The sequence below is a fragment of the Pseudomonas sp. ES4 genome, assembly GCF_050586665.1.
Taxonomy (GTDB): domain Bacteria; phylum Pseudomonadota; class Gammaproteobacteria; order Pseudomonadales; family Pseudomonadaceae; genus Aquipseudomonas; species Aquipseudomonas frederiksbergensis.
In genome coordinates this window covers 115344-173014 of sequence record NZ_JBOBDO010000011.1, presented here as the reverse complement: position 1 = coordinate 173014, position 57671 = coordinate 115344, and the positions used below count along the sequence as shown (strand labels likewise).

The following is a 57671-nucleotide window of genomic DNA, read 5'->3' as shown; positions in this document are numbered from 1 at the left end:
CCAGCTACACTGTGGGCCTTATCAGTCTGGGAGCAACGCCATGAGCTTCGGCAAAACCACCCCCATCCTGCGGATTTTCGATGAAATCAAGGCCGTGGAGTTCTACGTCGACTTCCTGGGATTCAAGATCGATTGGCAGCATCGTTTCGAGCCCAACTTTCCGTTGTACCTGCAAGTCTCCCGAGGCGAATGTGTGCTGCACCTCTCCGAACACCATGGCGACAGCACACCTGGCTCGGCGTTGCGGATCGAGACCGATGAGCTGGAGGCATTCCAGCAACAATTGCTGGCCAAGGAATACAAATTCGCACACCCACAGATCCAGGCGATGCCGTGGGGCAGCCAGGACATGACGATCAGCGATCCGTTCGGCAATCGGTTGGTGTTTACCAATGCGATTTGCGTGTAAGGCCGTTCGGCAGCTCTGCGAGTTTTGATGGAACAAGGTGTCCTGCAATCAATGATTTCATTGATTGCAGGAGGCATCATGGCCAGCATCACGATTCGAAAAACCTGGACGATCCGGTTTGTGCTGACCCATGCAGTCAGTGCGCGAGATTCAAATCCTTCTGAATGGGTTTGGCTGTTGGAATTGAATTGCATAGATGCTGGGAAGCAACGCCGTGGCATCAAGCCTGGACAGATGAGGCACGGGAACATTTGCGAAGTTGAATGACGTGTAATTTGAAATGGCCCAAATGTCACTGGACTGCTGTTGCGATGACATTTGATCCCAGACCCAACTGCTTACTCCGGCCGGGCTGTTGAGGTCATTTTGAATGTTCTGATGCAAAGGAGGCTGCATTGATGGCCGTACTCCAGTGTACAGAGGGGTGTGAGTGGCGACGTTGGCGAGTGAAATCGCATAGGCTGGGTCCTGGGGCATGGCAGGTGTGGTATTGAATGCCTGCAATTGTGGGTGGTTGTAACGGCTTTGGGAAAGTCGATCCGGGATCGGGTAGGACACCCAGGGGTCGACGACGAGCGGATCCCGCGTGGGATCACCCAGCAGGGTGAAGGTATGTCCTGGTATTTGCGCTATATGGATAGGTGTCCCGAATCCGCGTAATGAAGAGGCCGCCAAACGTGAACTGACCGCTGCAAATTCATCGCACATACCTGCCCCGGCTGCCACGGCATGTTCTGCCATGACTTGGGTTGATGGATATGCACCGATATTTGTTCGTAGTTGGTGGGTGAGTCCCCAAGAGTGTTCACGGCTATTAAGTATGTCCCCTATCTGGTTGCCAGCCCCCATGTAGAGCAGTCCTCGCGTGGTCCAGGTAAGGTCATAGGCCAACACGTAATTGTTTATATCTTGTGTATTCGTTATGAATCTCGAGTTGAACGTGTTGTGTGCGGTGACTATCTGGGTGCTCAGAGGTGCAGCTGCCGTGGCGGCGGTACTGAATGGTTCGATTTCGTACTTCATCAGACCCAAATAATCCTGATGAGTGACAGGGTTGTTGCCGACGAATCGATACAGATTCAACCCATCCGTGGTTCCCGCCGGATCAGGGCTGATCCAGCGCTGCAACCACGGCGCGTAATAGCGATGCCCGTAGTAGTAGAGGCCACTGGCATCGCGTTCTTTGCCTGAGTAGCGAACGGTTCTGTATTTCGCCTCCAGCGTGTTGCGCGCGGCCCTCCACGCAGTACCGCCAAAGGGGTAGTAACCCTCCTCGCTTATCAGTCTGCCCTCGGCGTCCAGTTCCAGGGTCGTTGAGCCCAGGTGGTCGGTGAAGTTATAACGCAAAGCGTCATTCGTGATCTGTGCTGGAGTGCCTTTGCTCCAATGAAGGCAGCGTACCGTCGAGCCTCCAGCCTGCAAGGTGATGACCTCAAGTTTTTCAGTGGCACTTTCACGAAGCTCTAGTCCCGGTAAATAGCTCACGTCCTGGACATGGGTGATGGTGTGCACTTTTTTAGTCTGCCGTTTTCGGACACGCTGACCGTTGCCGTCGTAGAGATAGGTTTCTGCATCCGCGCCCTCACTGTCGCGTTCGACCAGTTCCACACGTTGTAATTGGTTGCGCGCGTTCCATTGCAGGGGTTGGCCTGTCTGCAACCATTGCAGGTTGCCGTTGGCATCGAAGCCCTTTGCAAAGTCGGCTGGAGCATCGCCTGTTTTCCATGGCAATGCGCGATTGCTGCCAGAGGCGATATGCATATTGCGGATGTAGTTGTTGCCTTCGCGGCGATGCTGCAGCTTGATCAGGTTTGCATGTTCATCGTAGGTGTAATGCTCAGTGAAGTTGAGCAGTCGGCTCCGGTCACCCTGCCTTGTCGACCAATCGGGAAGAGGGGCGCGAATGCTTGCTCCCTGCTCTTCACGGCCTGAAGCCTGGACCAGTTGATAAAGGCTGTCGTAGACATAAGTGTTGACCGGCTTTATGCGTTGGTTGGCGTTGTGTTGTACCGGTTTCGTGTGGTCCTCGACGCTCAACACATTGCCGACCGCGTCATAGGCATAGTGCAGTTTCTGGAGAATGCTTCCCCCCGTCCGTGAAATTGTCCGCCGGTTCGTGCGGCCGTTCGCAGGCGTATAAGTCGCTTCACTTAAGATCTTGCTTCCCAGGGTTTGCGATTCGATCTGACCCTGCGCGTTGTATTTGACTTGATCGAGAATCACCGTTTGTTGGGTGGCACTCGCGAGTTGCAGGGTGACTTTCCTGAGTTGGCCAGCGACATCGAACCAGAAGCGCTGCGTATGCCCTTTGGCATCTGTTTGTTCGAGGGTTTCACCAGTGGGTGCGTACTGCCAGGAGGTGGTGTAGGTCTGGTCTTCGAGCAACTTATCGCGATCATCGACTGCTTGCGGCCAGTTCGCAGGCTGTTGCTCCTTCAGGAAATGTCGCGTTTCGCTGAGCAGTTGTCCTGCCTGGTCATACTTGGACAACAGTCGTTTTCCCGCCGGATCATCATGGCGAATCAAGCGTCCGCACTGGTTGTTTTGCGTATGGGCACTTGAGTTATCGGCATAGGTAAAGCGCTCGATGGCCTGGAGGACTCCTCCTTTGGACTGTTCGCTGATGACCAGCGGGCGTAGCTGATCGTCATAGTCCGTTTGCCAATGGCTGCCGCGAGAATCCCAGCTTTTCAGGGTTTGACCGGCCTCGCCACAGAAGGCCAGGCGCCAGCCTGCGTCAATGCTGGAGTTCAATAGCAGGGCGCCCGACAGGCTGCGGACCTGCTTCAAATCAGCGGTCTGTGCATTATTGGTGTGCAAGCGCTGCTCAAGCACCTGGCCGTTGATGTCATGCAGGTGGCGGGTAATGCGGGCTTGAGGCTGTGTTATGGATTGATTACGCAAGTAGGTGACTTCGCGGACTTGAAGTCCACGACTGTCGACGACGTTCAAGGTTGGAGTGTGACTGTGAATATGGGAGCTCATTGAGCACCTCCCTGAGTCGTAGTGTCGGGTTGGGTGTCGTTTTCATCCTCGATCGTTGAGTACCAGGGGTGATAGGTGTGCCGACGCTCATCGCCGTTGGCATTGACGACACGAAGGAGTCGACCCAGTGGGTCGTGGAATTGCTGATCACAAAGTCCTGACTTGCGCAGGGATTCATCATTGACGTAGCGATGCCTGGCACTGAAATAGGGGCGGTAGGTACGAATGACCAAGCCTTTGTTGTCGTACTCGACACGCTCACTGACACGCCATCGAAAGCTGACATCACGCTCCTGCAGTGTGTCGTTTTCAAGTTTCAAGGTGCCGTCTTCATTGATGTCCAGGGCTTTTCCTGGGTCGACGCGTTGTTTTTTTTGCAGTTGTCGACCAAAGCCATCCCAGCAAGCGATGGTGATGCGTACCTGTTTTTCGCTGTCGGAGGAGAACCGGTCCGCTTGCATCGTGACGCAGTGAACCGGTTCGCGTTGTACGCCGTCTATTCGCGTCTGAAGAGTTTGCTCGTAAAGCGTCTTGATGTTGAGGCCGGTCAGGCGAGCACGGGTACTTGCGCGGATGTGCCCAGTCGGTAGCAGATCATTGTTATCCACTGCTTTTTTGCGCCAGGCCAACTCTTCGCCTGTAACGGCGGGAATACGCCCCATCCAGCTGAGCGAGTCATAGAAAAAGGCACTCGCGATATTCTGGAGTGCCTTGCCCGGATCATCGATGGCGGTGTCGGGGCGATCATCGGTAGGGCGGCTATAGGTGGCCATCGGTTTGAATCCGACATTTTCACTTACGCCATTTTTGTACCAGGTGAGGGCGTGTACCTGTCCCAACTCACTGTATTGCGCTTCCTGGAAATTCCCGTTGGGGTCGCTGATCTGTTTTGGCTGAAGTGTTCGATAGCCAATCTTTGTCGCGCGGGTGGTGCATTGGTCGGGCAGTTCTACAGTGGCGATCAGGCAGGAATAGGGGTCATGGGTGATGGTCGTCGGGCCATGCTGTTGGCTTTGCCTGAAGGTCTGTGCCCTGTAAAAGCCGGCCAGTTTGTAATACGTGGAAAAGCTGCGACGTACAGACCAGAGTGGATTGTTTTTGTCCCAGTCTTCGTCAGGCGGTAAAGCAATGGGCATTTTTCGGTAGCCATTGTCCTGGAGAAGTTTGGTGACATCAAAAGACGTATCCTCCGATTTGTGTTCGTCGTAGACGCTCAACGCCAGCTTATTGAATTCGGCGGTTTCCTGGTGATCAATCAACCCTTCGACGCTCGCCTGACCGTCATCGAAGGTGCCGCTTGCATCGGGTTTGCGGTAACGCTGTACAGACAAACCGGTCAGGGTCCGCCTGTCTTCCCAGGTCTTTGAAGTGCTCCGTTCAAGCAGGTTTTCATAATGGATATCCTGGGGGGATAGCCCTGCGGCCAAGGGCGATTTAGGCAACCTCAAAGCATTGGTGCGCTGTAGGTAACGCAGGCCAAGGCGTAGGGCCTGTGCTGTAGCTATGTGAATGAACTGAGCCTTGGTTTCGCTCAGGTAGTAATACTGCTGATCCTCGTCATGGGCATCGCGCCACCATTTTTGCAGCCAGGTATCCGTGAAAGGAGGGGCGTCGGCAGGTGTTTTTCTCCGCGCATAGCTGATCTCCAGACTGTGGGTGAGGTGGCCGTAGGCGTCCCATTCAAGATTGATCGTGTGAGTACAGCGAGGATCATCAGAGATGCGCTCATACTGGTAGCTTATGGATTCCACAACCAACGGTTGCATGATCGAGTAAGGGCTGTATTTACCCAGACCCTGGCGTTCAACGACCCGATATCGATGTTGTTGCACTGAATAGGGCTGCCTCTCTTTTTCTGTGCCCTTGTCCAGGCCGAAAATCTCTACCCTCAGAGTCCGGCCGCCAAGCGCTCGAGCGAGCTCGCGCTGCCGGGCATGGGCGTTGGCTAGGGCTGCTTCGGGCGTTGGCGCGGGTGGTCCCCAATGTTCGCCCCAAACCTGGATAGTTGCCTGAAGGCCAATGGCGTCCTTGTCGTTGCGGTCGTAATCACGATTGAGCGGGTCGATAGCTTGGCCCGTATGGAACCAGGTTTTGGTCAGCATCGGTGCGCTATGGGGGCTGGTTTGTGCCCCCTTGCCATGGGTTGGACTGTCGGTTTGCAAGAGCAGACCGAACCCGCGAAATTCTCGTTCGATGCTGTCGTAGAAGCCACGACGATATTTGAATTTCTGGGTCAGACGATTGCCGGTAATTTCGTCGTGCTGGCTCTGCTGTTTGACCAAAAACAGAGGAAATGGAAGGTGGGAGATTGCTGGTTTGTTGTTTTTGAGCAGCTGTTTTTTTTCATCCAGCCATTCCTGGGCAGAGCTTCGATAGCTGACGCTGCAGGCAGCCCCCATATTGTTATTGCTGGTTTCGAGCAAGTAGGGCTTGGTCTCCACGAAGTCATAGCGCCAATGCCGGGTTGCGTCCCCCGGCACACTGAATATCAGACTCGAACAGCCGAGCCCCAGCAGATCTACGGCGCTGACCTTGCAGAACCGGTCATGGCGCAGTCCTTGGGGCCAGGGCAGTTCGACCGCGGGGGCCAGGCCATTGCCGCCGCGGTTCATGAAAATTTTTGCGCAATCGGGTTGCAGATAAATAAGGTCAGCAGCCCCTGAGCCGTCCAGGTCGGCCAGCAGGATGCGTGACGCATCGAACTGTTCGTATGCAAAGTCCAGGGAGGCGATTACTCGGCCCTTTGCGAAGCGTCCACGGCCCAGGTTAGGCCAGCATTTCACTTCGTTGTGGCGAACACGGATCAGGTGCTGTTGGCCACTGCCCAGAAGATCGCTGAAGGCCACCAGTTCACTGGGTGAGTTACCGGGCTGAGGCAGGTCATCTTCATCGGCGTGACGTGAAACCTGCGTTGCCGGGGCGAAGCCGGTTATTTTCTGGTTGGCGTACAGGCGCACACTGCGCGGTCCGATCATGATCAGATCGTTGCGCCCACTCCCCATCAGACTGGCTAACTGCCCTTCAGGATGGAAGAACTCGGTGGGAACAGCGGCAAGCGGGGTGTAGTTCGACCATTCATCGTTCGAATTCAGCGTAAAGAAACCGCTGAACTCGGGGTGCGCCACGATCCAGTCCGGACGACTGTCATCGTTGAGATCACTGAAATACTGTCGAGGAGACTTTCGCCTGTCCGCCAGCGGTATTCGGGGCAGTTCGCTCCATGCCGCGTACACGATGTGATCCCCGCCTCTGTCGTCCCGCAACGGCTGGCTATAGCGCCAGCTTTGGTCGGTTCGATGAAGAATGCCTGGCAACCCTTCTCCCTTCAGATCGACGAACTGAAACTGGTCCTGGTGGTTGAGTCTGGCCAGTGCCTCGAAAGGTTTGTAGTGTCGAGCCTCGGGCTTGAGCGTGAAACCGGAGTAGCCGAACTCAAGAGGCGGTTGGTATCGATCGGTGTGTGTTTCGCCAAAGGTTTGGGGCAACGCCGCACTCAGACAGCTGTAGGAAAGCGCGCAAGTCTGATACTGGAGCAAGAGGCGGCGAATCAGTACTGGCTTGTCGCCCATTGATGGTTCATTCGGGAAGTAATGAAACATCAGAACCTGTTGGCACAAGCGTTGAGTACGCAACTCAAAACCGTAGGCGAAGTCCGAGAATGGATCACTGCGTACAGCGTACGGTTGCGTCCCTTTGTACCCGGGTGTGTCTTCCAGACGAACGCTGCGTTCGCCGTAGTCGAAACACAGCTCGAAATGCCATTTTTTATCCTTGAGGCCATCGACTTTGCACAAGTACAACTGCGAGTCAGCCGTGAAGTTGCCATAGCAAACGCGACTCAGGTAACGCTGGGCACGGTTATCGGCCGGGCCCCGAGCAGTCACCTCATCAGCGGTGTACTCATAAACAATATGCTCGCCATGAGCATTCATGCTTTCTTCGAGCAACCATTCACCTACCCGCGAGGGGGCGTTGGAGTCTGCGCGGCGCGCTGCCGGTGTTTTTCCGAACAGATGTTGACTGCCGTCAGCGCGGTAGATCAACCAGAAGCCCGGTTGGTCGGTCGCACTGAACCAATGTTCGATCCGGTCGAAAGCCGCTTCGACTCGAGGGTAGTAGCGAACGACAGTGTATTGCTCCAGTGTCTTGCCATTGCTGCTCAGCGCGTATTTGGAAATGAACGCACCGGTCGTCTTGTCCCGCTCCGGCATCCATACCTCGCCGTCGGGCCCGACGAACAGATCGTCATCGGTGTAGGCCGGGACGCCCAGCCGGGTACGTCGTGCAACTGTGCCAAGGGAAAGGGCCCAACCGAGGCCGAACATACCGTTGCCTTGCGCGTTGCTGTAACGCAGGGTCAAGGCCGGGGCAAATCCGCGACCCGGGGTAACAGGCAAGGGAATTTCAAAGGACGCCGTGCCTCTTGTACCAACCGAACCGAGGTTGTTGCCGATGCTTTGAATGGCGCCGCCACCCTTGGGCAGCGCCGGAGGCGCGATAGGGACGGAGCTCTGTTCGTTCATTGCTCACCCCCATCCACCCTGGCGGTGTATTTCACATGCACGATGATATCGGTAAGTGATTCGAGCATGGCTTTCTGTGAAACATGATTGGGGAAGGACAACTTCCATTTTGAAATCGCGCCGGTGTATTCGAAGGGCAGGTAGCGTTCGTCCTGAAAGTTCAGCGTGAGAAGGCCGCTGTCGTCGATGCCTGTCGAGAGGGCGACCTGCTGGTTGGCGCGTTGGCCTTTTATGGACTTTTTCTCGGCACCGGGCATGACGACTTCACTGGAGGTCTGGGTCAGGAGGGCGCGAATGTCCTCATAAGGGCCCAGAGTCGTCGGCAGGGAGATACTGATGCTCTTGATCCGACGCAGGCAGTGCCCTGGGTAGTCATCGTCAAACAGGGACTGGGTCAGTTCGAATTGACAGGAGCCGTTTTTGATAAGGTCATCTTTGACCCCGTCCTTTGTGACACCATCCTCCCAGACCTTATGGATTGCCCCCGTCTTCGCATCCTTCTCTTTTAGTTGGCGTAACGACACGGTCTTGCGAATTTCCAGCTCGCGCTCGTTGCCCAAAAGGTAGGCGGTCTTCATCTTCACCAAGCCGAGCTTCATCGGCTCCCCGGGACCAAGTCCGCGATAAGTGGTGTTCCAGGTCTTGGGTTGAAAGAACGATTGTGTTGTGGTGTCGGCCATCTCATAGCACCAACATTGTTCGGTGAATTGGCACAGCGACAAAGCGGAGTCATAGGCCTGGTAGTAGAAAATGGACATCTGGCCGGTGAACCATTGGTAAAGCTGTGCGTTGGTAAAGCGCTTGGTGAGGAAGGTATAGGTGGACCTGGCTTGCATGAGTGTCGTTTGTGTTTGTCGCAACTGCAGAGCGGAGGCGATTTCTCGTTCGGCTTCAAGCGCCAGCTGCGCATCGAGTTGCGCGATTTCAAGCCTTGCCTGATCGCGTGCGAGAGTCCACTCCTGATGGCGCCGACGATATTGCGCTGCACGCTCGAGCGCCTCACCTGTGCCATGCGCTGCTGCCGCCAGGCCTTGAGCTCCAGCCATGACCGCAAGAGGAATCCCCTCCACGCGATGTCCACCGTCCGCCATGCCAAAAATGTTGGGGACCACCTTCAAGCCCTGGCCAATCACCTGGGCCGCGTAGGCGGAGGCCTCTGCGATACGTCCCGCCAGGTGCGATGCGGCGGCGGCGGCTTCTTCCGGGTTGATCACCTCATCCACCCGCTCACTGTAATAACGTTCTCGCTCCTGCACGATCGTTTTACTGGCGAGCAAGGCTTCCTTGTTTTTTTGATCGACTTTCAACGCCTGGGTTTGCAGGTCTACGGCAATGTTCGCCATATCCCAGATGTGTTGCTGCTGTGTTTCCTGATAGAAGGCCTGCTCGGCGCGTTCGATGAATGACAACAGCGTGCTACCGAACTGAATCACTGTTTCCACTGCGCTCATGGCCTGGGCATGCATGACGCTGAACCGGTAAGGCGGGATAGTCGAACCCAGGCGTTGATAGATTTCCGGCTCTGCGGCCCGTTGCGGGTTGGCGCCGAGCTGTCCGGCTGGTATCGCTGGAGCGGTGAACAGTGGAAGCCTCAATGGCTTGCCGACGATGTCGAGGTTGTGCCTGAGGTTATGCAGGCGACTCTCGAGTTTTTCCCAGCGCGCGATCAACACAGGGTTGAACGGTAAACGCAAATGGGGGGTGTCTATCGCATGCACCGAAGGAGGGGGGGCATAAGGTCGAACACAAATTTCGGGCACCGGATTGTCGGAGTCGCTTGAGTTGATGTGTTTTTTTTCAGTGCCCTGTTTGTATTCAAACGTTCGCAATTCCTCGTTTTTAGCGGCAATGAAGGCGCCGAGGGTAGTGGGGGTCCAGTCGTCAGTTTGTTTGAGGTCCGGGCGCGGGCCCAGCAGATCCTGGGCGCGGATGTACCAAAGCTTGGCTTGCGCCAGCTCATCGGGGGCCAATGAGCGATAAGCCATGTCGCCGCGATTGATCAAAATATCGATATAGAGCATGTACAAGGCTTTGCGAAAGTGCACCGGATGGCTCAGGGCTATTTGATGCGGGTCTTGTGGGCCTTGAATGGCATAGGTGGATTGGCCAGGCTGTGAAGTGGGAATGGTCAACGGCACGGTATTCCAATAGTTTGGATGACCACCCTTGACATCCTTACGACTGGGGTTGAACAGGTAATGCAACCAGCGCTCGGCTTCGCTGTATTGGGATGACTGGTTGAAACGGTGGGCGACCAGCCATGGCAAGTACAGGAACAACTCGACAAAGTAGCGCCCATAGGCGCCGTAGAAATCCATCTTTTCCTCGCGCTTGCCTTGTTCCATCGCAGGTTCCTGCAAGTGCTGGGAGTCCCAGCTCAGCAACTCGTCCATACTCGTTTCGGCACGATGAATCAAATGCTTGGCGAAGGTGATGTTCAACCGAACAGGGGCGCGAACCTTGGTTTCCTGATAGTTGCTGTGCTTGATATCCGAGTCGGAAAAATCAATGAATTCTGCAGTTCCTAACGTAGTGTGTTTGCTGGATTTGATACGGGGTGGCTTCAGATCGAAGTTGGAAGTCGAGTGCCTGAATTGGAGATTTACATTGCGCTCGGTCTCGGCTTTGACAGGCAGAAATACCGTCACCCATTTTCCGAATTCTGTTTTGAGGCGATCGAGTAGATTTTCAGCATCCTCTTGTTTGGGTGGGTTTTCTGGCACGTTCTTGGGGGAGAATGTTGCATTGGATTCAGAATCTTTATCAATATGCGCGGCCATCCAGAACGGGGCTTTCAGGTTGTGCTCTGTGTTCTCTGTTTTGCCCGTTTCGTTATTGCCAACGTAGAGGACAACGAGTAGTGACTCTGTAGAGTGTGTCCCATCATGGACGGCAACTGTATGTGTAATGCCCTTGAGCTCGGTCAGTGTCTTGGCGTGAAACATTTCGTTCCCGCCGTAGCCCTGTAGACAGGTTTGAGGCGTACTCCAGCTTTCATCGTAATTTTTGTAGCACATGTTCAAACGAAACAGCGGATTGGTGGGCGCCCGACTGTTGGTTTGAACGCCGCTCACAGAGTTTTTGTCCTGAAAAATACACTCAGCCCAGATTACATACAGACGATTGTTGAACATGACCGGACGAATAGTGTGCTCGATGGCGCTTTCGGAGATCGGCAGGTTGATGCGTTTCCAGTCTGACCAGGCCTGTGGCTCTGGCGTATCGTATTTGCTGTCGGAATTAGCTTTAGGATCAGTTGTAGAAGCGGAAGTCGTGGGGGGACTCTCGGGGCGCATGGACATGTCCAGCGAGCGCCAATAGTAAGTATTGGCGGCGCGGGATTTGGCAATGAAGTAATAGGTGCTGTTGGCGAAGTCGATTCCGTCGATATAACCATTGAGCGTCTTCAAATTGGAAATTTCTTCGAATTTCGTCAGATAACTCACTACTGCTGTTTGAACGGACCGGGATGTCAGTTGGTTCTGGTTGAGGTCATTTTCCAGTTGCTGAAAACTCTCGGTCTTGGCTGTGCGAAGGGTCGGGTCAAGGTAGATCGCCGGAAAATAGTGCAGCTGCTGACTGGACGCCCATGTCGAATAGTGGTGCATCACCGTACGCCAGGTTTCGAGCTGATCCGGCGCAATGATCGCCGTGTTATACCCAGGCTCCATATTGGCCAGAATGCTGTTGATGTATTGCTGCAGGCTTGCAATGGCACAGTCCACCTGGCTGGTGGGCACGTCCTGGCTAACCAGCACATCAAGTAACCAGTAGTGATAGAGGTCATTGGCAGTGTTGAGGTGCGTTGCGATATTCAACGTCTTCAAATCTTCATTGTTGGGCACTATTTCATGCAGGTAGAGCGCGAGTTGGGCATCACGCAAGCTTTCGTTGAGTTGCTTTTCAATCGTGGCAGACATGTTCACTCCTTGAGCATGTAGTGGGATCAACGACTAGTAGCCATGACGGCTTCACCGATTTTTTTCCAGTCGTCTGTTGTGCTGTTGTTGTTCAGGGCAGTGGCGTCAAGCAGTGAACCCGTTGTCAGGCCTGTGGCTTTACAGGTTGTGTAGCAACGCATGACCCAATCCAGGTCTTTCACGGTTCGAGCTTGCTGATGTGTCAGTGTTGCTGTCAGCACGGTAACTTGCTCGGTTGTCCAGTTCAGCAAGCCGGCCAGCAAGCTGTTTTTTTCGGCTGTGGTGGCTTCCGAGTTGGCGAATTTCAAATAGCTCAGAACATTCTCTTCAGGGTATTGATGGGTGGTCATCCCATGATTGAAACGATCCAGAAGATACAAACTGCTCAATGTAAGCGTCAGTTTCTGCGTCGTGTCCGACGGCTCCAACCAGTCGGGGTGTTCCAGGAACAAGTGCAGGGCGCTTCTGCTCAGGTGCAACTGAACGGCAGCCTCGGCATGGCGCAGTACCTTGGGCAGCGATTTGGAAAGTTTTGTTAAGTATGATTCGTTATTCGCATCGTCTTGCGTCGCGATCAGGATCTCGTAGGCCGATGTATTGGCCCATACCAGCACACCCTTTGCACTGTTCATGGGAAGTTGACAGGTTTCCTGTAAAAGCTGTTCGACCAGGTGCAATTGTCGGTCATGGGCAAGTAGCAGCAGGTCTTTAAGCTTCTTCTGGCAGTCGTCTTTGAGCCTGGCGTTTTCGGCAGCGTCGATGTTCAGTACCAGTGGCGCTATGACGCTCTGCAGCACATCAACCAGCTTTTTCGGTACATCGTCTGTGATGGTGGGTGCGAAGTTCTTCACCAGGCCGTTGGCGTCAAGCAACGTGCTGGCCATTAGAGACCACCACGTTGAATCTTCTGGTAGCTTTGGTAGCGACAGCGCATTTATCTCCGCAGTAGTTATCTTGTGCTGGTCAGAATCTTTCTTCAGTTTGGTGAGGTGCTGCTGCATGTTCTGCAATGCATGATCATTGCTGTTCGTGGTGCTCAGGAGGAGGTGTTTCAGCTTGGGGATGGTGTAGACGGATTCACTGAGCCAATTTGTGATCCAGTCCAATTGCATCAGTACATCAAGCATATTGGAGGGATCAGGCCTCAGGGGCTCAGTCTGTTGCAGCTGGGTGTTGAAGAGCGGAAGTACTATATCGCTGCCACTGAGCTCAGTCCTTGTAAGGGTCACCCAAGAAGCATCTCGCTTGATAAGTTCATCGAAATTACCGTGGATCACCTTGATTCCACACCCCGCCAGAGAGACCACGCTATTCGGGGCGGCAGTAACAATGCCGTAGATACTGATCGTGGCAACTTTATCCGAGCCGGAAAGGGCGGGAAACAACACTGAAAACGCATTGACGGTATCTGTGTTGGCGAACCATGAAGTACTTGTTTTCAGTGTTGAGCCTGGCAGGAGCGTGGGGAGGTAGCCATGATAGAACTGCCCAGGCAAGTGAAAGCGTGCGACCACTTCAACACTCATATTGCCTTCGCGGGCAGTCACTTTTAGTGTGCGAATGTTATCGATTGGATTCGTCAGGCAACTCGTCACGCTTTCACCTCCCAACAAGGTAGCCAGCGTTGTGCAGTCGGCGATCGAGATACCGAACATTCGAGCGATCCGCGCTTGTCTGTAGATTGAGGACAAGGTGTCCAAGGCAACCTTGAGAGAGCCAAGGTGTTTCTGCGTGTTCTTTACGACCTTCAATAGTGAGTCCTCGGCCAAGGGCAGACCAAGGCTGGCACTCAAGTGTTGGAGGACCGTGTGCGATGCCTTATCAGTATCATCGGTCGAGAATGACCGACCATCGAGTGCAAGATGTTTTTCAAAAAGACGGGTTTGATTGAATACTCTGTCGAACAAGGAAACTTGATCGCCGATAGCATAGGGGGATAGCTGATAAAGTACAGCCGCGAACTCGTCGGCGTTAATAGAGTATCGACGCTTTAAATGGCGATAGACCCCTAGGGTACGCAGGGTATGAGTGTCGAGATGCATATCGTGATTAATGGGCGTCGACGAGTTGAACGCGCTGATGATCAGGGTATCCAGTTCGACGAAAGAAATATCCAGCCAGCGTTGCAGGCGGATCATTCGTTGCATGCGTTGGAGTCGCTCATATGACGTAGCGGTAATCTCCTTGGCGACGACTTTCATGTTGTCAATGATGTTGCTGAAGGAAGGACCGTGGACGTAACGAGCTCCATACAGTCCGTCAAGTGCAATGGGCGTTGGATAATTGCTGGAGAGGCGGGGGGAGTTTTTGCCTTGCGCAAGCAGTGCTTCAAGTTGCTCTGCGTTCAACCCGGTGTGCTTCAGAAAGGTGTCAAGATCCTTCAGGCTGTTTTTTTTTGCAGTGCCATAGATTTTTTTCCAATAGTTATCCGAGGGGGTGGCTATCAGGTCTTCGATCAACAAATCCTGCTGTTTTGGACTTAGTCCAGACATCAGCTGTTGTGCGACACTCGGGGTGGAGTTCCTTATCTGGCCATACTTAAAGTTGACTGTCTGTGTGAGCGGAAGGTGTGTTGTGATGCGGTAGTTCAGTTCGCCCAGCGACGGTTTTTCCCCACTGAGTCCTAACAGGCATTGATGATGGGAAATTTCATAGGGCAGAGCGAAGGGGTAACTTCGTAACGCCAGTAGCTCATACGTGGATTTTTCTTTATCGGGGCCGTCCTTCATCGCCTCCTTAATGTTTTTTTCCAAGAGGTCGTTGACTATTTTGAGCATCGGCTGTGGGGTGAAAGTGTTGTGCTGGTCAATTACTAACTCCGCGAGTTCCGGCCGTCGCGTTTTCAAACGTATCCGGTTGTCGGTTGGAGTTTTAGCTTTTGTTTTTTTATCTGTTTCTTTTTCTTTTTCTTTTTCTGTTTTAGTTTCTTTTTCTGTTTCTGTTTCTGTTTCTGTTTCTGTTTTAGTTTCTGTTTCTGTTTTTTCTTCTTTTTCTGTTTTAACCGCAATTTCAGTTTTTGATTGCGAGGCACTCATTTCCAGTTGTTCGGCAAATAAATAGAGCGCTCTAAGATAAGCGACAGGCGAGTCGATGGATGCGATCGAATCGATTTTGCAAGAGTCGTCCCAGTTTTCCTTGAACAGGTTGGTGTAAGTGGGACCTTCTTTCTCGACCGCGCGAATGCCTGCCGGGTGCCAGCGGTGTTGGGGTTCCCCTGAGGATAATTGTTTCTCCCGATACAGATGGCTGATCTGGGCGGCAAGGCATTTGGCATCGTTGTAGAACTTGACGAGGCTGGCGCTGGAGATGACCAGCGGTTTTGCATATTTGCTCTTGAACTCATTCTCGACTTTTTCCTTAAAGCCGTTTTCGGTAAGTCGGGTAATGTCGAATACAGAGGTGAACTTCAGTTTGTCTTTAAATAATTCTTCCAGTTCCGTTTGTTTTTCGGGGGTGAGGGGCTTGATAAGGGATTTGATAAGGGACTGCAGTAGCGGGTATTTTTCCATGCCGATGAACACTCCTATAAGTGGAGTATCGACATTACTGCGTGTTGCAATTGAGCTCTGTCAGCTCTTTAAGGTGCGACGCAGGGAAAAGACGTCGCTGGCTCGGGAAGGGGGCCTATCGACCTGTAGGATTTCGACACACAGCGCTCCCCCAACCAGCACGATGGCTGAAAGGGGAGCGAGCAGGTTTTTAGACCCGGAAGTGGCTGACCATCTGCTGCAACTGACTGCCCAACCGCGCCAGTTCAACACTGGACGCCGCCGTTTCGTCGCTGGCGGCGGCGGTCTGTTCGGACACGTCGCGCACGTTGATGATGCTGCGGCTGATCTCTTCGGCGACGGCGCTTTGCTGCTCGGCGGCGGCAGCGATCTGCTGGTTCATCGACTGGATGTTGGACACCGTGCGGGTGATGTTTTCCAGTGACACGCCAGCCTTGCGGGTCAGCGCGACGCTGCTGTCGGTCAGGGCGCGGCTGTTGTTCATCACGGCGGACACTTGTTGCGTGCCGTTCTGCAGACCGGCCACCAGGCCTTCGATTTCTTCAGTGGACTTCTGCGTGCGCTGAGCCAGGCCACGGACTTCGTCGGCCACCACCGCAAAGCCACGACCGGCTTCACCGGCACGGGCCGCTTCGATGGCGGCGTTGAGCGCCAGCAGGTTGGTCTGTTCGGCCACGGCCTTGATCACGTCCATGACGCTGCCGATCTTGTCGCTTTCCTGTTGCAGCACACTCATGGCTTCGGTGGAGCGCGCCACTTCGGTGGCCAAGCGTTCGATCTGGGCGATGGCTTCGTTGACCACCTTGTCGCCTTCACGAGCTTCGCCGTCAGCAGCGGCGGCCGCCTGGGAGGCTTCTTCGGCATTGCGCGCGACTTCCTGCACGGTGGCCGTCATCTCGTGCATGGCGGTGGCCACTTGATCGGTTTCGATCTTCTGGCTATTGACCCCGGCGCTGGTTTGCTCGGTTACGGCGGACAGTTCTTCGGCAGCGCTGGCGATCTGGGTGACGCCGTCGCGGATGCCGCTGATCAAGTCGCGCAAGGTTACGCCCATGCGAGCGATGCCCTGTTGCAGCACGCCGAGTTCGTCGCGGCGCGTCACTTTGACGTCCTGGGACAGGTCGCCGCTGGCGATGCGTTCAACCACGGCCAGGGTGTCGCGCAGCGGGCCGGTAATCTGACGGGTGATGATCACGGCAGCGATGATGCCCACCAGCAACGCCAGCAAGGTGCTGATCAGTTGCAGGGTGCGAGCCTGGGCGCTTTCGGCGTCACGGCGGTCGAGCTGGATCTGATACAGCTGGTCGCTCAGGGTCACGATAGCCGCACCCTGCTCGGTCATTTCCTTGCGCGCCTGCACCGCATCGCTGTTCGCCGCTTTATAAGCCTGCAAGGCGCTGCGGTAGTTGCTCAGTGCGGTTTCCAGCTGACGCAGGGCGTCTTGCTGAGTGTCGGCGAAATGCACGTTGAGAGGTTTCAGGCTGGCGATGGCCAGGTCCAGTTGGCCGATGGCTTTTTGTTCGGTCTCGGCGTTAGTGGTCGCGGTGTAGCCGCGCACTTCGTAGCGGGCCAGCAAGAAGGCTTCCTTGGCTGCCGTGATGGCCTGGAATTGTTCGAAGCGTTGGTCGCTCAGCGGCATTTGCTGCACGGCGGTATTGATGGCGTTGATCAGCGTATTCGCGGTCTCGGCATTGGCGCCCATGGTGTCGCGCGCGCTGTTACCGGTGCGGTACGCGCTGCGCATTTTGTTCAGGGACGTCTTGTAGGCGTCGATGACGGCGCCTTGCTCTTTGAGCAGCTTGAGGTTTTCCGGGCTCTTGAACTTCACCAGCAGCGCCTGTTGCTGAGTGGAGAAGGCCTCGAGCGTGGTCTGGACGTTCTGCGCGGCGGTTTCGTCGCCATTGGTCAGCATGTATTGCAGGCGAACCACGCGCAGCTTGGTCAGGCCGGCATTGAGCTGGGTGATATCGCTCATCCAGTTGCTGCGGTCAATCAACCCGCCCAGGCTTGTCCAGCCGGTCAGGGCGAGGACGCAGGTCAGGGCCAGGACCAGGCCGAACCCCAAGCCCAGCTTCATGTTCACGCTGATATTGCCGAGCCAGCTATTCATCAAAAATCCTCCAGGAACGTTGTGCTTCTAGATCGTCGGTTGGCTGGAAGATTGTTGTTTTTGGTCGCCAGCAAGGTGTGTAGCAGGACTGTATCGGCAGCAATTGCGAGAGCTGAATGGTTTTTGTAAGGCGGATATGTAACAAGACCTTCGTGCGGTCTTAAGCTTTTTTTCACATGAGTTTCACCGGCTGCCGACGCCAGCCTCTCTAATCTCGCGGCATCGAATGACAGTGATGCGTGCCGGCGAGGCGGTTTGATGTGGAATTGAGACTGAGTCTGTTCGGGATAAAACGCTCGATTGATCTGAGCCGTTTTGCCCGCTATCGCAATGCGGCGGTCGTGGTCGCCTCGGTGCTGTTGGTGATTCCGCTCACTATGTGGTTGTTGCAGCCGGCCGCTGTACCGGATCTGGCCCACGGCAATGTGGCTGGCGCCCGGGCGTTGGCGGCCAATTGGGCCAAGGGCGACGTTATCGTGCTGGTGCGTCACGTCGAACGCTGCGATCACTCCAGCGCCGCCTGCCTGAGCGGTAACGATGGCATCACCGATCGCTCTCGCGGCGTCGCGGTGGGTGTTGGTGCGCAATTCGAACGACTGGGACTGAACAGGGCTGACATCTACAACAGCCCGGTCATCCGTACAGCGCAGACCGCTGGCTACATGTTCAACAAGGTCGGGGGCGGGGAAGACTGGTTGATCAATTGCAGGGGCACCATGCTGCGTGACGCGCTGGCGCACAAGGTGGCCGGGCGAAACCTGATTCTGGTGACCCACAGCGAATGCATGTCGCAACTGGAGAAAGACCTCAAGTTGCCGGCCTCTACGCTGGGCTACGGCGCGTCTTTGTTTATCTCCGCCGAAACGCCCCAGGCACCTCGCATGCTCGGTTTCATCGAAGCCTCGGACTGGCGCTCGGTGACCGTTAAATGAATTCACTTTCTGGGTCTTCCCGTTACCGCTTTTACTGGGTGAACTTCGGCATTCCGCTGGCCTGTGCGGTCGTGGTTTTCCTGCTGTTCGACCTGACCAAAATCGACATCGCGTTCAATGATCTCTTTTACGACCCGGTCACGCAGACGTTTCCGCTGGATCATGTCCACCTGTTCGAAAAGATCACCCATAAATGGGCGAGGATCATCCCGAACTGGACCGGAGAGTTAGCGATTGTCGGCGCCTTGCTGTCGTTTCTCTGGCCGCGTCTGAAGGCCGAAAAACATTCGAAAATCATCGCGTTCCTGGAAAAGATCAAAGTTGCGCCAGTGCTTCGGTTTGCCAGCAAGCACCGTCGGGATTTCCTCTACGTGGTGTTTGCGTTCTCCATCAGCACCGGGGTGATCCACTACCTCAAGAGCCACACCAGCGTGTACTGCCCGATTGAAACGACCCAGTACGGTGGGAAAATCGAGCACAAGGAGTGGTATGAGAATTTTGATCTGTTGAAAGTCGCGGGTGACGGGCGCTGCTGGCCGGGCGGACATGCTTCGGGCGGCTTCACCCTGCTGGCTTTGTACTTCGTGGCACGTCGTTACCGCTGGCGCTATTCCAAAACGGTGATGTACGGCTCGCTGCTGCTCGGTTTCGTCTATGGCACGACGCGGGTTCTGCAAGGCTGGCACTACATGTCCCACACCTTCTGGGCGGGGATCTTCGTATGGCTGGCGTGTTTGCTGACAGCGTTGGCGTTCTATGGGCGAGCGCGGCTGGAGCAACCGCTGGACCAGCGCTCTTCCGGCGTTTCAAAGCGATCATTGATCAACGCCGTCAACACATGATCCTGCCAGCGCCCGGCGATACTCAGGTAGGCCTTGGCATAGCCCTCACGTTCAAATCCCAGGCGCTCCAGCAGCCGCGCACTGCGTTCATTGCCCGGGATGTAATTGGCCATGATCCGGTGCAGTTTCTGCTCATCGAACATGTAGCCGATTCCCGCTTCGAGTGCTTCCTGCATCAAGCCCTGGCCCTGATGAGATTCGTCGATGTGGTAACCGAGATAGCAGGCTTGAAATGCCCCGCGAGTGATGCCGCTGAAGTTGCACGCGCCGATCATCTGGCCGTTGTGCGGATCCAGCAACGCGAAATGCACCGCCAGACCCGCCTGGAAAGCGCTGGCTTGCACTTCAAGGCGCGGGCGGATGCGTTCAGGGCTGTGGTAATCGACGGGGCGAATCGGCGACCACCGGGCGAGATGCCTCAGGTTGCGCCGGTAGAACTCGCTTTCCAGCGCCGCCTGTTCAGGGTCGAGCACTGCCAGCGTCAAGCGTTTACAGGGCAGGGAAAGCAGCGGCATAAGGGGCTCCGGTTCACGGGGATCGTCGCGCAAGCATTGCGTGGCCAGCGGGAAAACACAACAAAACCGCAGGCAAAAAAAAGCCCGCGGGAGGGCGGGCAAACCGTAGTTTCTTGAATGAGCGAGCGCAATGTACCCGTTGCTGAAAGGTCGTGGGGTGAAGAAAAATTCATGTCGATGAGTGCTCGCCGCTTCACGCCCGTGAGACTCACCTACGGCAAATGATCCGCCGCAAAGTCCGCTTCCGATCGCGCCCGCAAACGGCCCTTGCGGCAGGCCTGCTGGAATCGTTCGAAGTCGCGGTCATTCTGCGCGGTATAGCTTTGCGCATACTTGAACAACGCGTCGGCCAGCGCATCGCTCTTGCCGATGTAGCCGCTGATGTGTGCGGCGTTACCCGACGATTTTGCGTGGGCGCGGGCCAACGCGCGACCACAAACGCGGCCGTAGGCGGCGAAGGTTTCAGCGTCGAACGTCTCGAGTTCCGCCGAGACTTTCATGTCGCGCAACTGGCGCACATAGAAGTGTCGACCGCTGGGGCCGGTGGTCCAGCCAAGGAACAGGTCACTGGCCGATTGCATCAACCGTTGGCCATCGACCACGCGCTGACCGTTATGCCGCACTCGCGATTTAGTCTTCACATAACTGGCAAGCACCGAACGACGGGCCTCCTTGAACTGCAGGAACAGCGGGAACTCCTGATCGTCGGTCAGCAGTGCCACCAGGCATCGCGTCCCGACACTGCCCACACCGACCACTTTGAACGCCATGTCCTGAACGTGAAAACGCGCCAACAGCTCGCGACGGTCGGCTTGCAGCGTGCCGGGGTAATCGCGCATAAACGCGTCGTAAAGCGCACGCCAGTTCGACAGGCGCAGCCAGTCGTCGTCGGCATCCAGCAGCGTGGAGTTTTCGTGTAAATGGAAAATTTCCGGCAGGTCATCGCGAATGACCAGACGGCCCTGTGCGTCACGTTCACTGATTTTCGGTAGCAGTTCAGCATGGGTACGCCGTTCAGCTTTTTCGATGGCGCGCTCTACATGCTCCAGGGTCGCTTTGCTCGCTTGTTGCCGCAGATCGCGGTAGCTGATGGACTCGTACCAGGTTTCCATGGCGCTTTGTTCGGTGCATTCGAGCATGGTCTGCTGGTAGGCGCCGACCACTTGGCGGCAGACCGTTTCTTCGACCGTGTCGCCATGACGCAGGTCGCGCGCCGCCACCACGAAACTTGCCACCAGCCGTTTCAAGTCCCACTCCCAAGGGCCGGGATGGGCTTCGTCGAAATCGCTGATGCTGAACAGCAGATTGCGCTCCGGCGTTGCAAAACCGCCGAAGTTCATCAGATGACTGTCGCCGCAGATCGGCGATACCAGACCCATGCTGGGAGTTGCGGCCAAGTCGTGGGCTTGCAGCAGCGCGTTGCCGCGGTAGAAGGTGAACGGCGAGACCAGCATGCGGCCGTAGCGCAACTCGACCAGTGACTTGATGCGGCCTTCACTGGACGTTTTGATCAGCGGCAGCGGGTCGCGATTTATTTTCCCCAGGGCTGCCTGCGAACCGCGGGAGCAGTTCTTGCGAGCATCCTTGCCTTGCTTCAAGCGGTCTTTGAGGGTGGTCATGGGGGCTCGTTTGATGAGTGTTTTCGAACGTGTGAGAGATGAGTGTAGAAGGGCTTCGGATCCGCATCCGAAGTGTTTGGGCTTTGGCCGTGGGGGCGAAACGGGATCAATTCACCAACGAGCAATCCTTCAATACTCAGTCGTCCCCAAAGCCCTCAAAACCCACCCGGCCTCACCAGGCATCAAGGTGTACTGAACCTGCCGAATTTTCCCCGTCCTGCCCGCATCGGCATCCGTGCTGTCATAAACCGGGAACCGCTGCACCAACGCATTTTCCACCACGGCAAACTCATCTTCGCCCTGGTAGCCCACCGCTGTTTTCGGGTTCTCGCTGACAGGTGGCAGATAAATCTCGCTAAGCGACTTCTTGCGGTTGGCAGCGTAAGCAATGAGCTCGCCGGGCATCCCGCGCCCCGGAGACCTGATGAACACGTAAATCTCTGGGGAGCCATTGCGATCAAGGTCGGCGACCTCGGCTCGGACGATGGTGCCGGTGAGGGGGCGTACGATCTCTGAGTTATCGATTTCCAGACCTTGGGGCGCAATGTGTAGAGCGCGATTTCCATCGACCGACACACTCTTCACATGAAAACCAATGCCCTGCAATTCAAGTGTCTGGTCGAACGGCTGATTGCTGTTCGTCGCATCACCGGCGCTCAGGCTTAATGAAAGGCTGTAGTTGGCCACTTCATTGCGCCGAGCGGCGTTGCGCATCAGGTATACCTGAACCGTGTATTCGCCATCGGCGGGCAAGGGGCCCAAAAAGTGATTGCCCATGATCGATCCGTTAAAGAGCGCATAGTCCGCACCTTTCGCGGTGATATTGAAGTAGGCAGAGGCGTTGGAAGACTTGAAGTCCACGGTCATCATCTGGCCGGCCTTCGCGTTCAGACGGTACTGCGCGGTGAGCGGGCCTTTGATGGAATGGGCGAACTTTACAGTGTCGGAGCCCTTTTTGAAGGCGACCTGCTCGACATGAGGGGCGATCTCGGTGGCGGCGTGTACATGCACCGAAACCATGACGGCCAGGACGGCTGCGATCCATATGTTCATGTTGATCTTCCTGAGTGAAGTTGTTGCTCAAGTGGTTGCAGGTGCACCGCAGCATAGGAGCCGTAGGAATGTTTTGCCGGGTGATGGTGATGCTGCCTGCAGAATTGATCAAACCCCAGATGCAACAAAGCCCGCACTTGGCGGTAATGCTGTTCATTTAAGGTTTGTGACCATTTAGAAACCAACATTAGCGCCGTCAAGAAAGCTCTCGGTGTTGCTCCACGACTCTCGTCCTGCCACACAGCAATGATCAATGGAAAGTTTGTTGAAGGTCACGTGCCCGCCGAGCAAATCATTGCGATGAGCAAACGTGACGACCTTCTCGGGATCGCCGTTCATGGCATGCCGGCTGGATCTCCAGGCATGGAAGTCAACGGGAAACATGATGCTTACCGGGTAATCGGCTTGTCCAAAGCAGGCGCAGACCAGGTCATTGCTGTATACCCCGGAAACTAATCTGGCTCCTCAATCCTGTCCCGCATGGTTAGCGACATAGCCATGACGCACGCAGTTCGAGGTGAACATCGACGATAACTCTGCACCTTCAGTCTCAGCTATGAATGGAGATTGCCTGTCAACGGATCAAATGTGGACGATCGGGTTACTTCGTCTTGTTATCGGGTAGACCATCGTGGTCATGCTCCTGGCTATTGCGAGCGCTGGTGTGCTGATGGCCACAGCAACTGTCATGCTCACCACTTTCACCATGCTCATGTCCGCCATGCCCATGCCCACGGTGCATGAAAAAATGCATCAGTGGACAGGCCAGTAGTAGCAGGAATGGCAGATACGGAAGAACGTGAGCCCTGTGTTCGGTGAACAGGAAATAACCGGCGATGGCCAGGAAGCCTAAAAAGTACCAGTTAGTTCCCCTCGCGCGGTGCTGGGGCAAGTTATGTTGATTCATGATGGCACTCCTTGGAGGGAACGGGAGGGACGGCTATAACGTAAGGCCACTTCCAATTCTGCTTAAGCGCTATCGTAGATGTGAGCATAGCGAGCCAGAGCATCGGTTTATGTGTCCAATGCGTTGGATATTTAGGGCGGTGAGTCGCATAAAGCATCAAGGCAGATTCTTCCTTTTCAGTTGCCGATGAGCCTCGGCCATGTCCTTATCAAATTGGCGCATGCCGCGAAAAAGTTGCACCCCGACCAAGACCGGGCACAGCAGGAAAATTGCTGCTATGGCGAACGATTTGCCGGTCAGCCCCAACAGGTAAACCACCGTTGCAATGCCCACAATACTCACCAAAAGACAGATAATTAAAACTTCGCGGTTCATGATTTAGCCTCCTGACTCAAGCCAATGCGGGCACGCTTCAGCAGCGCGGAGTTGGCGATTACCGATAGGGAGCTGAGTGCCATTGCGGCGGCAGCGATGATGGGATTAAGCAGTCCAAAGGCCGCGATTGGAATGCCGATACTGTTGTAGATGAATGCCCAGAACAGGTTTTGTTTGATCTTGACCATGGTTGCGCGCGACAGCTTGATCGCGTTGACCACGTCGCGTACATCGTTCTTGAGCAAGATGATGCCGCCGGTTTCCTTCGCTACATCGGAACCCGAGCCAATGGCGATGCCAATGTCAGCGGTGGCCAGTGCCGGTGCATCGTTGACACCATCGCCCACCATGGCCACGACCTGCCCTTCGCTTTGCAATTGACGGATCACTGCGACCTTGTCGTCCGGCAAGACCTCGGCAATCACTCGCTCAATGCCGACCTGTCGCGCGACTGCTTCGGCAGTACGGTGGTTGTCACCGCTCAGAAGCACGACCTTGATGCCGCTTGCCTGCAATGCCGCAACGGCTTCAGCCGCTTCGGGTTTAATGGTGTCGGCCACCGCAATCACCCCAACCAAACGGTCGTCGACACCGACCAGCATGGCGGTCTTGCCATCGGCTTCCAGGCGGATGAGGTGCTCCTCGGCCGCCTCGGTTGCAATGCCTTGGCGGGCGAATAAACGCCGATTGCCCAGCCAGATTTTGCGACTGTCGATACTGCCTTCGATGCCGTGACCGGCGATGCCATTGATGCCGGTCGCTTTCGGCAGGCTGATGTCGCGATGCCGGGCGGCGCGCACTATCGCAGCTCCCAGCGGATGTTCTGAACCGGACTCCACGGCGGCAGCGAGCTTCAAGACCTCGTTTTCCGACGCTGTGCCGAACGAAATCACGTCGGTTACATTGGGTTCGCCTCGGGTAATGGTGCCGGTTTTGTCGAACACCACCGTACTCAGTTTTTCTGCCCGCTCCAGTACTTCGCCGCCCCGGATAAGGATGCCGTTATCAGCCCCCTTGCCAACACCGACCATTAACGCGGCGGGCGTCGCCACGCCGAGTGCGCAGGGACAGGAAATGATCAGAACCGCGATAAAGGCCAACAGCCCCTGCGGGAAATTCCCCGCAAGAGACCAGCCGACCAGCGCCAACAGCGCGACGGCCACCACCGCAGGCACAAAATAGCCAGTGACCTGATCGGCCAAGCGCTGGATCTGCGCGGTGCTGCTCTGTGCCTCCTCGACCATCCTGATGATCTGCGCCAGTGCGGTATCGGCACCGATCCTGCTCGCCTTGAAAGTGAGCACACCACTGCCATTGAGCGTACCTCCGATCACCGGACTGCCCGGGTGTTTGTCGACCGGCATCGACTCGCCGGTCAGCATGGACTCATCTACCGTTGACTGACCGTCACTGACATCGCCATCGGTAGGGATTTTTTCGCCTGGCTTGACTATCAGGAACTCGCCGGCCATGACGCTTTCAGCGGGCAAGTCGACTTCTTGCCCGTCACGAATCACATGCGCGATCGCCGGTTTGAGATCGAGTAAGCGCCGTACTGCGGCCGAGGACTTTTTCTTGATGATCTCCTCCATGTACCTACCCAGCAGTACGAAGGCGATGATGACCGCCGACACTTCGAAATAGACGTCGCGCTCGGCCACCTTCACCGGCAGGACGTCGGGGAAGAACAGCACCGCGACACTGTAGAAATAGGCGACCGATGTGCCGAGGGCGATCAGGAAATCCATGTTGATGTTACGGGTGCGAATGGCGTTCCACGCCCCCTTGTAGAAACTCCAGCCACCGATGAACTGCACCGGAGTGACCAACAGGAAAAGCCATATACCCCAAGTGAACCAAGGGAGCGCAGGGATCGGTACCCAAGTCAGTAGCGTGGCACCGGCGGCCAGCGCGATGAAGGCGCCCGCACGCAAAAGCGCCAGGGCCAGTACACCGGTGAGGGCGATAGTCACGCGGGTTTTCATCGCCTTCAGTTCTCTTTCTGGCGACTCGAAGGTGCGCAGGCAGGTATCGCTGCAAAAGTAATAGCTGCGCCCACCACGTTCCCGTGACAACGCTGTGGTCTTATCGACCATCATTCCGCAGATCGGATCTTTCGCCATGTTCCCTGATGCAAACGCCGGCTGGTGCTGGCTATGCTGCATGTGTGATTCGTTCATCACTGTCTCCTGCCTGAAGCGGCTATCAAGACTTGCCACAGAGCTTGCCGGACAGCCAGGCAAACAAGGTGCCGACTATCGCGCCCCATACGGTCAAGACCAGCAGTGGCCCGACGAAAGCCGTTAACCCGTAGTCTTGCGGGGCTTGAAGACGACCAAAGTCGAGTCCATGGAACAAGGCGTTGAGAAAAGCGATACCTTGCGCCGGCCATAGCGCATAGAGCAGCGCACAGACCGTGTAGGAAATGGCCATGGTCAGGGCCAGAGCAATGCCGGTTTTCCAGGGAGCGTTCATGATTGTTTTCCTGAACTGGGAGGCGCGTCAGTAGGGATGTCGGGACTGCGGGGGGTTGACCAGGGCAGGAACGCCGGCGTCTGTTCGCAGTAAGTGCGGTAGGCATCGCCGAAGTGCGCAAGCATCTCCCGTTCTTCCCGCTTCGCGAGCTTGGCGTAGACGAACAGGAGGATTGGAAACATCACCAGGGTGATCAATGTCGGCCACTGCAATAGAAAGCCGAACATGATCAGCACGAAGCCAACGTACTGCGGGTGACGGATCCGCGCATAAGGCCCGTCGAGCGCGAGTTGCCCAGTACTTTGGGCCTTGTAGAGCACCCGCCACGCGGCCGCCAATAACCAGAAGCCGCCAGCGACCAGCAAGTTGCTGATAATGTGAAATGGCCCCCAGTGCGGGTTGACCTTCCAGCCCAGAACGGTTTCGAGCAAATGCCCTGCATCGTGCGAGAGGAAGTCGATACCGGGGAAGTTGCGAGTGAGCCAGGGCATCAACAGGTAGATCGTCAGCGGGAAACCGTACATCTCGGTAAACAGAGCCACCAGGAACGCCGAGAACATGCCGAAGGAGCGCCAATCGCGACTCGTCTTCGGCCGGACGAAGCTGAAGGCGAACAAGATAAACACCAGTGAGTTGATGATGACCAGCGACCAGAGACCGTAGGCCGATTCGGTATGGTTCATGGTAGGTACTCCTCTTTGCCGCGTGTGTTTGCTGTTCGCCTTTTGCTGATGGTCGCCGTGGTCATGGGGCATAAACAGGTGCACAAGTGGGCAGGCTCAACACACATCAGACGGGTGCGATCTGCGTTAACCCAGCCAGCACCAGCCCCATGTGATGTGCCGCAGCGCTACTGCACATTTACTTTTTTATTGGCATTTCCATCATCGACGACTGCTGCTCCATCATCTGCATCATCATGCCCATCATTCCTTTGCCTGCGCCGTCCTTAGCTCCAGACATGCCCATACAACCCATTGCACTCTGCTCCTTGCCCATCATGGCCATGCTGTCCTTCATCACTTTCATGCCTTCTTGCATGGCGGCTTGGCGTTCAACAGGCGTTTTAGCCGATGCCGCTTTGTCATGTGCTGCCTGCATTTTCTGCATTTGCTCGGTCATGGCTTTTGTCATGTCCGTCGATGCGGAGGCTGTGTTCTCGGCTGAGTCAACGGGTGCATCGGCTGGATGATGCGCATCCTCGGCAGAGGCAATGAGTGCGCTGCTAGCCAAGATGGCAGCTAGAACGAATTTAGAATGCATTTGCATGGTGAACTCCTGAGATTGTGGGAGGTAAGCAGGAATAACCGAGCCGCAAAAAAGCGACGCAGCAGGACAGAGCAATCAGTGCTCTGTCACTCTGAGGCAGGGGGGGTTAATCGTTGAAACGGACGAAAGTCAGGCGGGCTGGGACTTTCGGTGGGGCGGGGCGCTTCAGCACAAGAGTGGCGAAGGAGGTTTTTTTCTCAGGGGCAAGCACCCACATTACTACTGCAGCAGTTAACAGTAAAAGAACGGCCCACTGGATAGGATCCAACGCAGGAATCTGCGCTGCAGGTTTTATCGCCGTGGCAGTGTCCTCACAGTTTTGAAGGCAACCACTGGTGTGGAGAGCATGACCATCCACTACATGCTGCTCGGCATGGTGTGGCGCGGCTATATTGTGATTCGGTTGCACCAGACAACCCTGGATTGCCATCACGGCCACAGCTAGCACCCATCCCACAAGGATGAGGTGTAATAGGCTTTGGCGGTGACGGCGGAACCAGTACATGAAGTACACCCTCGACTTATTACGTCGTATTGATTTTCAGTCTAGCTAGCAAAGCCAAGGAGAGGTTGATCAAAATCAAACTAATGGATGGTTCGATGTTGAGGTCAAGGCTCGCCTTGAATCGGTGGTGAACGGAGACTTCATGCTCAGCAGCCTCGATCAGTTCCGGATCCCAGCCATGCTCATTCAGGATGGTGCTGGCCATGGAGCGCATGCCGTGGCTGACCAAGCGGTCTTGGAAACCCATACGTTTCAACGCCATGTTGGCAGTCTGGCTATTGGCGTGGGTACGTGGATTTCTGTCCGACGGAAACACGTACTGCCTGTGGCCGCTGTGGGACTTGTGTGCCTCCAGCAGCGCGAGTGCCTGTTCAGACAATGGGATGTTATGCGGGCGACGTTTTTTCATGCGCTCCGGGGGGGGATGGTCCAGATCCGTCTGTCGAAGTCGATGTCTACCCATCGGGTGGTTACCGCTTCGGCAGGACGGGTCATGGTGTGCAACTGCCATTCGAACAGGCAGCGGGTCGTTCTTTTGATTGTGGCGTTGGCAATTTCAGCATGAGCTCCGGAAGCTCATCAGGTAATAGCGATAGATCCCAAGGTGCAACGCAACATTCAGAACGAAGCCAAGCGAGCGGAGACAGAACACACATTCGAGAACGTTGCTGCCGCTTGGTTTGAGCTGAAGAAGGACTCCGTCACCCCCAGCGTACGCCGAGGACATTTGGCGGTCGCTCACACTGCATGTATTCCGGACCTGAAAACAACGCCGCTTTCGAAAATTTCCTTGTGCAAGTAGCTCACGTGCCTCAACGACTTTCTTTCGAGCGTTCGCCAACGAGAGCTCTGGATAAGTGCCCAGTCCCATGTTGATACGGTTCTTGGTTATCGGATCGCGGTAGTTGAAGTTCCACAGCATTGAGCCGTTGCTCCTGACCCGGAGGCGCAGGCCGTCACCATCGCTGAGGACGTAATCGTTGGCTTTAGCTTTGACTGCCTTGAACTGGCGGTCGGAAAGGCGGAGGGCTGGAGCAGGCATGAGAGCTACCTCTGACACCATTTTGGTATCCCCCAAAAAGCACCGGATGCCTTGGAAAATCATTGGGAATACCAAACCGCCTGGAACTCAGAAACTCTCCAAAGCTCCCATAAGCGCTGAAAGCCCCGTATTTACTGGATTTCAGGCACAAAAAAAGACGTCCGTGGACGTCTTTAGATGATGAAGTGGTGGGCCGGGGTAATTTGAATCAGTTTGGTAGCCTATTGATTTATAACAGTAATGTCGGGTTTTATTTTTAGTTGGAATACCAATTGGAATACCGTGCGAAATTGCACTCCACTTGGCCACCCACTTGCATTCGATCTGACCACCGATTGCATCGGAGTTGACCAGCGCGCTTCGTAACCATGATCGGCAGGGAACTGCCCATAGCTGCCAGTTGCAACAGGCAGAAAACGGCCATGAGCTGCCAGTCGAGCCGGGTTATCTTCGGCGAGAAACTGACCATAGCCGCGATTGCAGCATGTGTTTCCAATCGGCTGAGCTAACCTTACCGTCAGTCAAACGTCCCGCGCAAAAGGAAATGGCGCCATGGTGTCTACCCGTATCACTCTCTTCCCCGTCGCAGACACCGCACCGCAGAATGGCGGAAAAAAATTGTCAAAAAAATACGACGTTTTCATTTCCGGTAAGTTTTCACACCTGGCGAAAGCGCATCTAATAGGCTCAGACGCTTAGCGTTCAACAAGGAACGTGAGGCACTGTGAAATGGATCTAATCGGAGATTAAGTATTGTGACATCGTATGACGAGCAATCAGAGCAACAATCACCAGTACGAGGCTTCATATACCTTCTATCGAATCTGGCGATTCCTCACCACGTGAAGATTGGTCAATCTAGAATTAGCCCATTTGATCGAGCAGAAAACCTATATACAACAGGTGTTCCAGAACCATTCAAAGTTGAGCGCGCTTGGTATGTAGAGAACCCATACTCGGTTGAACAAGAAGTTCACGCACTCCTCGCAAATACGCGTAGCTCTGGCGGAAATAGAGAATTTTTTGAAGTCTCGATCGCTGAGGCTATTTCAAACATAGAAGACGTCGTATCCACCAAGCTTGTACAAGAGGTATATTTTTCATCTGAGTCGTCGCTTGCAAAATTAAATTCTGCACTGAGGATAGAGGACCAATTAAAGAAAACTATTTCTTCCCTGTCAGATCAACTGACTTCTGAGCAACAGAAAAACATGAGTATTTCATCGCGAATGAAGACACTTGATGAAAAGCTTGTTAGATATACCGAGGCATACGAAAAAATCGGAATGGTCGATAAGATCATTGAGGAGCGAAATAGGTATAGGGATCGGTATCAAGCTGCAACCAATCAAGCGATGGCCTACGCCATGGAATACGAAAAGTTCCTACTGAATCTTGGTGGTCGATATGCATTTTGGGCTGAAGAACAGGCTAAGAAGAGGCCGCAGTTGTAGGTAAACTGGTGGATGTGCCGCTGCACACACACAACCCGGCTTAAATTTGGATACGTTACGGCAACAGATACGAGTCGTTAACCGCCATCGCTTAATAATTTTAAGGCGCCGAAAAGGCGCCTTTTTTCATCACCGAGGCGGAGTAAAAATCCAATCGTAACCGTCTGCTTTTGGCCGATTTCTGCCCCTCACGGATGGCCGCTATGTGGCGGTTGCTGCCGGTAGAGACAGGTCGCTTTGGATCGTACTTTACCTGTCATGGTTACGAAGCCTGCTGATCAAATTCGATGCAAATGACTCGTCAAGTCGAATGCTAACTGGTGTCAGATCCGCGCATTTACCCATAACACGAGTGTCTGCAACTTTTCCACGTCAAAAAGGGGCGGACGCGCGCTCGCATTCCTCCTTGAAAAGCGCTCATTATTCTGGGCAACTGTTTGCTAGCAGTGGAGGCCTCGCTCGTTTTTTGGTCGGTAACAACCCTATCGCGTAAAGCATGACTGACGCTTGCCAAAACGGGTAAAGTGCGGACATCGTTGGTCTTTTTGACTGGACTGGAAAAACTTAGCAGGGAGGCCATATGTTGTTGGAGAAAAGTTTTGCAATTGCGCGTACGGGTGAATTGGTCATTCAATGCATTGAGGCCTGCATCTATCAAAAAATTGATAACGGCTTACGTTTGGATGGTCATGGGATTATTAAAATAAATGGCCTCGGCTCTCTCTATATGGAGTTCGTCTGTTTAAAGTCCGAAAATATCCCCTTTCACTTTGGTGGTGCCGACTTTCCAAAAGATCTTTTTGATCCAAAACAGGAGCTATTCTTTGAGTGCCTGTCCTTGGATGGTGAAAAAATAGAAGCTAGTGGGTTTTCTTTAAATATACGGGAGTTTAATACGCATCGACCCTTCAGGTTTGTAGTCGGGTTCGCCGAAATATATAAGCATGTAAATTTTGACTATCCAAATCAACAGAATAGCTATCTGTATTTTGAAATTAATGAGTTATCCAGGGTTCCAAAAAATAAAGGAAATACCACTACTTCGACGTTAGGTAGTGAGTCTTGGAGTCTTAATCAGACCGTACTTAAGGGCGAAGAATTCGACATATCAATAATTGATCACAAGGGATATGTTGAGGTTTATGCTAATGGCGATTTTGACGTGGACAATCTATTCCTAGCATTAACATTTTATATAGGATTTACATCCGGTACGTCGCCACAAGCATATGCCATGTCTAAAAGGTCTGGGAGAGTATTGACGCACTATATTCGTAGTATACGAAACTCTGTTAGGAGTCAGACCATTCCGTATCCGATACCAGAAAATGTCCTTGTTGATGGTGTGATCAGTTTCAAAAGCCACTATGAGCTGTTTTTTAATATTTGGCATGTTCTGAAGAATCACAATGTGTATTTTGAAAGCACTTACGCACAATGGAAACGAGTGTTTGCGGCATTCAATACGGAAAGTGCATTATCCAACCTTACAATCTCAACTTCTGTTGAAGGTGTGTTGATAGATGTCTTTATGCCTAAGCTTGTAGAAGAAGCCAGGGATGAGGCATACGAAAAAGAGAAACTTGAGATTATAGAAAAACTAAAAGGCTTGGAGATTGATCCCGCAAAACGCAACACGATAATTAAACAGGTCACTGGATGGGGGAATCTTTACGCAGCCAAAGCCTTGGGAATGCTGGTAGATAAAAAACTCATATCGATTGCCGAAAAGAAAGCTTGGGAAAAGTTACGACATGCTGCTGCACATCCAAAATTCACACCTAAAACGACTGAGCGGCAGATCAAAGAGCATCACAGGGTTGCGGGTTGCATAAATTTGTTCAATAAACTTATTTTGAATGTATATTCATATAGTGGTGCTCAGTTCGAGTTCGGTGAAGTAAGAAAGTCAAAAATTGTTGTGCATGATATGGTTGATATTTTAGGGCTAGAAAAACAGAGCCTAATAGATCTAGCGCCAGTCAAGCCTAATATCGAAGCCATGGGCGTGACGGAGCCTGCTGGAGGGCCGATGATTTTTGTTAATAAACTGAAAGAGTTGCTTTCGCGGCTCTTCAAATAGTGGTTATTTGAGGCGAAGCGGAAAGAGCTTTACGTTGTTTTATTGTCTGTGTTTTGACCGGGTGTTGATGCGGCTCTCATAGTCTTGAGTGGAAGATGCCATGGAAGGCGGACGAGCACTATGATTCGACTTTGTCACGGTTGCCCGGTTTGGGTCGTTTTTAGGCTCTTGCCAAGAGCGGACATTCCCAGATCGGAGCGCTTAATCCACACCCGACCATAGACACGCTATCCAAAGATTATGTAGCCTCAGGGAAGGTCTTGTCGCTTCTGCTCAATAGCTAGCTGGCTCGTTTCAAGCGTTTAGCTCAATGGGATCAAAGAGTTACGAATGGATAGGGAAGGTTTTGCGACAGATGTGGCGTAAGCAATTACGCAATAAATGTCGCCTACTTATAGTTATGTGCACCTAGCTAGATTAAGTCGCTTCAATTTTGTTATCAGTACTAAATAAAGGTGATGCTAATAGTGAAAGAAACCCTTGGTAGGTTATATTTGTGGCAAATAGCCCTCAATAGAATCATTGATCTTCTGGCATTTAGGCAACGAGTTGATCGCTTCTGCAACACTGGAAGGCCGCTGCATATTACCGAATTATATGATAATGAGCGCAGAAGATTAAAAACTGGCCTGCGACTTGATGGGGAGGCATTGAATAGCTTCGAAGAAGAACATGGTTCTTTATTTCCTGATATTCATGATACCCAGCTTATTGACGAGCTAATAACTGAAGAAATAATAATTAAATTCTGCACTATTTTTAACGACGGCTATGGGAAAGCAGGGGTTATTGCCACCAACAAGAAACCATTTTGGGAGCCGATTCTCGATGAGATAATTTTAGAGGCATTTTCTGGTGATATTAAAGTCAAGTTTAATGAATTTATAGAAGCTGCCAAAGCATACCGCAACAAGCACGGTGCTCACTTTGATCAAGAAAGCTTTATAATGACGCATGGTGATAAAAAACTCGATGAAGACGGGATTATTTATAGCGTAGGCTGGAGTAGCGCCTTATTGAATTTTGACTGGGGGTTTGTAAGTGACACCATCCCTGTTTTTAATAAGTCCTTAAATGATTATATTAAAAAACTACAAAAAGAAGCTGGCATAATTTAGAAACTAGCTTTGGCACTTAACATTGGTTCAAATCGTTTGCTCCGCTCACTGGGACGGGCTAAAGCCCGTCCCGTGCCCGTTAGCCTAATCGTTATATAGCGACCAAATCCATGGGAGCGGAAATGATCTTAGACTGTTCCGACCAAAACACAGCATGGTCAACTGTCTGTAAAATTTTGAATACAGATAAAACGACTCTTACCTTACTGCTAAAGCCACTCAATCCTTATCAGCATCACACATATAAGCCGGAAGAATATATTTACAAGAAAATTTGCGATGCGCTTGGAAGCTCTAGGTCAGAGATTAAAGCGATGTGGTTTCATGGTACAAGAACTAATAACATAGCCTCCTTCCACACAAGAGGAATCCTTCCTAAGAGCGCAATAAAGAAAGAGACAGAATTAGCTCTAATTTCTCTATCTTCTGGAATAGAGAGGAAAGGAAATAATCAATTCAGCATGTCAATCCAAGGGAAACAAACACCTGCTGACGAAGGGCCTTTTGCTGTCCTTTTTAAAGAGGTAGCGATTCATGCTCCTGGATTCAATCACAGCTACATAGATGTTCCAGAAATGATTGAAGATATCGCAGGAACCTTACTTGGTGAAAATTATGACAAACTTGTCATGCGATACAGATCAATAACAAAGCCATATGTTGTCACCTTCGTAGGAGAGGCCGGGCAACATGAGTTGTCGCTGGCGCTTTGGTATCTTCATTCAATTGCCGATGGTGATCCACCCGTAGAGGCTGCGGACAGGGCAAATACTTGTTTCAATTCTAATGGCATAACGATAGACCCCTTGAGAATTGTTAGGGCTGAACTAATAGACAATGTATAACAATTGGTTAAAATCGCTAACTTCGTTCGCTGGGATTGTCTGAAGCCCGCCCCTTAGCTTAATCGTTAGGTGCTTACGCACATTTTTCTCGGACTGGTTTCCGCTGCACTCCAATCCAGCCACGAATGCGGGCATTAGAGTCCGCTATTGGCCGTTTTCTGCCTGTCGCGAAGGGCAACTGCCAACCCAAAGCGGAAGCTAGGCGTTGAGAAAATAGCTATCACCGCGATATCATCAGCATTTAGGGACAAGCTCGGACAAGGAAATAATTATGGGCAAGAAATTAGTAGGTCTGCTGTTCCTGTTGTGTGGGATTGCAGTCTTCGTTGGTGCTATTGCGGCCGAAATTGCATGGCTGGGATTCTGCTTCGGCACAGTAATCATCGGGATTCTCTTGCTATTCCTGGCTCCGACGATACTTCTATTACCAGTAAATGTTGGCTTTGTGACCGGGATGGCGATCTGGGGGGCCGGGATTGTCCTTATCTCTGGAGAAGATAGGGACGGAAAGGCGCTTGAGGCTAATCGCAGATTCAACTCCCTAGAGCCAGGCGAAGTCGATGATAGAGTCATGTTTTTTGTTCAGTCGCAGATGAGCGAACTCATATCGCGCAAGGAACGGATGGTGATAGATACTGTAGTAATCGCTTATCTCACTGCGGTTGTAAATATCATTACCAGAAAAAATGTCAGCTTGTCAGAGCTGAAACCGATGTGCCATGGACTTTTCCACAAATCCCCCTTCGAAGTTGATACTGGCTTTCGCGAAGCTTTGGATAATAATGCTGAGTACCATGCAAGTGTGCGTAAACTTATGCCACTTGTCCGGGACGAAATCGCAAGCGGGCAAGGAACATTTTTAGCGCAATATATAATCCGGCATAATCATACCGACAAAGCCGTGTAACCATCTTATCGTTCGAATCATCAATATTTTAGGTTCATTTAAAGCTAAATCTGAGCGAGGCGAAGTTTAGCTCGCCTTTTTTATCAGACTACATCCGACCTAAGTCACAGTCCGCTTCTGGCCGTTTTCTACCTGTCGCGACGGACCACAGCCAATAGCAGACGCTCACCGACATTCCGTTTTAGCCGAATCGACGCCCCAGCCCGTTACCGCCATTGCCTGATGCGGCGCAGTTCTATGGGATACGAACGGAGCTCGAGCTTATCAAACGCTATGACCCAAACTTCACCATCCGAGAGCTTGGGCGCCAACTGGTAATCAGCTCCAATACCTGGTTGGTCATCGGGACTGCCGAACAGGTGACTAATCAACTCTCAGAGTTATACGAGGCCGGTGCGGTCGACGGCTACAACTTGATGTTCCCCTTCCTCCCGGTTGACTTTGATCGGTTCACTGAACAAGTCGTCCCTTTGCTTCAAGCGCGCGGCGTCTTTCGTAGCGAGTACGCACCGGGCACGCTGCGGGATCGGCTGAAGCTAAAAAAACCGCACAACAGCTTTGTGGAACAAGATCTCGGTCGATAACATCCATGAACGATCTGGGTTGGCAGTCAGTATTGGCTGCCAATTCTTCTGACGATGCATGGTTTGAATCGACTCGTTAAGGAAATGCGTGGAAAGCCTGGAAAAGCACTGTTTCGCCTGCAAAGAAATCATTCATGTCCATGCGATTCGTTGCCGGCAGTGCGGCCAGCCCCAAGGCTGGCGAAGGTTCGTGAGCTCTCCAACCTCAGTGGTTGCGTTGGTCCTCAGCCTATTATCAATCGCTGCCACAAAACCTGTGGAGCGATTGTTCGATGCTCAGCGAGCAGAACTGCAAATCTCCATCACAGGTGGTGATTACAAAACTGCGCAGCTCATGTTGACCAACAACGGGTCAAAGCCTGCAACTTTAGTTGCCTTCGAAATCACATCGAAAGCCACGACCAATACGAAAACGTGGTTTTTGGTAAGCAATACGGATGGCGAAATTCTGGAACCAGGCAAATCTTACAAAATCAGAGCCTCAACCGATGAGTCTATCCCCAAAATTGTCGAAGCTGAGCGCCGGGCGATTTTGAAGTCTCAGTACGCGCTTGCAGATAATTGCGAGTTAACCGCTAAATACATAGAGGCCACGGGGCAGAAGGTTGTGCGTGTGCAACCGTTCATGTGCGACACACCTCCCGAAAAGGGTGGTCTGCACCCTGGTAAACCCGGCATACCGATCTGGTACCTTGGTCAAGAATGATTTTTTGGGGCCCAGGGCCTTGACGCTGATTAAGCAAGGCAGTGTTCGTTCACCCAATACGTCCCTCGGCCAGTTAAACAACCGGTGTGTATATGGGTGCCCCCGCTGCGTAATACCTTAGCCCTACGCATACGAAGGTAATACTGGAAGCGTTCAATGGACAATCTTCACCCGCTGCGTCGACCGCAGCGGTGAGGCGATCTACTTTCGAAACACTGCGAGGGTCGGTCCTTCTTTGGCAGCATCCATATACCGACCGTGGTATGGCTCAGATGCGGTGCAGCTGCATTTCATCAAATAAAGCTGTGCTATATCGCTGACGGCCGGTATTTCGATCGTCCAAGGCGACATATTGATGATTTCGAGGGTTATGTACCCGTCGAACCCCGGCTCTACCTGACCGTCATTACAGGTTACTTGCACGAACAACCGCGCAAGGGTTCCTTTGGTTTGCACCAAACCAAAATAATCCAACGGTATTTTGTATCGATGTTTACTGCAGGTAATGACTTGCTCACCAGGTTTCAGCACCAAATTTTGCTGAATTTCTTTTTGTTCCGAAAAAACGGTCGAAGGAGCTGGATGCGACCCGTATACGATGCTTTCAGAGACGGGCAAAGGTTTTGGCTCGTAATACGTATGCCCCAATTGAATTTTGAGAGAAAACTCATCAAATAAGGTTTTTTCGCATACAGAATATTGTGCAACAAGGTGTTCTAGATTTTTATCAATGACAATCATTTGGGCTTAACTTCATTCTGCGATGGCTGAGCGCTTTGTTGTGCCTGAGGAGGCTGCGATTGGTGTTCCAGTACCGTCTTGTAATAGATGGCGTACAGTATAAGAGAAGACACCAAGGAGCTTCCGATTAAGTTCAGCGTCCACCCGACCCATATGGTGGGATTGAGCGAAAACCACTTCTTCAATCGCGCGCCCCGCGTGATGGGAAGCGTCGATATTTCACTGCCACGCTTGATGGGGTTCTGGGTGTGCGTCGATTCTGTGGAGAAAAAAATCACAGAGCCCAGCTTTTCGCCTTTGGTCAGGTAGACATTCTTGTTGGTGGTGTTGAATATCCTGAGCTTGAGCTTGCCATCAAATGCAGGTTCGACCTTCGCCGAAGCAACCAGCACCCCGCGTGAAAGAAAAAGACTACCCGTCGGCAGGACGATGCCGTATCGATTGTGCGGCACCTTGATTTCTTCAGCGGCCTCCACCACCACAGAATCGTGGCCCTTGATCGTCATGCCATCGACGATGCGCCACAGGTTCTTGTCGTTGCCAGAATAGTTATCACTCCACCCCTCACCCACGGACAGTTCGAGGGAAAACTCTTCGATTCTCTCGTCCCGCGCATTAGTGAGAATAAGGCTGTTGCTGGAGTACGATGCCGCGTCAAAATCCGTGTGAGATTTCGTTGTACGCCCTTTGATCTGTAACACACTCATCAGATTTGTCCTTCGTCCTTGGGCTGCGAGACGCGGCCACCCTGCCACTGTCCTTTATACCGGCCGATATCCCCGGATACCGCCTGAAAGATGACGTGCGCAAAGCGCGCACCAATCTGAATTTCAAACGCCTCGCTGTGATGGTTGGTGAGCGCGAACGTCATCGGCCCTACATAACCTGGAGGCAGCACACTGGAACTGAACGTTATCCCGCTTCTGAACAGCGTGCTTCTCGGAAAAAAAAGCGCAGCCAGATCTTCCGGAAGATCGAATTCTTCCATGGTGCTCGCCAGATAAGTCTTGCCCGGTTCCATGACGAAGCAGTCATCTGGGTCTGCGAGCATGACCTCGCTGGCAGGGGTGCGTCGCGTAGATTCTCGCAAGCTTCCACCCCCTACTGTCAGGCGAGAGAGGCCTGCGAGTCTGAGGTCAAATCCAACGCCTTCCGGGGTAGTCAACTCACGGTGGGCAAGATGCTTGATTAGTTTTCCATCCCGGACCAGTTTCAGGAGCGAGTGCGGTGAGTAAATCATCTGTTTTGCCTCGGGAAGGGCTCAGTCTCTAGCACTGAGAAATCGCCTACGTTTGCAGGCAAAAAGTCGGATTCAGTCGTTGTGGCCGCATTTTGCGTGTCCTGCGGGCGCAGTAGCAAGGACAAAACCGCGCGACATGCTCAGCGCAGCGCACTTTCACTGCACAGACAGATCCATCGGCGTAGCAAGCCTTCACCGCCACTCTGATCGGTCTCACGTCCGACAAGAGTCGATCACCGAAATACAGCCCACGCCTGTGGCAAAGTTATTCAACATAGGCTCGCCGTCAGGGTGAAATCCTAGGAACTCAACCCCGGCGGCTGCATACCTGGCTTGGCATATCCCCAGTCACGTGCAGTTCATGGGAGATCTGAACCTTGCTTGCCCCGAGCGCACAGCGTCGTCCGTAGTCTCTACTCAGTTACGTACGCAGTAGTACGAATAGCGAGCAAGGTTTTGTGTTAGCGATCTTATCTATGACGCAGATACTTTGAGCACATTCATCGCAGAGCAAGACGCACGGAAATCTGCCAAGGACAAACGGTCAACTGGTCTCGATCAAAGCGATTTTCTGAGTGAAGCTGGAACGGGCCCATTTCAACTCGGTACAAACGAAAGATTCCCGAGAGCAGAGGGGGGCTCCGCTGGAACAGGTGATTTGTAAAAGGTCTCCAGTGTGCAGGCCTGTGGACTTAGATTTGCTCTGGAACTAGTCAATCCCCTGATGGGGAACCACAGCGAGCCATGTATAGAGCGCGTTGTCGGCATTTAAAGGCCAAACGCTTTCCCACCCACTTTCGCAACCCAATCTTCCAACCCCTCTGCGTTACTCGTCAGTCGCCCCATCTGATCCATGCGCACACTCCCCGGCGCCAATACGCCTTTCGCAGGTGAGTGAACATTTACGGATATGTACGCAAAATGCTGCCTATCGAGCAACCATCCCGCTCGCGAAACGCTGATGATAAAGCCGTCACAAGTCCCATCTTCTCCATATTTGTTCAGGGTCGCACGATGTCGCGTCATAAAATCCGTGGCGTAGCCCTGTAGAATTCCTCGAAGAGTTTCCTGATCCCAGGCATACATCATCCGCCCAGGGGGGATGACGAGTTCGTCGATATTCAGTGCAACAATTCCGGGCATCTGAGCCTTGGCGATCTGGCCAACGCCATTTGAAATGCACTTCTCAACGTTATTTTCGGAATAGATCTTTTTGCATGCAACGCCGTAGTCGCCTTGGCCAACATCAGTCACCAGATCGGGCTCGTCGAGGCGTACTTTCATGGCCCCGATCTTGAAATTGGCCATGCATGCTAATTCCCATATCGCATCTTTGCCTTGCGAAAACTTAGCCGAACTGGTGTCCATCTCACTCTTGGCGATGCGATCCAGTGGCACCCTGATCCCTTCTTCATCCGCGAGCCCGATGAACAGCCCCGTCAGGGCGATTACGTATTGAAGATCCATAGCCGTGCGTGTCAGTTTGGTGCGTTTTCTGGTCTCACGCTCAGCCCGGGTGAGCAGTTGATCAAGAGAGTTACCCCTCCTGATCTTGATTTTGTGCCGAAGGAATACGTCGCGCGTATCTTCAATCGATTTGATGATGTCTTCTGGAGTTCGATCGATCCCAGGGGGCACATAGTCATACCGAGTGAAGGCGTTCAAGAATGCGGGAGGTAGATGGATCTTCTCACCATCTTTCAATTTAAATCCCACAGCAGCTCCTTAGGACCGGTTCTGACGGCGGCACTTGGCCTGAGTGAAAACGGATAGAGATTGGCTCTTCGGCGCAGCGGTGTCCTGGCCATGAGCGCGGTAATGACCGCGCAAAAATACGCGGACACATACGTTGCGGCTAAAAGCTCAAAGACGACCTCGCCTCGTATGAACGTCTAATGTGCGTCAGGCTGTACCAGCAGTGCCAGATGCGTGCCCTTGGACGTGGTCATGTCGTGGCGCTGACCAATCGTGATTATCGCCTGTACGAGCTCAGAGAGATCGAGCTTGCGGGCAGGGTCGCGCCGAGTGATGATCAAATCGATTTTGGCCGAGCCATCGGCCCGCACATCCCTGATCAAATAAGTGAACATTTGAACTTGGGCCAGATTGTTTTCACCAGCCTGCATTGTCGCGACATAACCTTCCTGCGCGTAAGAGCTGTATGGGGCATCGTTTTCAACGCGGACTTGAAAAACGTATTGCGGCCCTGGATCAATTGCGGTGTCGATCTCTCCATCGTAGACGACCGTGTTTCCAAGCTTCATCTGCTGATGCATCATCGCTGGGATGTGTGGAAACGATTCGGCATTCTCTGGCTTGGCAGCGGCAATGCTTGCAGTGGCCATCACCCATGCAAAAAGACCAACGGCAATACGTGAACTCATCATTAACATTCCTTTTGGTTGGACCATCTAAATCGACCCCGCGCGCAATCACTTGAGTCGCGCACGACAATCGTTTGTGTACGCAGCACCATCTGATCGTCGCGCACGAGGTGACCAAAGTCGGTTCCGACCGCGATCAACTCAGCTTGATGGCCAAGCAGGCCCGCGAGGCGATGGGGTCAGATAAGTTGTCGGTGGTGGCTGACCGAGGTTACTTCAAAAGCGAACAAATTCTGGCTTGTCACGATGCAGGCATCACCACCTATGCGCCCAAGCCGAAACCTAACGCCTAGCTCACCGGATCGTCAGATACGTCCGAGCTCAGCTTGTCAGGCATTGCCACCTCTTTCAGTTGCCGCAACAACTTAGGTCTGCCAGATATCCCCCTTGGCCCTTCGGTGATCACTAAGTGTTTCTCTGTTTTTTCTTGAAAACACTGAATCAACTGTGCCAAAGTTTTCCCAAAGCAGTTCATTAGGATATTTAGCTCTTTTTCTCGATTATCTAGAAAGGTATCTAGGTAATCTGACGACACTATGTCAATTATCGTATTTAATTGGCGCCCTTCGTTTCCTGCCCAGCGCAAACGAGCATGACTGATATTTTCCAGTTTCAGCTCATCACTGTCGGAGGCATACGTAGCTTCAAACAGGCTTCCGTCAATTACGATTACTGGTAGAGCAATCACTGCCAAAAGATGATCTTCTGGCTTAAATTCATAGTCATCGTAAGTTCTGGTAATATTTAAGCAGTTTGAGACCACTCCTTGGACCGCTTGATAAAACAAATCATTTCCTTTTGAAAAAGCCTGTCTTCCTGAGAATGAAAAACCTTCTTCCCTGAACATGTCTAAGCTTTTAAGCTCTTCACTTCCAGCGGCTACCCAGGCAATAGCTTGCCCCGCAGATGAAGATATTAACTGAGCTGCCAATGCCGACGTTGCAAATCGTTTCTCGTCTTTAAAAAGCACCCAAGGCTTATCTTTACTCCATTTACATTCAACTACATGTTTAATTCGCAGGAACGAACGACCAAGTGGGTAGTTTGCTGTTGCAAGCACATCAACTTCTCTGGCCTTGCCATCTTTATCTTTTGCAAAGTAGCTTTGTTCCACCGAAAATTTTCTTTTCTTAAACTTATGAGCTGTAGAGAACTCCAAGGGGTAGCCTTCCATCTCTACCCATTGTTTTACTTTATCGTCCAAAGCAATCTCCATGAGGTACCTAACTATAAATAGACGACACATTTTGGGTAGTTCTACGCCACTTCTGTCGCACACCATTCCGTATCTACGCGTGACTCCTTCAACTGTCTGGGAGTCGCTCCGGAAGCGCGACAGAAGGGAGGAGAAAAAGCGATATAACCTATGGGCAGATTACGAAGTCGCAAGCGGCGTGTCCACAGTCCGTATATGGACTCCTCCTCATTGCAAGCCCCATTGCTTTGGCGCCCGTGCCGACTGCACACGTATATTCGGCCTCTTAATACGGCATCGTTTCGATGCAGGGCCATGATGGGCTATTCGCGCGCCGGCTCCCGATCGCTTTTTCGTGCTTTTCGCACTTGGACATTCGAGGGTTTTGCCGACGCCGGTTCGACCGGTTTGCCATCGTTCAGGTTGCTTCGCAATCGTGGTTAAGAGTTGTTTCTCTCGTAGAACACGCCGGGTAAATAGATCAGGCCGCTGCCTGATTCGGTTGGTAATCAGTACCGTGACGCAGCATCGCCCAAGCCATGCGTGCAGTTTTGTTGGCCAGCGCAATAGCGGCCACATTGGGATGCGATCGCTCGGCTAAACGAACGGCCCACTGGCTGAGCCGATCCTCTTTGGATTTGGCTGTGCGTAGCGCCGAGCGTGCGCCATGCACCATCAATGTTCGTAGATACGTATCACCGCGCTTGCTGATACCGAGCAGTCGATCCTTACCACCAGAACTGTGTTGCCTCGGTGTCAGTCCCAGCGAGGCGGCAAACTGTCGGCCATTGGCAAACTGACGGGCATCACCGAGAGCGACGACGAGCGCTGTGGCGATCATTGGACCAACACCGCGCAGCTGTTGAAGGCGAACGGCGGACGGCTCGTTTGTCGCGATCGCAGTGATCTCGCCGTCGAGCTTGCATACACGCCCATCCAGCGCACGAAGGTCGTCCCACAAACCATCCAGCAGACGACGAAAGCGTGCCGTCAAACCGTTATCGGCATCCTCTAGCCAGCATGGTGTTGCACGACGCAGCATCAGCAACTCCTTCGGTGCAACGAGACCATACTCGGCGACCAGCCCACGGATCTGATTGGCTTTGGCCGTCCGCTGTTCGATTAAGCCGGACCGGATGCGATGCGTCGCCTGGATATCCTGTTGTTCGATCGTCTTGATGGCGACGAAGCGCATGCTGGGACGGCTCATCGCTTCGCAGATCGCCTCGGCATCGTTCGCGTCGTTCTTGTTGCTTTTGACATAAGGTTTAACGAACTAAGGGGCGATCAGCTTGACTCGAAATCCGAGAGCTTCGAGTTGCCGCGCCCAATGATGGGCCCCACCGCAACTCTCCATGCCGATCTCACAACCAGGTTCGACCTTTTCCAGCACCGTTTGAAGCCAGCGATCACGTGGTAGCCGCTGCCGCCAGATCGGCTTTTCATGACAATCCACGCCATGGATCTGAAACACGTTCTTGGCCAGGTCGACCCCAATTCGCATAAGCTTCATGTGTGGACTCCTTCTCACTGTTGACTGTGGTTCGCACTTTCAGTCTGGCACTCAAGATGCCGAAGTGAGGAGGAGTCCATCCCATTGCTTTTGGCCGTTTTTTGCCATTTCCGTGGTGTTCTTCGAGCAGGTTCATCAGTTCGAGGATGTCCGCGCTGAGATAGATGAAGGCGGACAAGTGGGACTGGAAGGCTGCCTACCTACGACTGCTCGAGCGACCGATCAGCATTTCTCGGTCATTTCCTAATCGTTTCCAGACCAATAGAGCGGTGAGCCGATAGTAATACCGGGTGGTATCGGAGTGGTTTTTCAGGTGCTGAGTGAAAAACCAGCGCACATGCTTGAGCTGCCAGGTCCAGGGATTATCGCGCTGCCATCGCTGTTGAATGGCCGCTTGCATGATTCGGGCTTGCCGTAGGTGACGTTGCTGAGTAGCCTTCGAGCCGGTCAGTACACCGCTCAGGAACAGCGCCATATCAAAGGGCTTGCTCACGCTCGACCTCCAATGTAGGCCGACACTACATTGATCCGGTTATGCCCGAGTTCAGCGCTGATCTGCTGCCGCGCCTGTTGATCAAGGTCGCGGTCAATGCGATAGCAGTGGCCACCATTGACCGGCGCGGCGTGGCCAGTGAGCTGTTCGTAACGCTCGCAGGCGTAGGCTGCTCGCAGTTCATGAAAGCCCTTCAGCCCGTGTTCATGCAGCGTTTTGCGGGCGGGAAGCACGGTCTGTTGCAGGAACGCGGCGTAGCTTTCGTCTCGGGCCAACAAGTTGCGGCTGCGGGGCGGCGATGCATGACGAGCCAACTGCAGTGCCGCCTTCACCTCTTCATTTGCCTCGATCCATCGCGGCGCTGAAGCCCCTGAGCGGCCACCTTTGGTGCCGTCCTGGATGTTGATGCGGCCTAAGTGTTCGGCTTCGCGGTGCAGGCGTGGCAGGTCAGCCAGGATCGCCTCGCGCAGGCGCATACCGGTTGCTCGGGCCCACAGGACAATCGCGACCACCCGCTCGCGATGCTGTTCGCCAAGTACCTCAAGTACTCGCTGTACCTGTTGGCGGTCTTGGCCATCCGGCGCGCGGGTGCGTACGCTCGAGCGCTGCTGTCCTAACGCCTGGCTCGGACTGGCGATCCTCACGTCCTGATCACCGCGCAGCGCGGCGAGGGTGCGGTTGACGCTGCTTAGGCGGTTCTGCGCGGTAGCGATGCAGAGTCCACCTTGCTGGACCTGCTGGCGCAGGTACGCGGCGTAGTCGTGCAGCGTCTCTCGATCGATCAGGCGCGCATCGTTGTAACCGGGGCCGTCCTCTGATCGACACCAACGCACGAACGCTTGCCAGCGATCACTATGCGCTTTGACCGTGGCGAAGTGGCCACCGGCAAACAAATCCTTGAGCGCTTGTGGGCCGGCGTAGCTCAGCTGGCGGCCATAGCCAAAGTTGCGACCCTCACGCCGACCGACCAGGGCCATCGTCATCACCGTTTTCGTTGGTTTGCAGAAAGAGCAGCAAGGCTTTCCAGTGAGGGCTGAGCCTGTCCACCTGCTGCCAGTGTGTCGGGCGGATCAGGAGGGCGTTCTCGTGGTGTTGCAGCAGTGCCCCTTCCTCACGCAGTTGCTCAATCAGCAGGGCGAGGTTGGTAGGCTCCAAGGGTGGTGTGGCGACAGCGGCGACAGTGGCGACAACCCGCGTCGTTTCTGGCCTGGCGCGTGGCGACAGGGTGGCGACAGAGGCGGCGACACGCCGCGATTCTAGTTGCGATCGATGTTGCGCCTGGTAGCGGCGCACCGCGTCATTGAGGCGAAACATGGCGGACCTCGAAAGTTTTTCCGTCGCGGCTGCTCAGCCAGCGATGAGTGATCAGCACGACCAATAAAGAGGCGGTATGGTCAGCGCTCTTGCGGGCAAAACGAGGGCCGTTGCGATTGACGTCGCGAATGGTGAAGTGAGTCCAGCCTTTCTGCACCAGCCAGCGCAGCAGGCGATCTGCCTCTTCGCATCGGCTATTGACCGGCTCCTGTTCGGTCAGGCGCTGGATCTCGGCCAGGTAGTAATCCATCAACGTGGAGGCGCGCTGAATGTGTGCTTCGTCCAACGCACTGGCCTCTTCAACCATGGCCAGCACACCCGCGATACGCAGTACATTCGCCGCGGCCTTGCCCGCGACAGGCTGGATGCCGGCCAGCTCGCCGAACTCGCCAGACTGACATTCGATGGTGTCGTGAATATCAATCCAGGCACGACGGGCACGGGCAGTCAGCTCCAGTGTGGCGGGATTGAGTGAACCATCCTGGTGAATCGACCAGGGCTGTTGCAGCAGGGTGGTGATCCGTTGTTGGTAGCGCTGGACTTTGGCATCCCGGCTCAGGTCAATCGCCTTGTAGAGCCGCTGGCCGACCAGGCGCTCGGGCCAACTGATCAGGCAACGGCCGAGGATGCCTTGGCCATTGATCACCGGGTCTTTGAACAGCTGGTTGGCCAGGTAGGGTTGCAGCATCAGATGTAGACTGAGGCGGCGGTCATAGGCCCGCAGGCTTTCCCCCGCCATGGAGCGCGCCCGGTCGATCGGGCTGCCATCCCACAGTGTCGACAAGGTGGTGATCGCCTTGAGCAGATTCTCTTTGCTCATGGTGCTGCTGCCCAAGAACTGGCCACCTTCATCATTGAACAAGCCCATGCTGGGCAAGCCATTGCACAGACTTTTGACCAGGGCCTCAATGGTGGGCTCGGCAATGATCAGTCTCGGCGGTACGGGCTCGGACAGCTCACCGCCTTTCGCCTCTGCACGCTCCGTTGAGGTTTTGGGTTTGGCCATGATGCTGGTAGCGGCGCGATAGGCTTTGAGCTTTTCCGCATACAGAGTCCACTGCTGTCGTTCCCAGTCGCGCGCCGCTTTCAGTGCCAGATGATCCACCGCGCTTTTGCGATCACCCGAGGACGCCACCGTCAGTAGGTAGAGGGACAATGGATAGGTTCGGCCATCGAGTTCGACATTGGCATGACCCTGACTCACCAGGGCAGCGCTGGCCAGCACCGATTGCGCGGCCATGGCGCAGGGCACGCCGATCACCTCGGCCAGTCGTTCGACCGCAGGGCCCAGCAGATCCCCGAGTGCTTCGACCGGGTAGGGTAGTGGCGCCTGCTGGTATTCCAGCAACGGTTGTGGTGGCTCGAACGCTGCGCACAGTTGCATCGCACTTCTCCTGAGATTATCGACTTCGTCCTCACTCATCCCGCCACGGTTGTTGAGTGTTATCAGGGATCAAGGCCCCTGCGACCTGTGAGGGTTGTCCACTAACGCGGGACTGGCGGCTCCTTACGACCGGGAGCTTGGGCATTTCATGATCTAGCCTCCTGAACACCGATAGTGGTGGGCGGGTGGAGGCTGCACTGGCTGACGAGACCGGTGCCGCGAGATCCTGAGTCAGGTGAAGGCAGCGAGGTGATGACCGGGGCATGCCTGACTGTCAGTCAGGTGCAGTCCATTTCTTGGGCTGCGGCACCATCATTGGCATCGCTGTGGCGAGTGAGCATTCGGTGTTTGTCACGCCGATTGTCACGAGGGGGGAAAGCCGCAAACCCGTGCGAGCAGGGCTGCAGCAGTGTGAAATGCGCCCGTCTCTTTAGGGGGCAAAGAGACGGGCACAGGTTGGCGCAAGAAATGGCCAAGCGGATAAGTTGCTGCAGAGCAACCAGGAGGGGGCATCAGTTGCCGCAGTGGGCATTCTGGAAGAAGTGGCATCCATCACATGGGTAGTGACCGTGCGAGCTGCCGGACGCTAATCGCACTTGGGGAGAACCACCACGGCGTGGCGTAGCCTCAAAGGTTCTGGCTACCTGGGTGCTGTCGAGGACAGCGCTGGTACGGTTCTGGTGTAACGCTCGTTCTGCTCGCGGTCAACAGCATTTTTGGGGCGACTCTTGCGCCAATCGGTAGTGCTGGAAGACCTTGGAAAACGGTGGCATTACATGGCCGGGTGATCGTTCGTCGGTTTTTAATGTGAGCCTGCGTAATTGCATGGACTTGACCATTTGCATTGTCACTGACCAGTCGAATTGCATTCAACCTGACCAGCACACGCCGTAGTGACGACCGGCGGAGAACGGCCACAAGCGGTCATTCCTGACCGCTTGCAAGCGGCCTTACGATTGCACTGCATGGGGTGCTGGCCTGACGCCTGTGCACGATGCCCTGCAACCAGGAATCACTCCCTGTTCAGCACATCGATGATACCCATGCGCCCATTGCCAGCGGCAAAGGGGTGAATAAACCCAAACTCGTAGTGAAACACGCAACTGGCTATCAACGGGTGCTGGTCCGTCGCCTCTACGCGAAGCGCAAAGAACCATCACTCCGCCAGCTTGAGCAAATCAAACACCACCCGCGCAAATTTGTGGGCCTTACTCGGGTCAGATAGCAGCTGCATCATCTGGTTCTGGTGGGCACCGCCGCTGTCCATGATCGCGTCATCGACAGCGCTGGCGAAATTACCCAGCAGTGCTTGCTCAGCCGTATTGTTGGCCAGTTGCTGCATGACCAAGTGGTTTTCACTGACCTTATCCCGGATGGTGTAGGCGTAATTCACCATATCTTTGTCGGTCAGCTCATCGGTGACAAATAGCTCGTTGAGCCGTTCGATAATCTGCGAGAGCAGCTCTTCTTTTTTGTCTTTGGCCGTGGCGGAGCCAAGCCCCTCACCCGGCACCAATTTATAGTCGGGCGCGTCTTCTTTTAGCTTGAGGTCTTGCTGGCGTATTTTCGACACTCGGTAATGGCTAAGCACGATGCTATCGAGGTCAATATCATCCTCATCCACCGCGCTTTCGCGCAGCATTGGGCTGAGGTTGCGCGCGTACAGGCTGAGTTTTTCCAGCTGCTTGTCGTCGTAATCGACGATCTGCGACATGAACTCATAAAAGCGCACAAAGGTACCCAGATCCTTTTTGAAGATATCCAGGGCGTCCTTGGCTTGTTTACATTCCTTCAGGTCGTTTTCAGCGTTGGCGATCAACACCGCATCGCCGGTCTTTTTAATCCGAGCAAAAATATCTTTCGAGTGGGCGTAGGCGTCAACCGCCAGCTTGTAGCTTTTCGTCCAGCGCTCCACCGCTGGTTTACAAATATTGGCAATTGCCGCGTTACTTTTGTTTTTGACGAAGAAGGCCGAGCAGAACTGCTCAACCTCGCTCGACTTATAAATGCCCGCCGCGTTGAGCTTCTCAAATAGGTCGAAGATCAAGTCTGGGTTGGACACATCCGCCAGCTCTGCCGTCTGAAAATACGGCTGAAACGAATCGAGAATTTCCTGCGGCTCATTGAAGAAATCCAAGATGAAGGTGCCGACTTCTGCCTTGCCCGGATAGGTGCGATTCAAGCGCGACAAGGTCTGCACGCACTCGACACCGCCAAGCTTTTTGTCCACATACATGGCGCACAGCTTTGGCTGGTCGAAGCCGGTCTGAAACTTGTTGGCGACGATCATCACTTGATAATCGTCGCTATCAAAGGCTTTGCGCATGTCGCGGCCTTTGAGGTTGGGGTTCATGTTGCTCTCAGTGTATTTGTTGCCCAGCAGCGCCACTGAGTTGGGGTCTTTCTCGACGAATTCCACCTCACCGGAGAACGCCACCATGGCATGGATCTTCTGGTAGTCCTGCTCGATGATGTACTTGTCGAAACACAGCTTGTAGCGCACCGCTTCTTTGCGCGAGCTGGTGACCACCATGGCTTTGGCTTGCCCACCCAGCAGGCCCATGACGTTGCTGCGAAAGTGCTCAACGATCACCTGCACCTTCTGCGCGATGTTGTACTCGTGCAGGCGCACCCACTGGTTGAGCTTGACCTTGGCCTTTTTGCTTTCGACCTCCTGATCGGCCTTATCGATTTTTTGCGCCAGGTTGTAGGCCACTTTGTAATTGGTGTAGTTCTTCAGCACATCGAGAATAAAGCCCTCTTCGATGGCCTGACGCATGCTGTACACATGGTAGGCCTCGGGCTTATTGGTTTTCGACGGTTGTTCGGCGGGCTTGGGTAAACGGCCAAACAACTCCAACGTTTTGGTTTTTGGCGTGGCGGTGAAGGCAAAGTAGCTGAGGTTTTTCGAGGCTTTGCGTGAGGCCACGGCGGCATCGAGAATGTCCTCAGAGCTGAGTTCATCCTCACCATCGGCCCTGGCCTCGATCATCAGTACTTCTTTCAGTTGCCGTGCGGTCGAGCCGGTTTGCGAGGAGTGGGCTTCGTCGGCAATGATCGCGTAGCTGCGGGTTTTCAGACTGACGCTGTTTTCGATGGCACGCAGCACGTACGGAAAGGTCTGGATGGTGACGATAATAATCGGCTGGGAGTTTTCCAAGGCGCTGGCGAGCTTCTCCGACTTGGAACCGTCGCCCTCCTTGTTATTGATCCGCCCTACAGCGCCATCGACGTGTTCAAACTGATTGATGGTGTCTTGCAGCTGGTCGTCCAGCACGGTGCGGTCGGTCACCACGATTACCGAGTTGAACTGCTTGCTGCCCTGCGCATTGTAGATCGACGACAGCTGGTGGGCGACCCAGGCAATCGAGTTGGACTTACCCGACCCTGCGCTGTGCTGGATCAGGTACTTATGCCCTGGGCCTTCGGTGCGCGCCGCGTTAACCAGTTTATTCACCACATCCCACTGGTGATAACGCGGGAAGATCAGGCTTTCTTTTTTGTATTTACGGCCTTCCCAGTCTTCTTTCTCTTCGATTTGCAGGTGCACAAAGTAGCCGAGAATCGCCAGCAAGTTGCTCGGCAGCAACACCTCGTTCCACAGGTAATCGGTGGCGTACTGATTGAGGTCGGCCGGCACATCGTTACCGGCACCGCCCGCCGTGGTGCCTTTGTTAAACGGCAAGAAGTAAGTAGCCGCGCCCTCCAGCCGCGTGGCCATATAGACCTCGTACTGGCTGACGGCAAAGTGCACCAGCGCGCCGCGTTTAAAAGTCAGCAGCGGCTCGGGTTTTTTGGTGGTGGGGTCGATGGCAAAACGGGTGGTCTTGTACTGCTTAATGGCGTTCTGTACGGCCTGTTTAAATTCGGACTTCAGCTCAAGCGTGGCCACCGGCAAGCCGTTAACAAACAACACCAAGTCAATCCGCCAAGCTTTGGCTTTGCTGCCAGTCAGCTCTAAGTGCTCTTGGCTGGCCCAAGGTGAATACACCACCTCCGGCACCACCCGGCAGCGATTCTTGGCGTAGCGCGCCAAGGTATCTGGGTTCAGATCATGCTCGGGCTTGAACTGACACAGGCTAAAACGTGTACCACGATGCCGCAGTTCATGTCGTAACACCCCCAGGGTGCCGAAGGTGCGCATGTCTTTACTGGCGGCATTCGGGTCGGTTTTATTCAGCTGGCTGGCGACCCGTTCCAGAAAGTGCTGCTCGGGGTTGCTGGGGTACAACGCGCAGAATTTATGCCACTGCTCATGCTGGGTTTCTTTAACAAAACCCAGCAAGTCTTCTGGGTACAGGGCCAATTCACGGTTGTAGTGTTCTGCCTTGCCCAGCAACCAGCCGTTGGCGAGCAAGTGTTTAAGCATGTCGTTCTGAAAGGTCAGCTCGCCGGCCTTGCTCATGCGGTCGCTCCTTGCGTTAGCTGCGGATGTGCAGCGATCAAAATTTCCATCATGGCCGCCTCATGTTCATCCATGGCGGCATCGTTCCAAACCCACTCAGAGCCGTGATCGGCTGAAAATACATGCGCCAATTTCAACGATTGAATAAGCTCACGCTCAAGGCTCGCCTGAAATGCGCCCCTTTTCTCGACTGGGTCTTTATCGCTGTAACTGGAGTTCTCGCCAATAGACAGCAAGGCCAGGTTCCCAAAGCGATCCAGCTGCGTAATTTTGCCGGTATTCTTGCTTTGCGGGCTAACGTGCTCAACCGAGGTCACATGGCGCATGCGGTAAGTGCCCTTGCTGTTCAATAGTGCGGGCTTCGATGCTTTATCGCTAGCATCCTCGGAGTTAAACCACTTCTCCCACAGCAAATACTCCAGCTTGTAAAACCAGTAATGCGCAGTGTCGGTGCCTAAGCCGTTAACCTCCTGATCGGTATCATTCGGCTTTGCAGCATCCGGATCAGCAAGCCCCAGCACCACATACAAGCTCATACCCTTTAGCACAGATTGCGCATAGCCTGCGTCTTGCTGCTTTAACGCGTAAAGCATTGCGCCGGCCCTATCCAGATCTGTCTCTGGCTTGTACAAATCCTTGAGCGCTTGCGTCAGCCAAGGTGCGCGGGTTAGATCTTGGCTGAAATACATCATGCTTTGCAGCATGCTGATCGAATCCCACTCTTTACCCGTGCGCCTGGCACGGCCCTTCTTGCCGGGATCACCCGAAAAAGCCGAGGCTATCTCCCAGCGCACCGCTGCATGACTGCCCTCATCGACATGGCCTTTAATCATAAAGTTGTCCATGAGCAGGCGGCAGCGCAGTAGGCAATGGATAAAGGCTTTGCACTGGTCTTTGTCCGCCAGTGGCTTTCGCTCGACCCCAGCGCGAAAGTGCTTATCAAACTCAGCAATCAGCTTTTTATGATCGACTGACACCTGGGCCCCCGCACTGTCTGTGCCGAGAAACACCCGCAACACATGCAGCAAAAACACCGGAAAACTGACCAGGCTTTTATGCCCCACGGATACCTTGTCAATGGTACTGACCGTATTGGCTTTCAGGCCTTCGCCGCCAAGTATGTCCTTTAGCGTCCGCGCTGCGCCTTCGCCAGTGCCCTTTTCCCCCAACGCCTTGGCATGTACTCCACTCAATAGCGGAGTGTCGATATTCGTAGCGCCTCGCCCATAGTCGAGTTCGGCCTGCACGCTGCCTTTCACATAACCGTTGATATCGGCGCACAGGTCCCACGCCCAGGCGTAAACCTGCCGCTCGTTTTCTGGCATACCGTTGAGCAAGCGCGCCTTGAGAATTTCATGCTTTTCCAACTGCACACCGCGACTGTTCATGCTGTCGAAGAACCGATTTTTGTCGGTGTTACTGTGCAGCTGGCCAATAACGAAGGTGGCCTTGGACCATAAATAGCCACTGAATGCCTGCAACTCTGAAGCCGCTGTCGGCTCATGCCCAACTTGCGGCTGCTTGGCGAGCTTTTTGATGAAGTTGATGATCGTTTTGCGGGCAACAATCATCGCCTCATTTTTTAGCCAGCCATTGCATTCAGCGCGACCACAGCCACACTGCCAATGGTTCATAAAGCCTGCTAACGCCTTTTTGTCTTGCTCGCGACCAGAAAAATCCAGGCGAGGGATTGCCGATTGTCCGGTTCCAACCGCCATAAACGCCTGCCACTGCTGTTTCGACTCAGTACTTAGATCAGACGCACTCACTAGCACTGAGGCAATCAGCCATAAGGTGGTCATGCGCTGCTGGCCGTCGATCAGTTCCAGGCTGCCATCGTCAAGCTTAGGGCTAACGACCACCGCGCCGATAAAATACTCAGCCGCGGCCTGTTGCTGGCAAGCCTCCCATAAATCGGTGAGTAAACAGTCGACGTGCTGCGCTTCCCAGGTGTACAGACGCTGGTAAATCGGGATCAAGAAAGGCTTGTCTAGCGCAGGAATATTGTTATCGCTGCCGCCACTGACGATGCGCTCTGCACTGTACTTATTTGCCGTCAGTTCATGACCGGGGCTAGGCATGGTGTTCATCCTTGAAAAACGTACTGTACAGAACCGTGGCGAGTGCGCTGCGATGCTCTGCATGTGCGCCCTTGCCTGCTGAGTAGTGGTTTTTGAACGTTTTGATATACCGATGTATCACGGGCCGCTTTTGGGTTTTTATGACTTTTTCGGGGCCAAACTGCTCAAGCACTTGAGCCTGCTTGCCACTCAGCTTTTTTATCAAAGCTAAGGCCTGCAGCGAGGACGGGCACTGCAGCAAGTCGGCAAAAACATGCCTTTCAGAAAAGTGATTTTCTACGGTACTGCGGAACAATGGGGCTTCGCTAATGCGCAGGCTGAACACGTATTGATCGGCCAGCGCAGCAAAGGCGGCAAAGCGCTCATCCTCAGCAAAGCGATCCAGATAGAACACCAGCATCGCCAGCCATATTTCAATTAGCAGTGCATAGCCAGCACCTTGTCCTTGTTCAACTAGGCGGTGCAGTTGCAGTAAGCGCCCGTGTTCCGTGGTGGGCTCTGCCGATTCGACGGTTTTTTGCTCGCACGCAGTAATATCCAGCGGGAAATACTGCTTATACAGCTCGGTGTATTTACCAATATAAAAAAAGAACTGTTCTCCACCCAATAGCGGCTGATTCAACTGAAGCGGCAAACGCGTGAGGTTGCGCTCTTCCACGGCAATCTGTTGGCCCTGCACACTCACTTGTGTGGTGAATGTGAACGCATCAACCCCGTCTTTAGCCTCATAACCCACCTCCCAGTCGCGATAAAAATTCACCGCCGTGGGTGGCGAAAGTTGAATCGTCTTGGGGCTGCAAACGGTGGACTTCAGATCAGGCTTGGGCAGCTGTACCGCGAATTCCTTGACCAATAGCAAGTGGTCAACTTTTTTCCCGCGTTGGCGCATGCGTGTACGCGCCAGAATTTGTTCGGTTAAAAAATACGCCAAACGTTGGCCGTTACCGACCTTTTGCTGCTCATAAGCCTCCCACAGGTGCGAGCAACCAATACCGACGCTGTCGTCGGAAACCACCGCGCGCAAGTGCCGGGCCTTGAGTAGGTCAAAGTCGCTGAGGCGTTTGCCAGAGGTGTTTTGGCTATCGAAAAAAGCAAAGGCTTGATCAATCGAGGCGATGCTAATCACCACAAATTGCAGCTTCTTCAGTAGCTCTTGCTTGCCGGCTTGCAGCTTGATACCGGGCTCAGTCGACAGGTAACGCTTAATGTGCGCAAAGTTAGCCGCCAAGCTCTGCTGCGACTGGCTGTCGGTAAACTGCGCTTGCAGCAATTTTTCGACTGCTGGCTCACTCTGCCCCAGCGCATGCAGCAGCAACACCAGCGTTAGACAACGCTGCTGGCCATCGACCAAATAATCCTTAGTAGCCGTAGTTTCATCTGTTTCTTGATGCAGGATCAGGGTGCCGAGAAACAGCGGCGCTGGCGGAGCATCAGGCTTGCCTGCTTCGGCGGATTTGAACTGCTGGTCGATGTCCGCCAACAACAACGCCACCTGCTCTGGCCCCCAACAATAGCGGCGTTGGTACTCGGGGATGGCCAAGGGGCGCTGGATTAATTCGTCCAGCGTCTGTGTGGCAACAGTTACCGCATCTGCGCCGTTCACGCTGCCCACGCTTTGCCCAGCAGCCAGCCGTTAGCCAGCAAGTGTTTAAGCATGTCGTTTTGAAAGGTCAGCTCGTTGGCCTTAGCGCCAGCCAATCCATTCATGCGACTACTTCCTTGTTGGTTTGCCTGGTTTGCCTGGCTTGCGGCGCGACCCAGTCTCTGACGTCGATTTTGCCGGTGACGGCGGCGGAGATTAGGGCGGTGCGGCGCTCTTGCATCAACTCGATTGCGATATGCGCTTTCTTAACCATTAACTCAATCTTGGCGACTTCTTGATCTAGATAAGAAATTATTTCCTTTTGTTCATTAACGCCAGGTAGCAATGCGTGCATAGTTCGGAGTTCGCCAACATTAAGATTATCTTTGCCAAAGCCAAACTTTAATCTGTTTACTTCTGCTTTTCCGTACGCAGAATTCATGCAGTACGTGAAGTATTCTTTTACCAGCTCATCAGAAGGAGTAAGGATTAATGTTGTAAACGTATGGCATTGATCATACTCATCCGGAACACAGCAAGCCAACCCAACATTAGAACCCGTTCTAACAATTACAACATCCCCAGCCTTTACTTTTTTTGAAGCCTGCGCCTCAGCAAAAACTGGATTTAAATACAGCATGTCACTCCCATCAAAGTACCCTTCCTTAATATTTTGATTTCTAATAATTGGAATACCTTCTTCTTCATAACAGTCCGTTACTGACATTGCCAAACCAACAGCCAACTTTTTGGATGCCAAAGACAGCGACTTTAGCGTCCAATGCTCTGGCATTTGCCCGATACTTAAAACACCCGATTCCCGCATCTTGGCGCTGGTATTTAAGCCTTTGGTGACGGCATGGCTAATCATAGCCTGACGTTTTTCGTTTAGCAGTTGGATAAACTGTTGTTGCTTTTCGATCAGGGTGTCGATTTTGGCGGTTTCATGATCAAGGAAGTCTGAAATTAAACCTGCCTCCTTGAATGGAGGGATAAATAGCTGGCTAGACTCAAGTTTTTCAGCCGTATAGTGAGCAATGGTAGCCTTATTGCAAAGAATATCTATAAATCCAGATGATTTGAGCATGACCATCCAGTAATACAAATAGCTTGAGCTTCTATCTTTTAGAGGTCTAGCTCTGTTGATTGCATTTTGAATATAACACTCAGGCAGCTCATCCTTCCAGATTGCAGCCCTACCTACATCGCCCCCTTCACTTATAAGAACGTCACCACCAACCAATCTTAGTGACCTCAAATCGCCTTGAGAAAACCACATATTTTCAACCACATCCAGCCAAACACCTTCAGGCTGGATGTTTATAGCCTTTAAATATGGCTTAAGCTCATCATCATAAGCCTTCATTTCTTTCTGTAGCATTTTACCAAGGGTAATTTCATATCCATATTTAATTTTCGTAGAGTGCCAATGGACAGGTATGACGCCCAGCCACTCAACCCCCGAATCCTTATATTCGGGATAGGCATGATACTTACTCATGCGACCCGCCTCCTGATGAGGATTTTTGCGTCAGGGCAAGGCGTGCCTGTACGCAACGAAGGAGCGTACGTTTAGTACGTGACTGAGCGAGTACAGCCACAACGCAGCCATGGTGTAAAAAGACCATCAGGAATGCACCTCTTGCAGCAGCTGCATAATCTCGGCTGACACGGCATCCAGATCGGCATCAATATCAAGCAAATCCCGTGGCGGTTGGTACTCGTAGAAATGCCGGTTAAAGGGGATTTCATAACCGACGATGCCGACTTGCTGGTCCTTCGCATCTTTCTTGCTGGCATCTATCCAAGCATCGGCCACATGGGGCTGCACTTCTTTAAGAAAGTAGGCTTCGTTGCTGGCGTTAACCGTTTGGCTCGGGACGAGGGCGACGTTTTCGTTGTCGCGCAGTTCGCTGTCGGTTTGGTATTCCTGCACCTCGCCATTAACCGCAAATAAGCCATACAGCGGGTTGGCTGGGATTTTGTGGATTTTCTTGATGACCTTGGCGGCAGCTGGGTTCTTCCAGCTCATGGCATCGGTCAGTTGCTTTTTGTCTTTGGCATCCAGGGCGATGCCTTTTTGCTTACCGGCAGCCTTGAGTGCGTCGTCAAAGCTATTGAAATCGTCATGCTGCTCAGTGCCGATGCTGGCCTGTAGCTGCTGGGCTTTTAATAACAAACTTTTTTGTTCGAGCCAGGTGCGACGGGCGAGCAGGTCTTTCAGGTGTTTCTCTTTAAGGTCTGCGAAGTGCAGTTTGCAGTAACGGCGGATGGCGTCTTCATGGGTGCTCAGCTCGCCATAGCGCTTGCAGCTGTCGCCGTCGTTCCAACACTCGCCTTCCAGCGCGCTGAACTCTTGGTAAACCCAACGCATGGCAGCGTTGAGGGCGCCGGGGGCGAAACGCAGCTCGGCCACGCGCGCGTCACTGAACTGCCAAGACAGGCGCAACGGCCGCTCGATGCTGATGCGCCGGTAGCCGAACTCATGATTGCTGAAGATTTTGCTGGCGAAGGTCTTAGCCACCTCGGCTTTCGGGTTGGCGGCTTGGCGGCCGCGACTGCTTTTTTGTGCGGCTTGTTTATCTAGCGCGTAGGCATCAATAGCGGCAAAGCTGCCGAAGGCGCGAATGATGGTGGCGATGTCCTCCTCAG

General features: G+C 53.6%; 39 protein-coding genes and 9 pseudogenes (1 of these 48 only partly in view). 13 read left to right on the top strand and 35 right to left on the bottom strand.

The features are described from left to right. Positions 1 to 40 precede the first annotated feature (40 nt). Positions 41 to 409, top strand: coding sequence for a glyoxalase superfamily protein (locus tag ACQ4OB_RS14925; protein WP_074873591.1), 369 nt, complete (start codon positions 41 to 43; stop codon positions 407 to 409). 150 nt (positions 410 to 559) lie between these two features. Here the strand turns inward: ACQ4OB_RS14925 and ACQ4OB_RS14920 are convergent, their stop codons facing one another. From ACQ4OB_RS14920 to ACQ4OB_RS14895, 6 genes and pseudogenes are all read right to left on the bottom strand, one after another. Further along, the gene (locus ACQ4OB_RS14920; RefSeq protein ID WP_430955954.1) at positions 560 to 3394 is read right to left on the bottom strand and encodes an RHS repeat-associated core domain-containing protein; all 2835 of its coding nucleotides are present in this window, start codon (positions 3392 to 3394) and stop codon (positions 560 to 562) included. Then, positions 3391 to 7917, bottom strand: coding sequence for a SpvB/TcaC N-terminal domain-containing protein (locus ACQ4OB_RS14915; RefSeq protein ID WP_430955953.1), 4527 nt, complete (start codon positions 7915 to 7917; stop codon positions 3391 to 3393). The genes ACQ4OB_RS14920 and ACQ4OB_RS14915 overlap by 4 nt, the downstream gene beginning before the upstream one ends. Next, positions 7914 to 11837: a neuraminidase-like domain-containing protein gene (locus ACQ4OB_RS14910; RefSeq protein WP_074873597.1), complete on the bottom strand. Its 3924-nt coding sequence runs from the start codon at positions 11835 to 11837 to the stop codon at positions 7914 to 7916. Before ACQ4OB_RS14910 ends, ACQ4OB_RS14915 begins: the two co-directional genes overlap by 4 nt. 26 nt (positions 11838 to 11863) lie before the next feature. Then, positions 11864 to 15346: a Tc toxin subunit A gene (locus tag ACQ4OB_RS14905; RefSeq protein ID WP_430955952.1), complete on the bottom strand. Its 3483-nt coding sequence runs from the start codon at positions 15344 to 15346 to the stop codon at positions 11864 to 11866. A 190-nt stretch (positions 15347 to 15536) separates the two neighbouring features. Further along, a complete protein-coding gene (locus ACQ4OB_RS14900) occupies positions 15537 to 16250 on the bottom strand; it encodes a methyl-accepting chemotaxis protein (protein WP_371916907.1) in 714 nt (237 codons plus the stop codon). A 144-nt stretch (positions 16251 to 16394) separates the two neighbouring features. Beyond that, positions 16395 to 17423 (bottom strand): annotated as a pseudogene (locus ACQ4OB_RS14895) (methyl-accepting chemotaxis protein); the annotation flags it as partial. 293 nt (positions 17424 to 17716) lie between these two features. Here ACQ4OB_RS14895 and ACQ4OB_RS14890 point away from each other — a divergent pair. Beyond that, positions 17717 to 18388, top strand: coding sequence for a histidine phosphatase family protein (locus tag ACQ4OB_RS14890; protein ID WP_430955951.1), 672 nt, complete (start codon positions 17717 to 17719; stop codon positions 18386 to 18388). Next, positions 18385 to 19230, top strand: a complete 846-nt coding sequence (locus tag ACQ4OB_RS14885) for a phosphatase PAP2 family protein (RefSeq protein WP_430955950.1) — start codon at positions 18385 to 18387, stop codon at positions 19228 to 19230. The genes ACQ4OB_RS14890 and ACQ4OB_RS14885 overlap by 4 nt, the downstream gene beginning before the upstream one ends. Here ACQ4OB_RS14885 and rimJ read toward each other — a convergent pair. The 3 genes from rimJ to ACQ4OB_RS14870 all read right to left on the bottom strand — a co-directional run bounded on the left by rimJ (position 19143) and on the right by ACQ4OB_RS14870 (position 22417). Then, positions 19143 to 19745 carry a ribosomal protein S5-alanine N-acetyltransferase gene (gene rimJ / locus ACQ4OB_RS14880; RefSeq protein WP_074873606.1) on the bottom strand — a complete coding sequence of 201 codons (603 nt, stop codon included), beginning with the start codon at positions 19743 to 19745 and terminating at the stop codon, positions 19143 to 19145. The genes ACQ4OB_RS14885 and rimJ overlap by 88 nt on opposite strands. Before the next feature lie 212 nt (positions 19746 to 19957). Next, a complete protein-coding gene (locus ACQ4OB_RS14875) occupies positions 19958 to 21364 on the bottom strand; it encodes a DUF2252 domain-containing protein (RefSeq protein WP_430955949.1) in 1407 nt (468 codons plus the stop codon). 129 nt (positions 21365 to 21493) lie between these two features. After that, positions 21494 to 22417 carry a hypothetical protein gene (locus ACQ4OB_RS14870; RefSeq protein WP_430955948.1) on the bottom strand — a complete coding sequence of 308 codons (924 nt, stop codon included), beginning with the start codon at positions 22415 to 22417 and terminating at the stop codon, positions 21494 to 21496. Between the two features lie 156 nt (positions 22418 to 22573). Between ACQ4OB_RS14870 and ACQ4OB_RS14865 the strand changes: the two are divergent. After that, positions 22574 to 22873: pseudogene (locus ACQ4OB_RS14865) on the top strand (DUF411 domain-containing protein); the annotation flags it as partial. A 145-nt stretch (positions 22874 to 23018) separates the two neighbouring features. Here the strand turns inward: ACQ4OB_RS14865 and ACQ4OB_RS14860 are convergent. From ACQ4OB_RS14860 to ACQ4OB_RS14825, 8 genes and pseudogenes are all read right to left on the bottom strand, one after another. Then, on the bottom strand, positions 23019 to 23324 hold the full coding sequence (locus ACQ4OB_RS14860) for a DUF2933 domain-containing protein (protein WP_430955947.1): 306 nt from the start codon (positions 23322 to 23324) through the stop codon (positions 23019 to 23021). Positions 23325 to 23480: 156 nt separating this feature from the next. Then, positions 23481 to 23699: a hypothetical protein gene (locus ACQ4OB_RS14855; RefSeq protein ID WP_074873614.1), complete on the bottom strand. Its 219-nt coding sequence runs from the start codon at positions 23697 to 23699 to the stop codon at positions 23481 to 23483. Continuing rightward, the gene (locus ACQ4OB_RS14850) at positions 23696 to 25942 is read right to left on the bottom strand and encodes a heavy metal translocating P-type ATPase (RefSeq protein WP_235864991.1); all 2247 of its coding nucleotides are present in this window, start codon (positions 25940 to 25942) and stop codon (positions 23696 to 23698) included. Before ACQ4OB_RS14850 ends, ACQ4OB_RS14855 begins: the two co-directional genes overlap by 4 nt. Further along, positions 25905 to 26174 carry a DUF5676 family membrane protein gene (locus tag ACQ4OB_RS14845; RefSeq protein ID WP_074873618.1) on the bottom strand — a complete coding sequence of 90 codons (270 nt, stop codon included), beginning with the start codon at positions 26172 to 26174 and terminating at the stop codon, positions 25905 to 25907. The genes ACQ4OB_RS14850 and ACQ4OB_RS14845 overlap by 38 nt, the downstream gene beginning before the upstream one ends. Beyond that, the gene (locus ACQ4OB_RS14840) at positions 26171 to 26857 is read right to left on the bottom strand and encodes a methyltransferase family protein (RefSeq protein ID WP_430955946.1); all 687 of its coding nucleotides are present in this window, start codon (positions 26855 to 26857) and stop codon (positions 26171 to 26173) included. Before ACQ4OB_RS14840 ends, ACQ4OB_RS14845 begins: the two co-directional genes overlap by 4 nt. A gap of 36 nt (positions 26858 to 26893) precedes the next feature. Further along, positions 26894 to 26947 (bottom strand): annotated as a pseudogene (locus ACQ4OB_RS14835) (hypothetical protein); the annotation flags it as partial. A gap of 88 nt (positions 26948 to 27035) precedes the next feature. Beyond that, the gene (locus ACQ4OB_RS14830) at positions 27036 to 27443 is read right to left on the bottom strand and encodes a hypothetical protein (RefSeq protein WP_074873622.1); all 408 of its coding nucleotides are present in this window, start codon (positions 27441 to 27443) and stop codon (positions 27036 to 27038) included. Positions 27444 to 28096: 653 nt separating this feature from the next. Next, positions 28097 to 28538 (bottom strand): annotated as a pseudogene (locus tag ACQ4OB_RS14825) (tyrosine-type recombinase/integrase); the annotation flags it as partial. Between ACQ4OB_RS14825 and ACQ4OB_RS14820 the strand changes: the two are divergent. Then, positions 28538 to 28738 (top strand): annotated as a pseudogene (locus ACQ4OB_RS14820) (phage integrase central domain-containing protein); the annotation flags it as partial. The pseudogenes ACQ4OB_RS14825 and ACQ4OB_RS14820 overlap by 1 nt on opposite strands. On the opposite strand, the pseudogene ACQ4OB_RS14815 reads toward ACQ4OB_RS14820, so the two are convergent. Beyond that, positions 28736 to 28990, bottom strand: a pseudogene (locus ACQ4OB_RS14815) (Arm DNA-binding domain-containing protein); the annotation flags it as partial. The pseudogenes ACQ4OB_RS14820 and ACQ4OB_RS14815 overlap by 3 nt on opposite strands. Before the next feature lie 755 nt (positions 28991 to 29745). Between ACQ4OB_RS14815 and ACQ4OB_RS14810 the strand changes: the two are divergent. The 7 genes from ACQ4OB_RS14810 to ACQ4OB_RS14780 all read left to right on the top strand — a co-directional run bounded on the left by ACQ4OB_RS14810 (position 29746) and on the right by ACQ4OB_RS14780 (position 36687). Continuing rightward, positions 29746 to 30444 (top strand): GIY-YIG nuclease family protein, encoded by a 699-nt coding sequence (locus ACQ4OB_RS14810; protein ID WP_430955945.1) that lies wholly within the window; start codon positions 29746 to 29748, stop codon positions 30442 to 30444. 580 nt (positions 30445 to 31024) lie between these two features. Then, positions 31025 to 32527 (top strand): hypothetical protein, encoded by a 1503-nt coding sequence (locus ACQ4OB_RS14805; protein WP_430955944.1) that lies wholly within the window; start codon positions 31025 to 31027, stop codon positions 32525 to 32527. 467 nt (positions 32528 to 32994) lie between these two features. Beyond that, a complete protein-coding gene (locus tag ACQ4OB_RS14800; RefSeq protein ID WP_430955943.1) occupies positions 32995 to 33645 on the top strand; it encodes a hypothetical protein in 651 nt (216 codons plus the stop codon). Between the two features lie 122 nt (positions 33646 to 33767). After that, entirely contained in the window at positions 33768 to 34490 is a 723-nt protein-coding gene (locus ACQ4OB_RS14795) for a hypothetical protein (protein ID WP_430955942.1), read from the top strand. 271 nt (positions 34491 to 34761) lie between these two features. Beyond that, positions 34762 to 35397 carry a hypothetical protein gene (locus tag ACQ4OB_RS14790; protein ID WP_430955941.1) on the top strand — a complete coding sequence of 212 codons (636 nt, stop codon included), beginning with the start codon at positions 34762 to 34764 and terminating at the stop codon, positions 35395 to 35397. Positions 35398 to 35612: 215 nt separating this feature from the next. Next, a complete protein-coding gene (locus ACQ4OB_RS14785) occupies positions 35613 to 35981 on the top strand; it encodes a hypothetical protein (protein ID WP_313925293.1) in 369 nt (122 codons plus the stop codon). An 88-nt stretch (positions 35982 to 36069) separates the two neighbouring features. After that, the gene (locus ACQ4OB_RS14780; RefSeq protein ID WP_430955940.1) at positions 36070 to 36687 is read left to right on the top strand and encodes a hypothetical protein; all 618 of its coding nucleotides are present in this window, start codon (positions 36070 to 36072) and stop codon (positions 36685 to 36687) included. A 201-nt stretch (positions 36688 to 36888) separates the two neighbouring features. On the opposite strand, the gene ACQ4OB_RS14775 is transcribed toward ACQ4OB_RS14780, so the two are convergent. The 5 genes from ACQ4OB_RS14775 to ACQ4OB_RS14755 all read right to left on the bottom strand — a co-directional run bounded on the left by ACQ4OB_RS14775 (position 36889) and on the right by ACQ4OB_RS14755 (position 41052). After that, positions 36889 to 37428, bottom strand: a complete 540-nt coding sequence (locus tag ACQ4OB_RS14775; protein ID WP_430955939.1) for a dCTP deaminase — start codon at positions 37426 to 37428, stop codon at positions 36889 to 36891. Then, entirely contained in the window at positions 37425 to 38135 is a 711-nt protein-coding gene (locus ACQ4OB_RS14770) for a dCTP deaminase domain-containing protein (RefSeq protein ID WP_430955938.1), read from the bottom strand. The genes ACQ4OB_RS14775 and ACQ4OB_RS14770 overlap by 4 nt, the downstream gene beginning before the upstream one ends. Further along, positions 38135 to 38668 carry a dCTP deaminase gene (locus tag ACQ4OB_RS14765; protein WP_313925273.1) on the bottom strand — a complete coding sequence of 178 codons (534 nt, stop codon included), beginning with the start codon at positions 38666 to 38668 and terminating at the stop codon, positions 38135 to 38137. The genes ACQ4OB_RS14770 and ACQ4OB_RS14765 overlap by 1 nt, the downstream gene beginning before the upstream one ends. A gap of 768 nt (positions 38669 to 39436) precedes the next feature. Further along, complete coding sequence (locus ACQ4OB_RS14760) at positions 39437 to 40384, bottom strand: hypothetical protein (RefSeq protein ID WP_430955937.1); 948 nt, start codon at positions 40382 to 40384, stop codon at positions 39437 to 39439. 176 nt (positions 40385 to 40560) lie between these two features. Beyond that, a complete protein-coding gene (locus ACQ4OB_RS14755; RefSeq protein ID WP_430955936.1) occupies positions 40561 to 41052 on the bottom strand; it encodes a hypothetical protein in 492 nt (163 codons plus the stop codon). Between the two features lie 80 nt (positions 41053 to 41132). Here ACQ4OB_RS14755 and ACQ4OB_RS14750 point away from each other — a divergent pair. Beyond that, positions 41133 to 41330 (top strand): annotated as a pseudogene (locus tag ACQ4OB_RS14750) (IS5/IS1182 family transposase); the annotation flags it as partial. A gap of 11 nt (positions 41331 to 41341) precedes the next feature. Here the strand turns inward: ACQ4OB_RS14750 and ACQ4OB_RS14745 are convergent. The 12 genes and pseudogenes from ACQ4OB_RS14745 to ACQ4OB_RS14690 all read right to left on the bottom strand — a co-directional run. Then, complete coding sequence (locus tag ACQ4OB_RS14745) at positions 41342 to 42256, bottom strand: hypothetical protein (RefSeq protein WP_430955935.1); 915 nt, start codon at positions 42254 to 42256, stop codon at positions 41342 to 41344. 472 nt (positions 42257 to 42728) lie between these two features. Then, positions 42729 to 43760 (bottom strand): annotated as a pseudogene (locus ACQ4OB_RS14740) (IS110 family transposase). 196 nt (positions 43761 to 43956) lie between these two features. Further along, complete coding sequence (locus ACQ4OB_RS14735) at positions 43957 to 44253, bottom strand: hypothetical protein (RefSeq protein WP_430955934.1); 297 nt, start codon at positions 44251 to 44253, stop codon at positions 43957 to 43959. Next, positions 44250 to 45230 carry an integrase domain-containing protein gene (locus tag ACQ4OB_RS14730; protein ID WP_430955960.1) on the bottom strand — a complete coding sequence of 327 codons (981 nt, stop codon included), beginning with the start codon at positions 45228 to 45230 and terminating at the stop codon, positions 44250 to 44252. The genes ACQ4OB_RS14735 and ACQ4OB_RS14730 overlap by 4 nt, the downstream gene beginning before the upstream one ends. Then, a complete protein-coding gene (locus tag ACQ4OB_RS14725; RefSeq protein WP_430955933.1) occupies positions 45208 to 45567 on the bottom strand; it encodes a hypothetical protein in 360 nt (119 codons plus the stop codon). Before ACQ4OB_RS14725 ends, ACQ4OB_RS14730 begins: the two co-directional genes overlap by 23 nt. Beyond that, positions 45551 to 46951, bottom strand: coding sequence for a YfjI family protein (locus tag ACQ4OB_RS14720; protein WP_430955932.1), 1401 nt, complete (start codon positions 46949 to 46951; stop codon positions 45551 to 45553). The genes ACQ4OB_RS14725 and ACQ4OB_RS14720 overlap by 17 nt, the downstream gene beginning before the upstream one ends. Before the next feature lie 1039 nt (positions 46952 to 47990). After that, a pseudogene (locus ACQ4OB_RS14715) lies at positions 47991 to 48080 on the bottom strand (Fic family protein); the annotation flags it as partial. Between the two features lie 27 nt (positions 48081 to 48107). Then, the gene (locus tag ACQ4OB_RS14710; RefSeq protein WP_430955931.1) at positions 48108 to 51356 is read right to left on the bottom strand and encodes a type I restriction endonuclease subunit R; all 3249 of its coding nucleotides are present in this window, start codon (positions 51354 to 51356) and stop codon (positions 48108 to 48110) included. After that, positions 51353 to 53437, bottom strand: coding sequence for a DUF262 domain-containing protein (locus tag ACQ4OB_RS14705; protein WP_430955930.1), 2085 nt, complete (start codon positions 53435 to 53437; stop codon positions 51353 to 51355). Before ACQ4OB_RS14705 ends, ACQ4OB_RS14710 begins: the two co-directional genes overlap by 4 nt. Continuing rightward, positions 53430 to 55040, bottom strand: coding sequence for a DUF262 domain-containing protein (locus tag ACQ4OB_RS14700; RefSeq protein ID WP_430955929.1), 1611 nt, complete (start codon positions 55038 to 55040; stop codon positions 53430 to 53432). Before ACQ4OB_RS14700 ends, ACQ4OB_RS14705 begins: the two co-directional genes overlap by 8 nt. Positions 55041 to 55140: 100 nt before the next feature. Beyond that, on the bottom strand, positions 55141 to 56520 hold the full coding sequence (locus ACQ4OB_RS14695) for a restriction endonuclease subunit S (RefSeq protein WP_430955928.1): 1380 nt from the start codon (positions 56518 to 56520) through the stop codon (positions 55141 to 55143). A 126-nt stretch (positions 56521 to 56646) separates the two neighbouring features. After that, positions 56647 to 57671, bottom strand: partial view of a type I restriction-modification system subunit M gene (locus ACQ4OB_RS14690; protein WP_430955927.1) — the 3' end only. It continues 1327 nt past the right edge of the window; the window shows 1025 of its 2352 coding nt (coding positions 1328-2352); its start codon lies beyond the right edge, outside the window; the stop codon is at positions 56647 to 56649.

Coding starts and splice junctions, on each gene's coding strand:
- ACQ4OB_RS14755 (WP_430955936.1), bottom strand. CDS start 41,052: ATGAGTTCACGTATTGCCGTTGGTCTTTTTGCATGGGTGATGGCCACT.
- ACQ4OB_RS14920 (WP_430955954.1), bottom strand. CDS start 3,394: ATGAGCTCCCATATTCACAGTCACACTCCAACCTTGAACGTCGTCGAC.
- ACQ4OB_RS14875 (WP_430955949.1), bottom strand. CDS start 21,364: ATGACCACCCTCAAAGACCGCTTGAAGCAAGGCAAGGATGCTCGCAAG.
- ACQ4OB_RS14790 (WP_430955941.1), top strand. CDS start 34,762: ATGGGCAAGAAATTAGTAGGTCTGCTGTTCCTGTTGTGTGGGATTGCA.
- ACQ4OB_RS14765 (WP_313925273.1), bottom strand. CDS start 38,668: ATGATTTACTCACCGCACTCGCTCCTGAAACTGGTCCGGGATGGAAAA.
- ACQ4OB_RS14845 (WP_074873618.1), bottom strand. CDS start 26,174: ATGAACGCTCCCTGGAAAACCGGCATTGCTCTGGCCCTGACCATGGCC.
- ACQ4OB_RS14900 (WP_371916907.1), bottom strand. CDS start 16,250: ATGCACGAGATGACGGCCACCGTGCAGGAAGTCGCGCGCAATGCCGAA.
- ACQ4OB_RS14885 (WP_430955950.1), top strand. CDS start 18,385: ATGAATTCACTTTCTGGGTCTTCCCGTTACCGCTTTTACTGGGTGAAC.
- ACQ4OB_RS14730 (WP_430955960.1), bottom strand. CDS start 45,230: ATGGCCCTGGTCGGTCGGCGTGAGGGTCGCAACTTTGGCTATGGCCGC.
- ACQ4OB_RS14830 (WP_074873622.1), bottom strand. CDS start 27,443: ATGCAAATGCATTCTAAATTCGTTCTAGCTGCCATCTTGGCTAGCAGC.
- ACQ4OB_RS14795 (WP_430955942.1), top strand. CDS start 33,768: ATGATCTTAGACTGTTCCGACCAAAACACAGCATGGTCAACTGTCTGT.
- ACQ4OB_RS14870 (WP_430955948.1), bottom strand. CDS start 22,417: ATGAACATATGGATCGCAGCCGTCCTGGCCGTCATGGTTTCGGTGCAT.
- ACQ4OB_RS14775 (WP_430955939.1), bottom strand. CDS start 37,428: ATGATTGTCATTGATAAAAATCTAGAACACCTTGTTGCACAATATTCT.
- ACQ4OB_RS14840 (WP_430955946.1), bottom strand. CDS start 26,857: ATGAACCATACCGAATCGGCCTACGGTCTCTGGTCGCTGGTCATCATC.
- ACQ4OB_RS14705 (WP_430955930.1), bottom strand. CDS start 53,437: ATGCCTAGCCCCGGTCATGAACTGACGGCAAATAAGTACAGTGCAGAG.
- ACQ4OB_RS14805 (WP_430955944.1), top strand. CDS start 31,025: ATGTTGTTGGAGAAAAGTTTTGCAATTGCGCGTACGGGTGAATTGGTC.
- ACQ4OB_RS14910 (WP_074873597.1), bottom strand. CDS start 11,837: ATGTCTGCCACGATTGAAAAGCAACTCAACGAAAGCTTGCGTGATGCC.
- ACQ4OB_RS14710 (WP_430955931.1), bottom strand. CDS start 51,356: ATGAGCAAGGCCGGCGAGCTGACCTTTCAGAACGACATGCTTAAACAC.
- ACQ4OB_RS14695 (WP_430955928.1), bottom strand. CDS start 56,520: ATGAGTAAGTATCATGCCTATCCCGAATATAAGGATTCGGGGGTTGAG.
- ACQ4OB_RS14860 (WP_430955947.1), bottom strand. CDS start 23,324: ATGAATCAACATAACTTGCCCCAGCACCGCGCGAGGGGAACTAACTGG.
- ACQ4OB_RS14720 (WP_430955932.1), bottom strand. CDS start 46,951: ATGCAACTGTGCGCAGCGTTCGAGCCACCACAACCGTTGCTGGAATAC.
- ACQ4OB_RS14905 (WP_430955952.1), bottom strand. CDS start 15,346: ATGGAAAAATACCCGCTACTGCAGTCCCTTATCAAATCCCTTATCAAG.
- ACQ4OB_RS14770 (WP_430955938.1), bottom strand. CDS start 38,135: ATGAGTGTGTTACAGATCAAAGGGCGTACAACGAAATCTCACACGGAT.
- ACQ4OB_RS14855 (WP_074873614.1), bottom strand. CDS start 23,699: ATGAACCGCGAAGTTTTAATTATCTGTCTTTTGGTGAGTATTGTGGGC.
- rimJ (WP_074873606.1), bottom strand. CDS start 19,745: ATGCCGCTGCTTTCCCTGCCCTGTAAACGCTTGACGCTGGCAGTGCTC.
- ACQ4OB_RS14925 (WP_074873591.1), top strand. CDS start 41: ATGAGCTTCGGCAAAACCACCCCCATCCTGCGGATTTTCGATGAAATC.
- ACQ4OB_RS14915 (WP_430955953.1), bottom strand. CDS start 7,917: ATGAACGAACAGAGCTCCGTCCCTATCGCGCCTCCGGCGCTGCCCAAG.
- ACQ4OB_RS14725 (WP_430955933.1), bottom strand. CDS start 45,567: ATGTTTCGCCTCAATGACGCGGTGCGCCGCTACCAGGCGCAACATCGA.